We start from the raw sequence: 53932 nt of genomic DNA, 5'->3' as shown, positions 1-53932 counted from the left end.
CGAGAAAATAGGCGTGGTGGAGAATACCGCAATGAGGACAGCAGACATCGCGAATGTTATTGGGATTACCCCAACGTTTTGCTTTGAGTAGGTGAAAGGCTTCTGTTTCGGTTAAACGGAAAATGTCTTTGAGTGCGATATTTTTTGATTTACTTGCCAATAAGTGATGTTGAGCCATTATGAATTTCCTTGTGTAGTACAAGGTATTCGAGATTTACTAAACGCCAGACATGAAAAATCGCCCACCTGAAAATCTCAAGTCGGCTCAAAGCGTTTGCGCCTCGAATACCGTATTACCCACAAGGAACTTGTGGAAAGCTCATTTAACAAAGAAATAGATTGCGAGTGTTAAAAACAGAAAAATCCTACCGCCTACACATTCGCACACACCCATTCAGGGGGGAAGCTACATTTAAAGTTGCATTCTTTGGCTAGTTGTATAATTTACTGAGGAAATGCCTCTTTACAAATCATATCTAAATTTAGTCTTTTGGGCATTTTTAGTCAAACAAAAAAGCAATTCTTTATGAGATGGCTTTTAAGCACTTTTTATATCTACATTTTCGCAAGCTCATCTTCGCATAAAATTAAAAGATTCTGTTGAGCATTTGCATTATCTTTCGTGAAATCAGTATAAATATCATAGTCTGACATTATTCTATATTGTTTCATTCTTTCTGCAAAATAAACAAAATCAGAAGCTACTTCAGAATAAGCCGCAAAATTATCTAAAGCTCTTTTATGCCTTCCGCCTTCTCCATTCTCTAAGTCAATATTGTATTGTTGAGCTACTATACACATTTCATGATAAATAGCATAGTAAGCTAATCTAGCACTTTCTCTCCAATGAAATTCACTATTTTCTTTTACTAAATCAGCTGATTTTTCTTTTAATTCCGTTGGAGTGATCATTTCAACTCCTCTCGCCGTAAGAAAAACATCAGGTTTTTAATAGGAAACTCCCTATGTTTTTTAGTAAATTCTAAAGAGCATTTAGCTAACTCCAGTTCATATTTTAAATATCTTTCTTCAGAAAGAGAGTTATCATATATAAAAAACCATAAAGAGTTTGATTCTTCTAAGTTACTTTGTATCTTATAATGACGTAAATCAATATTGTGCTCCGCTACAAATTTAAATATAGTCTCTACATAATTCAATAATATGTTTTCAGGGATACCTATTTTTTTTATTGAAATAATTGTATTTAAATACATTTCAAACTCTTTATTAAAGTTTTTATACTTTAATTTATTTAATTGCCGCATAATCCTTTCTGCCTTGCTAGTTTGTCCACAAAAAATATATAAATTCATTGCAACTTTTAAGGCTAAAAGATCTCCTGTTGTATGTTCTAGATAATAATCTAATTTTCTAACTGCTTCGGATATTTCACCAACTAACACTAAAGCTTTCGCATACATTGAAAAAAGTACAGTCTCACTAGGTGCTTTCTTTAATGCCAATTGAAAATATTTATTAACTTTATTTTTATCTTTACGAAATGCAGCAATCATCCCTAAAGCTTCATAACCATAGAAACTGGTATCTGAATGAAAAATTAGCTTATGTGCTGAAAGCTCAATCTCATCTAACTCTTTATCGCAAATAGGTTCCATGCTGGAAAGAATAGATTTTATTTTATTACCAACTTCTTCTGCTATTACCTTATGTTTAGTTTTAGGTGTAATCATTTTTAAATCCAAAATTCTAATTAATAGTTGAATCAACGAAAAACTTAATATATAGAACTCTTAATTAAGAAATTTTTATTAAATAATTATTAACTCTAGTATTATTATCTTACTTTATATGTATTTTAAACCGTAAGTTAAGCTGATTTTTAAAAAATCAGCTTAACTTACGAACGTCCATTTGTCAATAATTGGTTGAATACTACTCAAATGTCACTGTTTACAGAAACACAAAAGCAACCCCTTGCGGGGTTGCTCCTAATGTTGGAAATTAACGTTGAATAAAACCTTCAAAACCTTGCGGTTAAGAAGTTGGTTTGCAGATTACTGAAAATTCTGTGCAGGCAATGCAGAATTGGGATTGCCTATGATGTTTAGGCTGTACGGATAGTTCGCATCGTAAAGTGGCGCTGGACCGATTGGACCTGCAACTTTTTCGCTTGTACCAGCGTTAAGTTCAGTGTCTTGAGCTTTCACAACTACGCGACGGTTCGAGCTTAAACACTACTCTTTGGCGGCTTGGTCGTTGCCATCACAGGCTTTGACTTGGTTCGCTTTGCTATAACTCACCGCACTTAATTCACTCTTTATGCCTAAGCGTTGAAGTTCTGCTCTTACGGTGTCAGCGCGGTGTTGTGAAAGATCTAAATTGTACGGAACTGAACCCATATGGTCGGTGTAATCTTCAATGGTTGCAGTTTTTACGTTGAAACCATTTAATTTGTTCACCAGTTCCGCTAATACTTATTTCCCTTCCGCTTTTAAGTCCGCCTTGTCAAAATCAAACAGGAAGTCTGAACTTAAATTAAAGGCATGGTCGGTGTTACAACCATTCGGGAACCAAAAGAAACTTTAGGCGTTCATATTGCTGTCGAAAAGCACTTTGTACTGGCAAACTTTATGTACGCCATTTTCACGATAATTAAAGACATAATCCCACTCACGCATGCCGTATAAGCTTTCCGAGAAATGAGGGCGACCAATCAAATTGTAGGGTTGGTCTTTATTCATTCCACGTTCGATTTGACGAACGTTATCCTGCTATTTCAATGTGGAAATAGCTTGAAATGACATCTCTACAGCCCTTTGAACATCACTCGACATTTGTCGATAATGATTGATAAGGGCTTGCTCTTTCTCTGTTAATTTATCGTTCGGTAAGCAACGAAACATTTTCCCTTCACCTGTTAACAACCAGTTTATGTCGATATTCATTGCTTCTTTTAGCTTAATTAGGGCTTCTACGTTCGGTTCTCTTTCATTACGCAAATAGTTTTGAACGGAACGGTAAGGAATACCAGAGATTTCCGAGAATGCTTTGATATTCAAATTTTTATCTTCAATAACTTGTTTTAGCCTTTCGCTGATGCTCATTTGAGTATTCTATGTTGACTTTATATGTTCTTTAGGGTAACATTTAAAGCATAAAGTTACCCTAATGGGTACATTCTAATGTTAAACTATCAATAAAGCAAAGTTATTATGGCTCAACACTACCTTTTATCAAGCTCGTCAAGGAAGCTGTACCCCATCAAGATGGCACAGCTATCTGATAGCGAAGCTCGGGCATTGCTATGCCAAATTCGTTGGGGGAGTGAGGAAAATGTGGTGTGTCCAAAGTGCGGTGTGCAGCATATTGCTTATCGCATTGCCAGTCGCAATCAATGGCGGTGTAAACATTGCAATCATACCTTTAGCGTCACATCAGGCACTATTTTTGCCGACCGTAAACTGTCTATTCAGACCTACCTTTACGCGATAGCCTTATTTGTTAATGCCGCTAAAGGCTTGTCTGCTTGCCAACTTTCGCGTGATTTGAACGTGTAATATAAGACGGCTTTTACGCTTGCTCACAAAATCCGTGAAAGCCTACAAATCCAAAAACAGTTATTTCCGCTTTCGGGTGAAATTCATATCGACGGCACTTATGTTCATTCTGCTTCACGTCCTAAAAATAAGAAAAGTGAACGCGTGGACAGACGACTGAAAGAAAATGCCAATCCTAATAAACGGTCAATTTTGGTAATACGAAATCGTTATACCAAAGAAGAAACCGCAGAAAATCCGTATTTAGTGGGCACAAAGAAAACCTTAACTTTCCCGATTTTATCGGAAAATAGCCAAGTCGTGAATAAACTAGCAACAAGCTATATTAAGGCAGGTAGTCGTATTCATGCGGACGAAAACTCCGCTTATGACGAATTGATGATTCACTACGATTTGCGTCGCGTAAACCATCAAAAAGAGTATCGCAGTGATGAAGGTATCACTAACAATCTTGCGGAAAGTTATTTCAGTCGCTTTAAGCGTATGATTATTGGCACACATCATAAAATCAGCAATAAGTATCTTGATAACTATGCCAACGAATGTGATTATCGTGAAGATAATCGCCGTGTTGATAATTTAAGCCTATTTAACAGCACTCTCAGGCAATGTCTTGCTACCGACAATACAACGGACTGGCAAGGGTATTGGCAAGGTAATCATAGACAAGCAGAAAGGCTGATAATGTAATGGGAAATAAAATCTACTTTAGCCAAATTCAGGCTAAAATCGACCGCTTCCAGCGTGAACGAATACAAGTGCTAGAACATCTCGAATTAGTTGAACGAAAAATCCAAAAGCTCAACGATGCCCTTGAAGTGATGGAAGATGAAGCCTTAACCGATGAATATGATACAGAGGTTTATTCATATCGAACCTACAAACATAGATTCCGTGGGAAATTAAGACCAATGGTCTTAGCGGTACTCAAAGCTCAACCCGACCATTATTTCACGGTCAATGAAATCACTGAGATTGTCTTAATAAAAGACAGACAAGACCCTATCGTTCGTCCGAAGCATACGGTTTCGGTGCGTGGCGCGTTAAAACATTGACTGACAAAAGGCGTAGTAGAACGGTTGGAAATAAATGCTGTTGATGTGAAGTGGCGACTAAGAATAACATCGCATTTAAAATGTAAAGAATAGCATATTCTACTATATGCTATTCTTATAACTAGGCTTTACTTTTTAACTCATGCAGATTTTGCGAAGTTAAATTTAAGCGTGACAGTACTGAATTTGCAGTTTCAACTTTTTTCTTGAAAAGAGTAGTTGATGGCAATTTATCTAATTTTTTGTCTATTTTGACTTTAACTAAAGTTTCCATATGTTGCTCCTTCCTATTTTTGTTTAACTAAAAAAGCTTCATAATTTACACTATTGCTTGGAACAAAAGGCTTAATTTCATTATTGCATATACCCCAAATAATAAATTTCTCAGAAATTTCAGTGTAATATTTATTCAACATTTTTCTGTAAAGCCTAGTTCTTACTTTGGTGCTTCCTTCAAAAAATATAAGAGCAGAAGGGTGACTTTCTAAAACACTTCAGCTGCATTTGCTACAGTTCTCAAAACAGTTTCCATATCACTATTATCACTAATGGCAGTATCGTCTATTTTTACACCATCTTGAGTATCCCCAAACCCTAAATTAAAGACAGGTATATCGGGAGATACGAAATTTCTGTCTAATTCAAAAAATTCAATAATTTTTTGCTTCTTCCCTTTTGTACCCAGACTAACAAAGGTGTAACGTAATTGAGAAGAGCTAGATGATAAAAGATACGGTTCAATGTGCATTTTCAAAAACTCAATTTTATCGTTAAATAATAACATAAAATTATTAAGCCGTTAATATTTATGAATCAATTATCCGATCACTGTATGCTGTTTCCGTGCGTGGCGCGTTAAAACATTGGCTGACAAAAGGCGTAGTAGAACGGTTAGAAAGAGACGTAACTGATGTCAAATGGCGACAGAAACAAAAATAGCGGTATTTCTACCGCTATTTTAATGGCTTTAACCGCTAAAACTTCAACCCATTTTCAACGATTCCTCTTTTACGCAATTTAACCAGTATTCGATTGACTGTCTTATAGTGCTTATCGCCCATATCAACAAATTGTGGTTTTCCCAACAATGCTAAGGTCTTTTCAGCAATCTCCCCACAAAACATCCAATCTGGATTTTCACGTAAGACTTGAGCGACTAATCGCATCGTAATCAAGGGCTGCGGTTTTGGTTCTTTCGGTATATAAGGTTGAGCTAATGCGTTAATCTCTTGTGACAAACACTGCATTTGCACCGTCAGCTCATCTTGCTTTTCTTTTAGCTTTAATAGTCGTTCCACTAACTCGTGTTTCAGCAGCTTTTGTGCCATAATAAAAATCCCTATTGAGTTAAAATTTCAATAGGGATTTTAAGGTTTTTAATCGGTTAAATCTTTGTGCAACTGCTACATAATACCGAACTTTTTTGAAATTTACTGCACTTTTTTAATTTAACCTCTTAAGCAAATTTTCTCGAATTCACTAAAGAATGTTGGAAAGGTTTTGGCAGTACATTTTGGATCTAAAATTGTCACTGGTGTATTGGACAGAGCGATTAGAGAAAAACACATTGCCATGCGGTGATCGTTATAAGTTTCAATATTGGCGTGTTTAAATTGATTGAGTGCAAGTGGTTGAATACGAATAAAATCTTCGCCTTCTTCGACTTCTGCACCGACTTTACGTAATTCGGTTGCCATTGCCGTTAAACGATCTGTTTCTTTCACGCGCCAGTTATAAATATTTCGAATGGCAGTTTCGCCGTTGGCAAAAAGAGCCATGGTTGCAATTGTCATTGCTGCATCTGGAATGTGGTTCATATCCATATCAATGCCATGCAATTCAGCACGTTCGGCTTGAATAAAATCCTCTCCCCAAGTGATTTTTGCCCCCATTCTTTCTAATACATCAGCAAATAAACGATCGCCCTGAATAGAATTTTTGCCAATGCCCGTTACTTTCACTTTCCCTTTGATGGCACCAGCTGCGAGAAAGTAAGATGCCGATGAGGCATCGCCTTCTACCAAATATTTTCCAGGTGAAATGTAGGATTGATTTCCTTTAACTTGAAATTTTTGGTAGTGATGGTTTTCAACGTGAACACCAAAATCTCGCATCATTGCAAGGGTGATGTCAATATAGGGTTTAGAGACTAGTTCACCGATAATTTCGATTTCTGTGTTATTTTCTGCAAGTGGCGCAGACATTAAAAGTGCAGTCAAAAATTGGGATGAAATAGAACCATCAATTTTGACATTTCCACCTTTTATCCCTTTGTTGCGAATTGCGACTGGAGGATAACCTTCATTCTCTAAGTAGCGAATATCTGCACCTGCTTGGCGTAAAGCATCGACTAAATGGAGTATTGGACGTTCTTTCATACGAGGCTCGCCAGTTAAGATGATTTCGCTTTCGGTTTTTCCTTTTAAGCAAAGCGCAGCGGTTAATGGACGCATTGCAGTCCCCGCATTGCCAAGAAAGAGCGACAGATTGTCCTGTATATTGAATGGTCCGCCCAATCCCTCTATTTCACAAATAGTTTTGTCATCAGAAAGTTGGTAGCGTACACCTAACGCTTTGAGGGCGTTAAGCATATATCGAATATCATCGCTATCTAATAAATTGGTTACTTTTGTTGTGCCTTTAGCTAAGGCGGCTAAAAGTAATGCTCGGTTCGATAAACTTTTAGAACCTGGTAAATTAATTGTTCCTTCAATCGTACTTATTGGCGCAAGGGTGATTTTTTCCACTACAATACCACCGTTTTATTTTTATAAACGAAAATTCTATCGTGTAAAGCAAGATCAAGGGCTCGACTTAACACGGTTTTTTCCACATCACGGCCAGCACGCATCATCGCCTCTGCGCTATAAGTATGATCTACATTAATGACATTTTGCATAATGATTGGGCCTTGATCCAATTCATTATTAATGAAATGTGCTGTTGCGCCGATAATTTTTACACCTCGTTCATAGGCTTGTTGATAAGGTTTTGCGCCAATGAAAGCGGGTAAAAATGAATGGTGAATATTAATCACTCTATTTGGATAACGAGCAACAAATTCAGGATTTAGTACGCGCATATATTTAGCGAGAACAATATAATCTGGCGTGTATTCATCAATTTTTTCAGCTAATAATTTATCGTGCTCAATACGAGTTAAGCCTTCATGGCTAACTAAATGAAATGGAATATTGAAGCGCTCAACGAGCTCGCGTAAATTATCATGATTGCCGATTACAGCTGCAATTTCTACATCAAGCGCGCCATAATAATTTTTCATTAAAATATCGCCGAGGCAGTGAGCTTCTTTGGTGACTAAAATAACAATTCGTTTACGTTGTGTACCAATTAATCGACAATGTGTTCCTTCGGGTAAGCTATATTTTAGATCTTCTAATAAAGTAGCTTCGTTAAAAATACCTTCTAATTCTGTACGCATAAAGAAATGTTTGGTTTCAAAATCTACAAATTCATTATTATGCAGAATGTTTAGTTGATGTTTGTAACAAATGTTGGTTATTTTAGCTATTAGACCTTTATCATCGGGACAATCGGTGAGTAATATTTTTTTTTCGATCATAATGTTGTGTGCTACGTTTAGATAAAAAAATAGAACCCATAAAAATGGGTTCTAGTTTCAAATAGAAAAATTAAATTTCGAAATCAGATAATGATTTACCAGAATTCAATGCATTTTGAATTGGGCGTGGTGTGCGACCTTGGCCAGTCCATGTTTTACGCTCGCCATTTTCATCAATAAATGCATATTTTGCTGGACGAGGTGGACGTTTTGCTTTAGCAGATGTTGCTGCTGTACCAAAGATCTCTTGTAATTCTTCAGGTGTAATACCTTCTTTTTCCATTAATTCTTTATATTTAGCTAAACGTTCTTTTCGCTCTGTTTCTGCTTTAATTAATTCTGCTTCATTAGCACGTTTCTCTTCAACAGCTGTTTGTAATTTCTCAAGAGCACTTTCCGCTTGTTCTAAAGTTAATTCGCGTACCGCCGCACGTAAACTACGAAGATTTGTTAAACCTTTTGCTAATTCGCTCATAATAAACCTCGATAAAATAATCTTGTGTGTGGAAAACTTATCTAATAATAGGGAAAATAATATTTATTGTAAATATCTATTTTAAATAAATGGTCGGAGCAGGTATATATCTTTAAATTTCTTTTTGTTTATTTTTTATATTTTTAATTCAATCTAATAAAAAATTTTATAAAACCTGTTGGCATTTGGATTTTTTTACGGTAATCTCTTGAATCACTACAAAAGTAGAGGTGCAATCATTATAAGTATTTTTTCAGAGTGGATAACGATGAAGAAAAAAGAAAGGAATGATTGCCGAAATCAAACAAAAGTCGTTTTGTTTGGTTGGTGGCGTACTTGAAAGGGGCGACACTGTCATAGTTTTTTTGATTAACTATGGAGCGCTACGGTTGTTCTGGTCTTATTCTGTCCTTTGCTTTCCGTTCTCTCCATTAATTGTAGGTATCTCTTAATGGAACTTATCGATTTTTCATCTTCAGTTTGGTCAATCATTCCAGCTTTATTGGCGATTGTCTTGGCCATTGCAACTCGTCGTGTATTGGTGTCTCTTAGTGCAGGGATTATTGTTGGTGCGTTAATGTTAGGTGGCTGGAATATTGGCTCATCTTTCAGTTATTTATCAAGCAACGTGATTTCACTTGTTTATGCTGATGGCGCAATTAACTCTAATATGAACATTGTCTTGTTCTTATTATTGCTTGGCGTTTTAACCGCACTTTTAACTGTATCAGGTAGTAATCGTGCGTTTGCTGAATGGGCTCAAAACCGTATTAAAGGTCGTCGTGGGGCTAAATTATTAGCTGCATCATTAGTTTTTGTCACTTTTATTGACGATTATTTCCACAGTCTTGCTGTAGGCGCAATTGCTCGTCCCGTGACAGACCGTTTTAAAGTTTCTCGCGCGAAACTTGCTTATATATTGGATTCAACGGCAGCACCGATGTGTGTAATGATGCCAGTTTCAAGTTGGGGAGCATACATTATTACCTTAGTAGGTGGTTTATTAGCGACTTATTCGATTACTGAGTACACACCAATTGGTGCATTCGTGGCAATGAGCTCAATGAACTTCTATGCAATTTTCTCAATTATCATGGTGTTCTTTGTAGCATATTTTTCTTTCGATATTGCTTCAATGGCACGCCATGAAAAATTAGCTTTGGAAAATTCTGAAGATGAATTAGAAGAAGAAACGGGAGCAAAAGGTCACGTACGTAATCTTGTATTGCCTATCTTAGTTTTAATTTTTTCAACAGTTACAATGATGATTTACACCGGTGCATCAGCATTAGCAGCGGATGGTAAAGAATTTAGCATTTTAGGTGCGTTTGAAAATACTGTTGTTGGAACTTCTTTAGTTGTGGGTGGTACTTGCTCAATTCTAGTTTCTACTTTATTAATTATTCTTGATCGTCAAGTAAGTGTTCCAGAATATGCACGTTCTTGGATCGTAGGTATTAAATCAATGGCTGGCGCCATTGCGATTTTATTCTTTGCGTGGACAATTAATAAAGTCGTTGGGGATATGCAAACTGGTAAATATTTATCTTCTCTTGTTTCTGGTAATATCCCAATGCAATTCTTACCAGTAATTTTATTTATTCTTGGTTCTGCAATGGCATTCTCAACCGGTACTAGCTGGGGGACATTTGGTATTATGTTACCAATTGCAGCTGCTATGGCCGCAAATGCTGCGCCAGAATTATTACTCCCTTGTTTATCAGCCGTAATGGCGGGGGCAGTATGCGGTGACCACTGTTCGCCAGTATCGGATACAACGATTTTATCTTCAACTGGTGCAAAATGTAACCATATGGATCATGTGACAACTCAACTTCCTTATGCCGCGACAGTTGCAACCGCAACGGCTATTGGTTACATCGTGGTAGGTTTCACTTATTCAGGTTTAGCTGGTTTTGCTGCGACAGCGGTTTCATTATTTTTAATCGTATTTGCAGTGAAAAAACGTTAAAAATGTGATCTTGCTCAAAAATCTAAATAAAGTATAAAATTTTGATAAATTTATAAAATGCGACATAAGGTCGCATTTTTTTATTTAAAAGTATTATTTTTTTTATAAAAATCTAAATTTATATAATTATTTGATTTTTTATCCTGTTTTGTTGGTGTTTTTAGCCGTTATGTAGACTAGACAAAAACTTTTTGCTTAGTATGATGTAAATCATTGATACAAAGCATGAGCACTTTTGAAAAGTGCTGTTCGTTTTAGGAGTAAAAAATGAAGAAGTTATCTGGCGCAGAGATGGTGGTTCAATCTTTACGCGATGAAGGCGTAGAGTATTTATTTGGTTATCCTGGTGGGGCAGTATTAGATATTTATGATGCGATCCATACATTAGGTGGTATTGAACATATTTTAGTTCGTCATGAGCAAGCGGCTGTGCACATGGCGGATGGGTATGCTCGTTCTACAGGTAAAGTTGGATGTGTGTTAGTGACTTCAGGGCCTGGAGCAACAAATGCAATCACTGGGATTTTAACGGCTTATACAGATTCTGTGCCTATGGTCATTATTTCTGGTCAGGTCATGAGTAATTTAATTGGCCGAGATGCATTCCAAGAATGTGATATGGTGGGGATTTCTCGTCCAGTTGTGAAGCATAGCTTTATTGTCAAAAAAGCGGAAGATATTCCATCTATTTTGAAAAAAGCTTTTTATATTGCATCAACTGGTCGTCCAGGACCTGTTGTGGTGGATATTCCAAAAGATACCGTAAATCCGAATTTTAAATATCCTTATGAATACCCAGAATCTGTAGAGTTACGCTCTTATAGTCCAACAGTAAATGGGCACAAAGGCCAAATTAAAAAAGCATTAAAAGCACTTTTAGTAGCGAAGAAACCGATACTTTTCGTCGGTGGTGGCGTGATTGCTGCTGAATGTAGTAAACAATTAATTCAGTTTGCACAACGTTTAAATTTGCCAGTTACTTCATCATTAATGGGATTAGGGGCTTATCCAAGTACGGATAAACAATTCCTAGGCATGTTAGGGATGCATGGTACTTTCGAAGCTAATACGGCAATGCACGAAAGTGATCTTATTTTGGGGGTTGGTGTACGTTTTGATGATCGTACAACAAATAACTTAGAAAAATATTGCCCAAATGCCAAAGTGATTCATATTGATATTGATCCAACCTCGATTTCTAAAAATGTTCCAGCAGCGATTCCAATTGTCGGAAATGCGAAAAATGTATTGGAAGAATTTTTGAGTTTATTGAATGAAGAGGGATTAAAATCTCAAACAGATCTTGAAAGTTGGTGGCAAGAAATCAACCAATGGAAAGCAAAAAAATGTTTGGAATTTGACCGCACTTCTGGCGTGATTAAACCGCAACAAGTCATGGAAGCGGTATATCGTCTTACTAAAGGACAGGCGTATGTGGCTTCTGATGTAGGGCAACATCAAATGTTTGCTGCGTTACATTATCCATTTGATGAGCCTCGTCATTGGATTAATTCTGGTGGCGCGGGCACAATGGGATTTGGTTTACCCGCGGCATTAGGCGTGAAATTGGCTCATCCGGAAGCAACGGTTGTTTGTGTTACTGGTGATGGAAGTATTCAAATGAATATTCAAGAGCTTTCTACCGCAACGCAGTATGGCATTCCTGTTGTTATTATTTGTTTGAACAATCATTTTTTGGGAATGGTAAAACAATGGCAAGATTTGATTTATTCAGGTCGCCATTCGCAAACCTATATGAATTCGTTGCCTGATTTTGTGAAATTGGCTGAATCTTACGGTCATGTCGGTATAAAAATTGCTACACCCAATGAACTTGAAAGTAAATTGAAAGAAGCATTCAGTATTAAAAATAAATTAGTATTTGTGGATATTAATGTAGATGAATCTGAGCATGTGTATCCAATGCAAATTCGTGGTGGCGCAATGAATGAAATGATTTTAAGTAAACCGCAAGAGGAGGCAAACTAATGCGTAGAATTTTATCTGTTTTACTCGAAAATGAGTCTGGTGCTTTATCTCGTGTTGTTGGTTTATTCTCCCAACGAGCCTTTAATATTGAAAGTTTGACAGTGGCGCCAACGGATGATCCAACACTTTCTCGAATGACTATTGAAGCAGTGGGCGATGCGCAAGTACTGGAACAAATTGAGAAACAACTCCATAAATTAGTGGATGTGTTTAAAGTGATTAATTTGAGTGAGCAAGAGCATATAGTCCGTGAAATTGTTTTAGCGAAGGTGAGAGCAGTGGGGTCATCTCGCGATGAGATTAAACGATTAGCCGATATTTTCCGTGGTCAAATTGTAGATGTCACACCTAAATCTTATACGATCCAATTAAGTGGTACGAAAGACAAAATTGACGCATTTATTTCTGCGTTGAAAGAAGAAACTACATTGTTGGAAATTGTTCGCTCTGGATTGATTAGTGTGTCTCGTGGAGAAAAGAATATTCTCTAAAATAGGGGAGTAAGGTGCGGAAATATTTTAGTAGAATTTTACCGCACTTTATTAGAAATATATTTGTTTTTAGTTTTTTTATAAAAAAATCGTGACCAAGTTCACAAATCTAAAAATATGTATTTGCATAACTGATCGGATTTCTTTATTCTGAAACCACTAAAAACAAGTGCTATCTTAAATAGCCGACATCTATTTTGCTTTCCGAGTAGTGCCCCATTGGGGCACTTTTTTTATGCTTATTTACAGAATAAAAAATCCCTTTCGTAAGAAAGGGATTTTAAGTATCTAAATTACATTTTTTCTACGGTTTTAATACCGAGTAACTCTAAACCTTGTTTTAAGGTTTTTTCCGTTAATAATGCCAATTTCAAACGACTTAATTTTACGGATTCATCTTCAGCATTTAAAATTGGACAATGTTCATAGAAAGACGAGAATATGCCTGCTAGTTCGTATAAATAAGCACAAAGCACGTGTGGTGTGCCTTCTTTTCCGACAGTTTGCACCGCTTCTTCAAATTGTAGAAGTTTAATTGCAAGTGCTCTTTCTTTATCATCTTCAAGCGTTAAAGGTGCAGCCAAAAGTGCGGTCGAATTTATATCTGTTTTATTAAAGATCGAACGAATTCGGGTATAAGCATATTGCATATAAGGCGCAGTGTTACCTTCAAAGCTTAACATGTTATCCCAATCAAAAACGTAATCAGTAGTACGGTTTTTGGATAGATCTGCATATTTCACCGCACCAATACCGACAGCCTCAATCACAGCTTCTTTTTCATCATTAGATAAATTTGTATTTTTTTCATTAATTAATACAGTGGCTCGCTCAATCGCTTCATCTAATAGATCGGCTAATTTCACCGTGCCACCGGTACGGGTTTTAAATGGTTTGCCATCTTTACCAAGCATCATCCCAAAGTTTTTATGCTCTAAAGAGAAACTGTCTGGGACATAACCTGCTTTACGAGTAATTAACCAAGCTTGTTGCATATGTTGGCTTTGGCGAGTATCTGAAAAAACAAGTGCGCGATCAGCTTTTAATGTTTCATAACGATATTTTGCTGCAGCAATATCGGTTGTAGTATAAAGGAAACCGCCGTCTTTTTTCTGAACAATTACGCCCATTGGGTCGCCTTCTTTATTTTTGAATTCATCCAAATAAACAACCAATGCACCATCATCTTCTACAGCTAAGCCTTGTTTTTTAAGATCTTCTACGATGCTTGGTAACATTGGATTATAAAGACTTTCACCCATCACATCTTTTTCGGTTAAAGTCACATTCAAGCGATCATAGTTGTGCTGATTTTGTTGCATGGTGATGTCAACTAAACGTTTCCACATTGCTCGACAATATTCATCACCACCTTGTAATTTCACAACATAATTACGCGCTTTTTCTGCGAATACTTCATCTTCATCGTAGTGTTTTTTGGCTTCGCGATAAAAGGCTTCAAGATCTTGCAATTCCATTTCACTCGCATGTTCGTTTTGCATTTTTTCAAGATAAGCAATAAGCATTCCGAATTGCGTTCCCCAGTCACCAACATGGTTTGCACGAATGACATTGTGACCTAAAAATTCTAGGGTTCTCACAACTGCATCACCAATAATAGTAGAGCGTAAGTGACCTACATGCATTTCTTTTGCTACGTTTGGCGATGAATAATCAATCACAACGGTTTGTTTATCTGTAGCTTGAATGCCTAAATTTTTTTGGGAAAGCGCAGTTGAAACTTCAGTTGTTAGCCAAGTTGGATTTAAGAAAATATTAATAAAGCCCGGCCCAGCGATTTCTAATTTTTCTGCAATATCAGATAGTTGAGCATTATCTAAAACTTTTTGAGCAAATTCTCGTGGATTTAAACCTAATTTTTTTGCCGCAGCCATAATGCCATTGGCTTGATAATCGCCAAATTGTGGTTTTCCTGATTGACGAACAAGCGCATCGCAAGATTGATCTGCTCCAGCAAGAATCATAGCTTGTTTGATTTTGTCGGATAAAATAGATTGAATATTCACGTTTTTTCCTATGTTCAAATTGAATAATGAAAATAATCGGCTATGATACCGTTCTTTATGAGTTTATCAAAGGGACAAAATGATAAATTTACAGGAAAAATCACCCGCACTTTTTTCTGATTTGGCGGAATTTGAAAAAAAAATTCAACAATTAGCTCAAATGATGTCAATTGATTTTTCAATTTATGAAATCGATCACCTTGCCGTGCGTGTAAATAATGAACAAAATGCAAAAAACTGGCTGACACTTTTATTGAAATACGGTAGAATTTTATCCGATAACATTGTCAACGGACGTAAGATTTATCTAATTCAGTTAGAAAAAGCAGTGAAATTCGCTAATCAGTTCGTTGATGTTATTGAACTACCGTTCCCTAAAAATAAGCCGTATCTCGTAGAAGGTTGGGAGCATATTGAGGTTGTAATGCCATTTTTACCGAATGAATCGATAAATGAATGGGTACAGCGTATTAATATGCGTTTTTTATGGAGCGAATTAACTCAATTAACCATTAAAGTGAGCGAGCCTAAAGTGGATGGCGAGAGATTGCCTAATCCATCTATTGCAGTAAGTTTTGTTGATAAAACATCAAATCATACTTGTATTAAGGTTCATCCTTATTCTATAAAGAAAATACTCGAGGTTTAGCAAAATGAAAAAATTATCTCTTACATTAGCGGTTTTAGCAGCTGTAGGTTTAAGTGCTTGTTCTTCTTTCCAAAAAGATGAAAATGCTTATAAAGGTCAAATCGTTTTTAGCCAAATGGAAGGTGAAAATCTTAAATTAACCATCCGTAAAAATGATTGTTCAGGCCGTCAACAAGATGGTGAGCAAGTTGTGCTTACTCACAAGTATGATTCAACTTTAGTTGTTGGTGCTTGTGTTTTAGTATCTGACAATGGCAATACTAAAAACATTTCAACTTTTTCTCCGAGAAATCCACTTTAATTCCTTTTCAGAGGGAACATAGCATATGAAAAAAACAAGTATGGCATTAGCACTTTTAGTTGCTTTTAGTGTGACTGGTTGTGCGAATACTGATATTTTCAGCGGTGATGTTTATAGTGCATCTCAAGCTAAAGAAGCTCGTTCAATTACTTACGGTACGATTGTTTCTGTGCGTCCTGTTAAAATTCAAGCTGATAATCAAGGTGTAGTTGGTACGCTTGGTGGCGGTGCTTTAGGTGGTATTGCAGGTAGTGCAATTGGCGGTGGTCGTGGTCAAGCTATTGCAGCAGTAGTTGGCGCGATTGGCGGTGCAGTAGCAGGAAGCAAAATCGAAGAAAAAATGAGTCAAGTAAACGGTACTGAACTTGTAATTAAGAAAGATGATGGTCAAGAGATCGTTGTTGTTCAAAAGGCTGACAGCAGTTTTGTAGCTGGTCGCCGAGTTCGTATTGTTGGTGGTGGCTCAAACTTAAATGTTTCTGTGCTATAACTAATAGCGTTAACGCCTAATATATTATTAATCAGCGTCTTAATCAGTTAAGGCGCTGATTTTTTTATTATTAAAAATACAAAAACAATCAATTAAAAATTTCTACGTCTATTCATAACATCTTAAAGATAAATTTAAAGGACTAAATCCTCTAATAAATATAGAATTTAGCCCTTGATATAAAATTATAATTGTTTAAATCTTTTATATTAAATAAACAATTAACGCCATGTTTTAAATTGATTAATTAATCCATTGGTTGAACTGTCATGACTTGCTACTTTTTCAGAATCTGTTAATTCAGGAAGAATTCTGTTTGCAAGTTGTTTGCCTAGTTCTACACCCCATTGATCGAAGCTAAAGATATTGAAAATCACACCTTGTACGAAGATTTTGTGTTCATACATAGCAATTAATGCCCCCAAGGTAAATGGCGTGATTTTTTGAACGAGAATCGAATTAGTTGGCTTATTACCAGTGAATACTTTAAATGGAACAATATTTTTTACATCATCTAAAGATTTACCCGCTTTTATAAATTCAGCCTCGACTTCCTCTTTTGTTTTTCCGAATGCTAATGCTTCTGTTTGTGCGAAGAAGTTAGAAAGTAATTTATTGTGATGATCTGCCAATGGGTTATGGCTTTGAGCCGGTGCAATAAAATCACAAGGAATTAAAGTGGTGCCTTGGTGAATTAATTGATAGAACGCATGTTGTCCGTTTGTACCTGGTTCTCCCCAAATGATAGGGCCAGTTTGGTAATGATTAATGACATTGCCGTCACGATCCACATATTTACCATTTGATTCCATATTACCTTGTTGGAAGTAGGCAGAAAAGCGATGTAAATATTGATCATAAGGTAAGATCGCTTCTGTTTGTGCACCAAGGAAGTTGGTATTCCATAAACCAACTAATGCTAAAGTGGTTGGAATATTTTTTTCAATTGGAGCAGAGCGGAAATGTTTATCCATTTCATGCGCGCCATTCAATAACTCTTCAAAGTTTTCAAAGCCAATTGATAGTGCAATTGAAAGACCAATAGCTGACCATAAAGAGTAACGACCGCCAACCCAATCCCAAAATTCAAACATATTATTGGTATCAATACCAAATTTTTCTACATCTTTAGCATTGGTTGATAGAGCTGCAAAATGTTTTGCAACCGCACTTTCATCTTTTGCTGCTTTCAGTAACCAATCACGCGCGCTTTGCGCATTTGTCATGGTTTCTTGAGTGGTAAAAGTCTTAGATGCCACTAAGAAAAGCGTGGTTTCTGGATTGACTTTTTTTAAGGTTTCCGCAATATGTGTACCATCGACATTTGAAACAAAATGCATATTTAGGTGATTTTTATATGGGCGAAGCGCTTCAGTTACCATATAAGGGCCTAAATCAGAACCACCAATACCAATATTCACGACATCAGTAATTGCTTTGCCTGTATAGCCTTTCCATTCACCAGAAATAATACGCTGACAGAAATCTTTCATTTTAGCTAGCACAGCATTGACTTCAGGCATGACATCTTTACCATCAACAAGCACTGGGGTATTAGAGCGATTGCGTAGTGCGGTATGTAGTACAGCCCGATTTTCAGTACGATTGATTTTTTCACCGGTAAACATTGCTTCTTTTGCGCTATCAAGAGAGCATTCTTGAGCAAGTTGGCGAAGATGTGAAAGAGTTGTTTGATTGATGTTGTTTTTGGAAAAATCTACAAGAATTTGGTTATTGAATGTTAAAGAATAATCGTCAAAACGATTTTTTTCTTGTTTAAATAAATCTTGGATGGTGGTATTTGACAATTCAGCTTTATGTGCTTCAAGAGATTTCCACGCATGGGTGTGGGTCGGGTTAATGTTTTTCATGGTATTTCCTTTCATTAAAAATAATCAAAATTTTAACCGCACTTTCTGGGGTTTTTATTAGAGAGGGAGTGAATCCCTCTTTTCAGAAAATGCAGTGATTAACAGATTAATCAACATATTCAGTTATAACACGCGGCGTTAATTTTGTAATTAGCTCGTAGCTTAAAATTCCTGTGAATTTAGCTACGGTTTCAATAGGTAATTCCTTACCCCATAGAATCACTTCGTCACCTACTTGATCTTGGCTATCAGGTCCTAAATCAACGGTTAACATATCCATTGAAACCCTTCCAACGATCGGCACAATACGACCATTCAAATAAACAGGCGTGCCTTCAGGAACATCTCGAGGATATCCATCGCCATAGCCAATAGCCACAACGCCGATTTTTGTATCATGTGAACTAGTCCAAATGCCACCGTACCCAACTGGTTCACCTTGTTTATGGTTGCGAACAGCAATCAATGATGAAGTTAAATTCATCACAGGCGTTAAACCAAATTCAGCACCTACAGTATCAGTTGGTGAAATGCCATACATAATAATACCAGGGCGGATACATTCCAGATGAGATTCAGGCCAGAAGAGAATACCGCCTGACGCCGCAATAGTACGTTCACCTTGTTTATCTTTTGTGGCGGATAAAAAACGGTTGATTTGAAGTTGGGTATAATTGGATTCTAATTCATCAGCGCGGCTAAAATGGCTAACAAAGCCTAAGTGCGGTTGAATATATGGAAGTTTTTTAAGTTCATTATAGAAAAAATCCACTTCATCTAATGCAACACCTAAACGATGCATGCCTGTGTCTATTTTTAACCAAACTTTAATTGGGCTTGGTAAATTCGCACGTTTTAGTGCTTCTAATTGTTCACGATTATGTACGATCGTTTCGATATTATTGACCGCTAAGATGGGTAAATCCTGTTCATTAAAAAAGCCTTCAAGCAATAAAATTGGTTTAGTAATACCATTGGAACGTAATGCCAAAGCTTCTTCTAAACGAGCCACGCCAAAGCAATCAACATTTTGTTCTAAAGTTGAAGCAACGAATACAACGCCGTGACCATAGGCGTTTGCTTTAACCACAGCGATGATTTTACTATTTGGGGCTTTTTGTTTAATTATTTCTAAATTTTGTTTTAAGGCGTGCGAGCTAATTTTTGCTGTCGCCGGTTTTACATTCATTGTTATTCCTTAATAATCATCATGATATTCACGTTGTTCGGCGAGATTGTCGAAGCGTGAGAATTGTCCATTAAATTTTAATCGCACTCGACCAATCGGGCCGTTACGCTGTTTACCGATAATAATTTCTGCAATCCCTTTATCTTCGGAATTATCGTTATAGACTTCATCTCGGTAAATAAACATAATCAAGTCAGCATCTTGTTCTATGGAGCCTGATTCACGTAAATCTGAGTTTACAGGGCGTTTATCCGCACGTTGTTCTAAAGTACGATTTAACTGAGAAAGGGCGATGACTGGCACTTGTAATTCTTTGGCTAGTGCCTTGAGGGAGCGAGAAATTTCTGCGATTTCTAGTGTTCGGTTATCTGAAAATGCGGGTGCGCGCATTAATTGCAAATAATCCACCATAATCATACTTAATCCACCATTTTCACGATAAACTCGGCGTGCGCGCGAACGAACGTCGGTAGGCGTTAGGCCTGAAGAGTCATCGATATAAAGATTATTTTTTTGCTTGAACATCCCAACTACGCTGGCAATTTTGTTCCACTCGATTTCATCTAAATTTTGACCTGTTCGAATTTTAGTTTGATCAACACGAGCAAGCGATGCGATCATACGCATCATAATTTGTTCTGCTGGCATTTCTAAACTAAATACTAAAACGGGTTTTTCACTTGCCATTGCGGCATTTTCGCAAAGGTTCATGGCGAAAGTGGTTTTACCCATTGACGGACGTGCCGCAACGATAATTAAGTCAGAAGGCTGTAAACCTGCCGTTTTTTTATCAAGATCAGTGAAACCGGTCGTAATGCCCGTTACGCCAGAATGATTTTCAAGTTTGCTCAAAATATCGATTTTTTCAATAGTACTTTCCAGCACATTGATCACATTTTGTGGGCCTTCGCTAGAAGTCGTCCGCTTTTCTGCAATCGCAAACACTTCACGCTCAGCCTCATCAAGAATTAACTTGATGTCTTGCCCTTTGGGTGAATAACTATTTTCAGCAATACGATTTCCTACCGAAATAAGTTCTCGTAATATGGCTTTTTCTCTCACAATATCCGCATAAGCCAAGATATTAATCGCATTCGGTGTATTATTGGAAAGCTCTGCTAGATAGGCAAATCCACCCACTTCATCGCTTACACCACGGCTTCTTAAGGCTTGATCTAGCGTAATTAAATCAATAGGTGATTGATTACGCATGAGATGTTCCATTTCTGTAAAAATTAGACGATGCTGAAAAGTATAAAAATCGTCAGCAATCACACGTTCAGCAATGCCGTCCCAATGTTGATTGCTCAGCATGATGCCACCCAATACGGCTTGCTCAGCCTCAAGTGAGTGTGGTGGAATACTTATTTGTGCCGTTTTTTTGTCAGAAGATTTGATTTGAGGTTGTGATGCCATAGGACTTATTTCGATACTAGAATGTCATCTATGATACCGCAAATATCTATTAGGTTTAAGTGAAAAGTGCGGTAGAAAAAGGAAATAAAAAACGGTGGAAAAATCCACCGCTCTTTCATTTTAACGTATCTAGATTATTGATTATTCAACAATTAATGTACGGCATATGTTGGTTTGTGTCGCACCTTGACCACCGTGAGTAACAAGCACTAAATCACCAGTAGATAAGTAACCTTTTTCTTTTAATGATTGAAGTGCTACTTTTGCACTGGTTTCTGTGCGGCTATCTTCACCATGATAAACTGGAGTTACGCCACGGTATAGTGCACAAAGGTTTAAAGTTTCTTGATTACGAGATAAAGCAAAGATCGGTAAACCAGAGCTAATGCGTGACATTAATAATGGGGTACGGCCTGTGCTAGTTAAAGTGATGATTGCTGCAACACCTTTCATGTGGTTTGCTGCATACATTGCAGACATCGCAACAGATTCTTCAATAGTTTCAAATTCTTTATCCATACGGTGACGAGAAACGTTAATGCTTGGCATTTTTTCTGCACCTAAACATACGCCAGCCATTGCCGCTACTGTTTCAGAAGGATATTGACCAGCCGCTGTTTCTGCAGAAAGCATAACTGCATCAGTACCATCTAATACTGCGTTTGCAACGTCCATCACTTCAGCACGAGTTGGCATTGGATTGCTAATCATTGATTCCATCATTTGAGTCGCTGTGATTACAGCACGATTTAATTGACGTGAACGACGGATTAATTTTTTCTGTACGCCGACTAATTCAGGATCGCCGATTTCTACACCTAAGTCACCACGAGCAACCATGATAACATCAGATGCTAAAATGATATCGTCCATTGCTTCATCAGTAGCCACTGTTTCTGCACGTTCAACTTTAGCAACGATTTTTGCATTTAAACCAGCTTGTTGGGCAAGTTCACGCGCATAATTTAGGTCAGCGCTTGAACGAGGGAAAGAAACAGCTAAGAAATCAACGCCAATGCGTGCAGCTGTAATAATGTCTGCTTTATCTTTTTCTGTTAATGCATCTGCAGATAAACCACCGCCTAATTTGTTGATACCTTTATTATTTGATAATGGACCACCAACAGTAACTTCAGTGAAAACTTTTGCCCCATCAGTTGATAATACTTTTAATTGAACACGGCCGTCATCTAATAAAAGAATGTCGCCAGGAACAACATCTTGTGGAAGGGTTTTATAGTCTAGACCAACAGATTCTTGTGTACCTTCACCTTTTGGTAACTCTGCATCAAGAATGAATTTATCACCAATGTTTAAGAAAATTTTACCGTCTTTAAAGGTAGAAACACGAATTTTAGGACCTTGTAAATCACCTAAGATTGCCACAGTTTTACCTAATTTTTTCGCAATAGAACGTACACGCTCAGCACGTTCAATATGGTCATCAGGTGTACCGTGAGAGAAGTTCATACGAACTACGTTTGCACCCGCTGCGATAATTTTTTCAAGATTGTTATCACGGTCAGTTGATGGGCCCATAGTACATACAATCTTCGTTCTTCTTAGTCTTCTAGACATTATTTACTCCGTCAATAATTACAAAATTTTAAAGATACTATTTTTACTTGGCTATATATTAGCCAGATGAAAAAATTGGTGCGCATTATACGCTTAAAAATTAGGGAAATCAAAAACGGCCCGGTTATTTAAGGCAATACTGTTTACTTTTTTGTCAGTTATATCGGGTTTTAAGAAAAATACTTGTTTTCAGATTAAAAATATCTATAATTCCAAACAACTTATGCAGTGCAACTATAGCTCAGTTGGTTAGAGCACCACCTTGACATGGTGGGGGTCACTGGTTCGAGTCCAGCTAGTTGCACCATCTAACCCTTTCATAACCCCGCGAAACTAATCGCGGGGTTTTGTTTTATGTAGGTTTTATGAGTGGTATAAGAGAACAATAAATTGTTTCTATATCAAAACGGCTAAAAACATTTCTATTTTTAGCCGAATTTTTTAATTCCCTTCTTTATTTTCTTTAAACAAGCCTGATGCGCCCTCAGAATAATCTCTTGGCTGTTCATTTTGAGATTTATCTGTTGCAGTAATTAACTGTTGAGTGAATAAACCTTTGTGATCTTTTTCGCCCAGTAAATTATTGGAGGAGGTTGCGTAGTGGCGATAAAGTTTTTGATAATCGTTAATTAAGGTTTTGAATAATTCAGCACTTTCTGCAAAATGTTTTTCGATTTGCGCTTTTTGTGTATCAAGTTGGGTTTTAACTATTTTTAATTCGGCTTCTGTTTTAGCTTGATGTTTTACGGAGCCTTTGGTTAAACACACAATAATGTAACCAATAAATAATCCAACAATAAAAGCGATACCAATCGCTAACCAAATTTCATTTGCCCAATTTTCCATAATATTCTCCTGTTTATTTGGCTTAAAAACTAACAAGTTGCAATAATAACAATTTCAACTTTCCAACGAGGATCCGCTAATTTAGCTTCGACTGTCGCTCGACTTGGTGGGCTAACATGATCGACCCATTCATCCCAAGCTTGATTTAATTGAGCATAATCTTGCATGTCTGCCAAGAAAATTTGCGCGGTTAAAATGTTGCTTTTATTGGAGCCAATTTCTGCTAATAATTTATCAATTAAACCTAATACTTCTTTGGTTTGTTCGTAGGCATTTTGCTCGATGGTTAATTCTGGAACTTGCCCTGAAAAATAGGCGAGGTTGTTATGAATTGAAACTTCACTTAAACGTGTGCTGGGTAAAATGCGTTGAATTGTCATAGGGTTCTCCTTTGGGGTGTTTTCTTCTATTCTAAATAGCGTTTACCACTTTGTAAAATCCTCTTTACTAGGCTAGAATACCCGATAATTATTCTCAATTATTTAATCATTATGAAACTACTTATCTCTAATCAGCATGGCGCTATTGTTATGGCATTGGTGCCTTTTATTTACGGCATGTTACTTGCCAATCCTGTATGGGCGCACGTATTTTTATTATTAGGATGGTTTTCGCTTTATTTGATGACTTACCCTTTTTTGAATTTATTTAAAGGTAAAAATCTTGAGTTATACAAAAAATGGTCTGTGATTTATTTTGCTGCCGCAGTGATTTTTGCGATTCCCGCATTAATTTATAATTGGCAAGTACTGTATTTTATGTTTGCCATGCTGCCGTTTGTCGCGGTAAACATTTATTTCACCAAGAAAAAAGATGAGCGTAACTTATGGAATGACTTGGCGGGGATCTTAATTTTTGCTCTAGCTGGAATGGGATCTTATTATTTTTCTGACCGCACTTTTGATGAAAAAATACTTTGGATAGCGATTTATCCAACATTATTTTTTATTGGAACAACACTTTATGTGAAATCAATGATGCGTGAGCGAAAAAATCCACGTTATTTTTGGGCATCAGTGATTTTTCACTTATTATGTGTGCTGATTTTTGTGGTTTCGCAACAATTTATTTTAGCATTAGCTTTTGTTCCCGGATTAGTGCGAGCGGTTTATCTGCCCACTAAAAAGCTTTCTGTTATGCAGGTTGGACTAACAGAATTTGCGATTACTGCCGTGTTTTTTGTTTTACTTTTAATAGCAACCTTGTAAATGAAACTGAAGTTATTTTTTCATACAGTATTACTTTCTTGTAGTTTGCCTATTTGGGCAATGAAAACCGTTGATGTTACAGCAAGTTCGAAAATGGATGATCAAGCAAGAATGAATTTGGCACAAGAGTTTGCTAATAAACAGCAATGGATCTCAGTTTTTGATATTATGTATCCGATGGCGTTAGAAGGAAATATCACCGCTCAAAGCAATCTAGGTATGTTATATAACCTTGGGCGTGGCACGGTGAGAGACTACGAAAAGGCTTATTGGTGGTTTAGCGAAGCGGCAGAGAAGGGCAGCGTGAAAGGGCTAAATAACCTTGGTGTTATGTATCTACGTGGCGATTACGTCAAACAAAATACAGAGCAAGCCATTAAGCTTTTTGAACGTACCGCTCGGGCTAAAGATACGGATGGAATGATGATGCTAAGTAATATTTATCGCTCGCAAAACCAACCTGAAAAATCATTGGAATGGCTGAAGAAAGCGGCTGACTTAGGTAATAAGGAAGCCAAACAACGTTTATCTAGTCAGCCATAATTTAAAAGTGCGGTTATTTTAATCGCACAAATTTCACGCCACTATGTTGCAATAGCAATTTCATTGGATCTTCATCATTCGAGACTGTTTTCTCACGTAATTCAATTAATTTCATCCGCAAATGGGCGAGTTCATGAATTCGTGTTGCCACCTCTTTAATATGTTTGTCTAACACCCGATTTATTTCTTCTGCTTGTTGTTTGGAGGCATTTTCTAAATTCAGTAGGCTTTTTATTTCACTTAATGAAATATCTAGATTTCGGCAGTTACAAATAAATGATAAACGTTGCAAGTGTTCTTCATTATATTGTCGAAAATTGCCTGAAGTGCGTTTTGGGGGCGGGATTAAACCTTGTTGTTCATAATAACGAATGGTTTCTACGGTACAGCCTAGGGCTTTAGCTAGTGCTCCAATTTTCATCAATTTCCTTAAAAAATGACTTGACTCTAAAGTTACTTCATATTTTATCATACACTCAGATTTTCTTAAACAAAAACAAACAAGGAGTATCCAAAATGGAATTAAAAAAAATCGCAGTGGGATTAACCGCACTTTTAGGTATGTCTGTTGCTAACGCACACAATGTTTGGCTTGAACCAGCTTCAGCCCAAGGTGAATACGTGGTGAAATTTGGACATGAGCAAACTGAAACCTATCCAGAATCTAAACTTAAATCTATCCAAGCCTTAAATGCGCAAGGAAAATTAACTGCCGTTGATTACCAATTCAGAAATGGCGAAGCCTATCTTATGCCTAAATCAGATTTAGTATTCGTCCATTTCGATAATGGTGTATGGTCAAAATTACCAAGCGGTAAATACGTTGAAAAAACAAAACGTGAAGAACCAACAGCAGAATTTAGTACCAATCCTGTTAAATTTGGTAAAGCGATTTTGAAATGGGATGCTGAATCTTTCAAATCTCATCAACAAGCTTACGAATTGATTCCTCAAGAAAAAGCACAAGCGAACAAACCACTTTCTATCCTCGTTTTACATAATGGTAAACCCGTTCAAGGTATTAAAGTGGGTGTGAGTGAAGATGCACCGTTCAATTTAACCAATGAAAAAGGCATTGCTCAATTTACGCCAACTAAAGGCTTCAACAAAGTATGGGCAGAGTTTGAGGAAAACATAACAAATAATGCGGATTACGATCGTCGCTCTGTAGAATATATGTTAACTTTTGATGCGCAATAATATGGATTAGGGATGAAGAAAATTGTTTTTTTAACCGCACTTTTTGCGGCTTGCTATCTCCCGAATGCGTATGCCCATGCGCTTTACGTGTTTGCCCAATATGATGGGCAAACACTCTCTGGCAAATCCTATTATTCTGATATGACCCCAGCAGCTGAAACTTATTTAGAAGTTTTCCGCTCAGGCGTTTCTGATCCCGTTTTAACTGGAAAAACAGACCGCCAAGGCGCATTTAAGCTTTCTATTGCTGATGTGCCGCATACCACCTTAAAAGTTGTGGTGGAAGGCGATGAAGGACACCGTGCATCAGTTGTTGCCGCTCATACATCTGCCGAAAATCAAAGCGGTGCAGATTTAATGTTGCTTCGTGAAGATATTGCGCATTTAAAAGATAAAATTTATTTGCATGATATTTTAGGCGGAATTGGTTATATCGTTGGTATTGCTGGACTTATTGCTTTACGTAATGCGCGTAAAATTAAACAAGGACGTATTTAATGCATTTATCTGAAGGCGTGTTACATACGCCTATTTTATTAGCTGGCGCAGTGCTTGCTGTTGCGGGCATTGCTGTGGGGTTACGTCGTTTAGAGTCAGAACGTTTACCGCTTACCGCGCTTTTTGCGGCTGCATTTTTTGTGGCTGGAACCATTCATGTGCCCGTCGGAATTGGTAGCGTGCATTTAATTTTAAATGGCATGGCTGGTTTATTTCTAGGGTGGGCTGTTTTTCCAGCATTTCTCATCGCACTTTTATTGCAAGTCATCTTCTTTTCTTTTGGCGGATTTGCAGTGTTAGGCGTCAATCTTTGCGTGATGGCAACGCCAGCGGTGATCGCTCATTATCTTTTCCGTTCTCGTTTACAACCAAACATGGCTTTAAAAGATCGCTTATTAGTCGGTATTGGATCTGGCGTAATTGGCGTTGGCGGGGCAGGTGCGCTTGCTTCTTTTGTGCTGATGTTAGATGGTGGAAAAAGTTATCTGAATCTTGTTTGGCTCTTGCTAGTCTCTCATATTCCGGTATTTATTTTGGATAGTATTATCAGCGTAGGGGTGATTACCTTGCTTGGTAAAATGTATCCTGAAGTCATGAATCGTACCGAGAATGTCTCTTAATGAAAATTCACCGTTTATTTCAACCGCACTTTAGGTTGATTTATCTGTTTATCTGGGGGCTAATCATTAGTGGATTGAGTGATCTCACTTGGCTTATCCCCCTTAATTTGCTTGCAGTTTCTCTCTTTTTTATTTCACTGCAGTTCAGTCAAAAATCTTTTTTGCCTTACCTTAAACGTTGGTTTGCTTTAATCATTTTTATTGCTTTAATGTGGGTGACATTAAGTTGGAAAATTGGGGAAAATGGTATTGAACTCAATTTTCAAGGTATAGAATTAGCAGAAAAATTGAGTTTACGGACTCATTTATTGTTGATTTCTCTTTGGCTTTTTTTGTGGAATATTAATGATGCGGTACTTGTTCAAGCCATTGGTAAATTGCCTTTGCCAGAAAAATTAATTCAACTTTTTGTACTGACCGTACGTTACATTGCACTGCTTGGCGAATTGCATCAAAAAATGGATATTGCTATGCGTGCTCGTGGATTTCGTCCTGGTCTTAATCGCCGAACCCTTTATGTGACCGCTCAAAGTGTCGCTTTATTATTGATTCATGCCCTGTTGAAAGCTGAAACGGCGCAAATGGCGTTAAAATGTCGTGGTTTTCAGTTTGGCAAAAAGAGAGAAAAATAACATGTTGGCTGTAAATAATCTTTGTATAGAACGCAATGGCAGATCGATTATTCAAGACTTGAGTTTCACTTTAGAAGGACAAAAACGTCTTTTCGTACAAGGGGAAATTGGATCAGGAAAAACCACTTTACTTCTTGCTTTGTTAGGATTTGTTCCTGTAACCAAAGGGGAAATTAAACTATTTGGCCAAGTTTGTTGTGAAGAAAAAGATTTCGCACCCTTTCGTGGCACGATTGGTATTTGTTTTCAAAATGCCGATGATCAACTTTTTGGCCCAACAGTGTTGGATGATATTGCCTTTGGACCATTAAATCAAAATGTGCCCAGAGAGCAGGCGTATCATATTGCAGAGGAGCAATTAGAACGTCTTGGTATCACACGTTTAAAAGATCGTATGGTACATACTTTATCTGGTGGTGAGAAAAATTTCACTGCACTTGCAGGTGTTTTAGCGATGCAGCCAAAAATTTTATTATTAGATGAACCCACCAATGGATTAGATCGAAAAAATACTGAAAAATTGACCGCACTTTTGCGTGAACTTTCCTTACCCATTTTGATTTCATCCCATCATCATGGATTTATTAACGAATTAGCCACAGAAATTATCAGTTTATGATCTTCATCAAAAAGCCGAATTTTGATTGTGCTATGCTTGTTGCAAATTTGTTGACAAAGCTAAGTGGTTTGAGGGTTTTAAACATTATTTCTGTTGAAAGTCAGTTTGAAACCTCAGCCCAAATAAGCACATTAAAACGGAGGATTTATGTGTACAACCTGTGGCTGCGGACATCCAGAGCAAGTCCGTATTGGTGAATTGCCTCATACCCATGATGATCAAGGAAGTCATCAATCAGGTACGCCAAACTTTTCACATTCAACATTTCATTTCAATAAACCAGTCGATGCAGACGATACTCAAAAACGTTTGTTAAAAATCGAACAAGATGTTCTCGGAAAAAATAATCAACTAGCTGATCACAACCGAGCATTCTTTGCGAAACAACATATTTTAGCCTTAAATCTTGTATCGAGTCCGGGTTCAGGCAAAACCACCCTTTTAACGACGACGCTAAATGCCCTCAAAAATGACCGCACTTGTTATGTAATCGAAGGCGATCAACAAACTGAAAATGATGCAGATCGTATTCGTGCGACTGGCGTGCCGGCTATTCAAGTGAATACAGGCAAAGGCTGCCACTTAGATGCACAAATGATTAGCGAAGCTATGGTGAAATTAAGACCACAAGCTGACAGTATTATGTTTATCGAAAATGTGGGAAATCTCGTTTGTCCATCTGAATTTGATCTTGGCGAAAAAGCGAAAGTGGTGATTTTATCCGTGACAGAAGGCGAAGATAAACCGCTTAAATACCCACATATGTTTGCTGCATCAAGTTTGATGATTTTAAATAAAGTGGATTTATTACCTTATTTGAAATTTGATGTAGAACAATGCATTGCCAATGCAAAACGTGTGAATCCGAATATTGAAGTGATTCAACTTTCCGCTACCACTGAACAAGGTCTTAGCGAGTGGTTAAATTGGCTAGAGCAGCAACGTAAACAAGGATAAACGATGCGATTTGTTGATGAATTTCGCGATCCTGAACTTGCCCGTAGTTTAGTGGCGCAACTTGAAAAATTGATGGAAAAAATGCCGCACTTTACGGCGCAGAATCCATTGTATTTAATGGAAGTGTGTGGCGGGCATACTCATACAATTTTTAAATTTGGGTTGGATCGGCTATTGCCAAAAAGTATCGAATTTATTCATGGCCCAGGTTGTCCTGTCTGTGTGCTTCCTATGGGGCGTATTGATGTTTGTATTGAAATTGCATTAAAGCCAGATGTCATTTTCTGTACTTTTGGGGATGCGATGCGAGTGAAAGGTCGCAAAGGTTCGCTGTTAGAAGCAAAAGCGAAAGGCGCAGATGTTCGTATTGTGTATTCACCTTTGGATGCATTGAATATTGCACAAAATAATCCGAATAAAAAAGTCGTCTTTTTTTCCTTAGGATTTGAAACGACGATGCCGAGCACGGCAGTGACGCTTCAGCAAGCCAAAAAACTAGGAACAAAAAATTTCTGGATTGTTTGCCAAAACATCACCATTATTCCAACGTTACATAGCTTGCTGGCACAAGATCAAGTCAAAATTGATGGTTTTCTTGCGCCAGGGCATGTGAGTATGGTGATTGGTTCATCGCCTTATCAAGGGATTGTCGATAAATATCACAAACCTTTCGTGATTACCGGTTTTGAACCTTTAGATATTTTGCAGGCGATTGTGATGTTAGTGCAGCAATTTGCTGATGGCCGTTGTGAAATCGAAAATCAATATAAACGCATTGTGGACGATCACGGAAATGCTTTAGCCCAACGTTCAATGCAAGAAGTATTCCAGCTTAAAGCAAGCAGTGAATGGCGTGGCTTGGGGGAAATTGAACAATCTGGTGTGGAATTAACGGATACTTATCGTGAATTTGATGCCGAAATTTATTTCCAAAGCCAAGCGCAACAGGTGGCGGATGATCCTAATTCTCGTTGTGGCGATGTCTTGACTGGGCGTTGTAAACCATCTGATTGCCCATTATTTGGCACAGGTTGTAATCCTGATAATGCTTATGGCGCATTAATGGTTTCTTCCGAAGGCGCATGTGCAGCCTATTATCAATATCGGAGAGAATAAAATGAGCGAATTTATCACTATGGCGCACGGCAATGGCGGTGCTGCCATGCAGAAATTGATCCAAGATTATTTTGTTGAAGCCTTTGCCAATCCAATTTTGGCACAAGGGGAAGATCAGGCAAGAATTCCATTAACAGAATTAGCAAACCAAGGCGAAACACTGTCATTTAGCACGGATAGTTTTGTGATTGATCCCATTTTTTTCCCTGGTGGCAACATCGGGAAATTAGCAGTGTGCGGCACGGCCAATGATGTGGCGGTGTGCGGGGCGATACCAAAATATTTATCCTGTGGCTTTATTTTGGAAGAAGGATTGCCACTTGCGGATCTTAAAGCAATTATTCAATCAATGGCAGAAACCGCAAAAGCAGCGGGCATTCAGGTTGTTACTGGCGATACAAAAGTGGTACAAAAAGGCGCAGTGGATAAAATTTTTATCAATACCAGTGGAATTGGTGTTATTCCTCAAAATTTGGATTGGGGAGTTCATAAAATTCAAGCTGGCGATAAAATCATTGTTAGCGGCACTATTGGGGATCATGGCGCAACAATCTTAAATTTACGTGAAAAACTGGGTATCCAAACGGATCTTCACAGTGATTGTGCGGTGCTTTATCCACTAATTGAAAATTTACGCGAAGTAGATGGCGTAAAAGCGGTTCGAGATGCGACCCGTGGGGGAGTCAATGCTGTTTTGCATGAATTTGCACAGGCGCAACAGCTAGGTATTAATATTGATGAACAAGCCTTGCCAATTCGCCAAGAAGTGCGGGGAATTTGTGAATTACTTGGTCTTGAAGCATTAAATTTCGCTAATGAAGGAAAGCTTGTTATTGTTGCCTCTGATGAAAAAACACCAGAAATTTTGACCGCACTTCGTCGTCATCCATTAGGTGAAAATGCGGCTGTGATTGGTGAAGTGACAACCGATAAAAAAGTGCGTTTAGTGGGCATTTTTGGACAAAGTCGATTGTTAGATTTACCAACAAATGAACCATTGCCAAGAATTTGTTAATGATTAGGTAAAATCAATACTTTAGAAAAATTAAATAGGTGAAGTGATTTCTCAACTTAGCAAAAATACCTTAGAACAGCTAGAGTAGTTTATCCATCACTGGCAATTTCTCCCAAATGGCACAGAAGGTTACCGCACTATAGAGATTACAATGGTCGGTGTGGGTGGTGATTATATTTTATCCTAAGCAATGGGAGCTACAGGCCTTTCTGGGCTTTATTTTCTTGCGGTAAATCGTGCTTTTACAGGCATACGCAATGCAATTCGCTCACGGTTTAATGCTAAAGCATTTTCTGTGGGCAAATAATTTTGCCAAAGATTAGGATCATCAGGTAGCTCCTCTGCCCAAAAATACTGTACATTGAAACCGCGAGCAAGACACTCTTCATGCAATAAGTCGTAACGTTGCTTTAAAAACGCAAGTTTATTAAAGAAAAATCGTACGTGTCCTTCGCCTAATTTATAATATTCAGGCTGCCCTTTTAAACTAAATTTTCCTTTCGCAACCGCATTTGGAATCCGTGTTAGCTCGCGATGTTCCGCTAATAGATGCTGATCGCAAAGTTCAGCAGGAGGAACAAGGTTAATTCTGGTCATAAAATCTCTCTTTATTATTTCATATCCCATCGAGTAATGAATATGACTAATTCCACCAATAATGTGCTAGGTAATAATAAGGTAACGGTTACTAAAACTAAGGTGAGTAGAAAAACTAAATTATTGCTTTTATTGAAAGCTTAGAAGAGGAAAAATAAAGGGGTGGTGGAGCTGGGGGGAGTTGAACCCCCGTCCGAAATTACTCTACCTTCAGCACTACACGTTTAGTCTCGTCTTTAATTTCACTTAAGCATGCGGACAGACACGCTAAACTTAAGCTAGTTTGATTCAATTTAGTGCTTCGATCCTCAAACGGTGGCTTCCACACGATCTCGTTTTGGTTTGACTCCGCGTTATCCCCGTCTTACGAGCGGAAGCTGGGGCGCGAAGGCTAAATGCAGGTTATTAAGCTGCTAAAGCGTATTGTTCGTCGTTTGCGACTATTTTTTTGCGGTTTATTTACGAGGCCTACCGCACCTCGACGTGCACCTTGGGCTTCGCTAATCCCGTCGAATCCAGAATCAGCCCCAAAATTGTAGACTAGTCTAACAAAAAACAAGCAGAAGAAAAAGAGCGGTATTTATTAAATGCGAGAGTTAGGGTAAAATTTCGGCGTTTTATAGGAGAAAATAATGTCATTTTTTAAATATTTAGTACTCGCTTTGTTTGCAGCTAGTTGTTCAATTTCTTCTGCAATTGCAAAAGAAAATGTTTCAAAGGAAAAACCTAAAAGTGTAGAAAAAACGGCAACTGCAGAAAAAAGCTACCCTAAGTATGTTAACTATGCTATTTCTATTGATGTTGGCGATAGAGATATTGTGGTAGGTGAGGATGGTCAAGCGCTTTCTCGCTTTAAATATACCATTACGAATAAAAGTGAATTCCCGATTCAAAATATTCAATGGATGAGTGTGTATGTGCATAATCGTCAAGTTGTGCATAGCCAAGATATGCAAATAGAATTAGAAAATACCTTATTACCAGGCAAGTCTCTGACAATCAATTTACAAATTCCATTTGCTCAAATTGATGAAAAATACCGTTCAATTTTTATGAATACACAAGAACCTATTCATGTGTATAAAATTGAACGTTCAGTCATGTTTAAAGATAAGAGAGTCGTTTCTGATAATTAATCATGTATACTTGAACAGTAATTAAAGTGCGGTTATACTAAATAAAATTTAACCGCACTTTTTTTATGCTACAAGATAAAAAAATTATTCACATTGATATGGATTGTTTTTACGCATCGATTGAGATTCGTGAAAATCCTAATTTGCAGGGAAAGCCTGTTGCTGTAGGTGGTTCTTCTCGTCAACGTGGTGTATTAACAACTTGTAATTATGAGGCGAGAAAATTTGGTTTGCATAGTGCAATGCCAACGGCTCAGGCCATAAAAAAGTGTCCTAATCTTATTCTTGTGCCTGTGAATATGACGTTGTATAAACAAGTTTCGGCGCAAATTCATCAAATCTTCCAGCGTTATACCGATATTATTGAACCACTTTCTTTAGATGAAGCTTATTTAGATGTTACGCATTGCCAAAAATGTTCAGGTTCAGCGACTTGGATCGCACAAGAAATCCGCCAAGCTATTTTTGATGAATTGAAATTAACGGCTTCAGCGGGTATTGCGCCTTTAAAATTCCTTGCCAAAATTGCCTCGGATATGAATAAACCTAATGGGCAATTTGTGATTAAGCCGAACGAAGTCAGTGAATTCATTAAAACCTTACCTTTAAATAAAATTCCTGGTGTGGGTAAAGTAACATCACAACGATTACTTGATATGGGATTAGAAACTTGTGCTGACATTCAAAACTTTGATCAAATCGTCTTATTAAACCAATTTGGTAAGGCGGGTAAACGTATTTGGGATTTTAGTCATGGCATTGATGATCGTGAAGTACAAGCCCATCGTGAACGTAAATCAGTCGGCGTAGAACAGACGTTGATTGAGAACATTCACACAATTGAGCAAGCTTCAGCCTTATTAAATAATCTTTATGACGAGTTAATTCGTCGCCTTGAACGTATTAATTCTAATATACCGTTATCTGCATTTCGTAAAATTGGCGTGAAACTTAAATTTGAAGATTTTCAAGTAACCACTTTAGAGAAAACAGGTTTGCCACTTTCTTTAGAGAGTTTTCAGCAATTACTTCCCCAAATTTTTATGCGAGCAAAAGGGCGATCGATTCGTTTGATTGGGCTACATGTCAATTTACCCGAAGAAAATAAACAAGAACAAATGAGCCTCTGGTGATATAATCTCGCAGTTTTTTAGGAGTCGATACTATGGAACATAAATTAGAAGATATTATTGCAATTTTTAATCAATGTTTTGAAGAGGAATACAACACTCGCTTAGTCAAAGGCGGTGATGAACCCATTTATTTACCCGCAAATGATGAAGTGCCTTATAACGCGATTTATTTTGCGAGAGGCTTTTACAGCAGTGCATTGCACGAAATTGCCCATTGGTTAGTGGCAGGCAAAGAACGTCGTAAACTAGAAGATTTTGGTTATTGGTATGAGCCAGATGGACGTTCAGAAGAACGTCAGCGTGACTTTGAAAAAGTTGAAGTTAAACCGCAAGCATTAGAGTGGATTTTGGCAACGGCAGCAGGTTTTCGTTATTTTGCCAGTGCGGATAATTTGAATGGCAATCCGGGCGATACACAGCCTTTTAAACAAGCCGTGTATGAACAAGTGAAAATCTACGCGGAAAACGGTTTACCAAAACGAGCTGAAACGTTACGCCATGCTCTTGCTATGTTTTATGGCACAGAAGATCGTATTGATTTAACTAAATTTGATGTGACGCGTATTTAAAGAGCGGCGATTTTTAACCGCACTTTTGACACTGTCAATTTTCCCTAAAATCGGCTAGAATACGCCGATTTTATTTTCGGTGACTTACAAATGATGAAAGATTCCATTATTGCAAAATTAGAAAGTTTAAAAGAACGTTATGAAGAGCTAGAAGCCTTATTGGGCGATGTTTCTGTAATTAGTGATCAGGATAAATTCCGTGCGTATTCTAAAGAATATTCGCAACTTGAAGAAGTGGTGAAATGTTTTAATCGTTGGACGCAATTAAATCAAAATATCGAAGAAGCTGAAATATTGCTCGACGATCCTGAAATGAAAGAAATGGCGCAAATGGAAATCGAAGAATCCAAAGCGGAAATTGAAGAAGTGGAACAACAACTTCAAATTCTTTTACTGCCGAAAGATCCTAATGATGAATATAACTGCTATTTAGAAATCCGTGCGGGAACTGGCGGTGATGAAGCGGGTATTTTTGCGGGTGATTTATTCCGTATGTACAGTCGTTATGCTGAAAGTAAACGTTGGCGTGTAGAAATGCTCAGTGCTAACGAAAGTGAGCAAGGCGGTTATAAAGAGGTGATTGTTAAAGTCACTGGCGAAGGTGTGTATGGTCAGTTAAAATTTGAATCAGGCGGCCACCGTGTACAACGTGTACCAAAAACAGAAAGCCAAGGTCGTATTCATACCTCTGCTTGTACTGTTGCGGTTATGCCAGAATTACCTGAATCTGAAATGCCGGAAATCAATCCTGCAGATTTACGTATTGATACCTACCGTTCATCTGGTGCAGGTGGTCAGCACGTTAATACAACAGACTCAGCGGTACGTATTACCCATATTCCAACAGGTATTGTGGTGGAATGCCAGGATGAGCGTTCACAGCACAAAAATAAAGCGAAAGCAATGTCGGTATTAGCGTCACGTATTGTTCAAGCAGAGCAAGAACGCCAAGCTGCAGAACAAACAGATATGCGCCGTAACTTATTAGGCTCGGGTGATCGTTCTGATAAAATTCGTACATATAATTATCCGCAAGGTCGAGTCACAGATCACCGTATCAATCTCACTATTTACCGTTTGGATGAAGTGATGAATGGTAAAATTGATGAATTGATTCAGCCGATTATTACCGAATATCAAGCGGATCAGTTGGCGGCATTGTCTGAACAGAATTAATGATAGGGGCATCTGATTTCAGATGTCCTTTTTAACTTTACAGGGAAATAAAATGATCATTGAAAATCAAAAAGATGCTGAATTTTCTTCTGCTTTCAAGCCTTCTCAACCCGCTCAAGCGAGCCGTTTTAAACGCTGGCTTGCTAGTATGATTAATGGGCTTGTGCTTTGGGTGATGGTTGGTCTCGGTTTTGCATTGGGGGATTTTGTCGGTGTAGTGGGGACGATTGTATATGCTGGTTTTCAGTTATATTTCATGAAAACCTATGGTCAAACAATGGCAAAACGCTGGTTAGGCTTGCGTGTATTTAATTATCATACCCATCAATCCGTTGAATTTGGTAAATACATTGGCCGTGAGATTATTGATATTTTATTGGCGTGGACGAGTTTCTTATTGATTATTAGCGGTATTGTTGCACTTGTGCGCGATGATCGTCGTTCTTTAACTGATTTAGTGGCTGGTACAATTGTGTTAAAAGACGAAAAATAATGAATTATAAAGAATGGCTGGCACAAGCGATTGCGGATTTGGCACAAAAAAATCCCACTGAAAATAGTAAAATTGATGCGCTTGTGCTTCTTCAACATGCTACTGGCAAATCGCGTACACAAATCCTTGCTTTTGATGATACTGAGATTGATGAAAAAGTGCGGTTAAAATTGACCGCATTTTTAGATCGTCGTCTAAAAGGCGAACCTATCGCTTATATTCTTGGTGAAAAAGAATTTTGGTCGTTGCCATTAAATGTCTCAAAAGGCACGTTAATTCCTCGTCCAGATACTGAAATTCTCGTAGAGAAAGCATTACAAGTCGCGTTAGAAGAACTGGAAAAAAATCCACCGCACTTTCGTATTCTTGATCTTGGCACAGGCACAGGCGCTATCGCGTTAGCATTAGCATCGGAGCTTTCCTCTATTTGTCAAAAACAACAGATTTCATTAGAAATAATTGGTGTTGATCTTATGCCTGATGTTGTGGCGTTAGCCCAATCTAATGCAGAAAGAAATAAGTTAAATGTGCAATTTCTGCAGAGCCGTTGGTTTGAAAATATAACAGGGCAGTTTGATCTTATTGTCAGCAATCCGCCTTATATTGATGCTCAAGATGAACATTTGCATCAAGGCGATGTGCGTTTTGAACCCCTTTCTGCATTAGTTGCTAATGATGCGGGGTATACTGATTTACGTCATATTATTGAATTAGCACCGAGTTATTTGAATTCTAATGGCGTATTGTTGCTTGAACACGGATGGCAACAAGGCGAAAAAGTGCGGTCAATTTTCCAAGAAAATCATTGGGAAATGGTTGAAACCGTGCGTGATTATGGCGACAATGAGCGCGTCACTTTAGGTTTTTGGAAGAAGTAATGAAATATTATCGACGTGCGTTATACGATCAATTTGTGCATTTTTATAATACCATCTCAGATGATGGCACATCAGAAGCGCAACTTCGGGGAAAAATTGGTGGGTTTGTGCGTCGAGCGCGTAAAGAAATTTCGCCAGATTGGCCGAAAGAAGAGCAGATTCATCAGCTATTACAGCTATTTTATGGTGATTGGGGCTTTCATTGTGATCCAGAAGAGTATTTCTATGCACGCAATTTGTATTTGCCTTATGTGTTGGAGCATCGTCAAGGAATGCCAGTGACGCTTGGGGCAATTGTGCTTTATTTAGCCGAGGTATTGGATTTGCCGATTTACCCCGTAAATTTCCCAACACAGCTCATTTTACGTGCTGAAGTAAGAGATGAAGTGGCTTTTATTGATCCTTGGGATGGTACTTATATTTCACAAGAAAAGTTACAGCAACTTTATGAAGGTGCATTTGGCTTTGGTATGCAAATTCAACCCGCAGAACTTGATAGAGCCGATCTTTCCTTGCTTTATTCTCGTTTTGAGCAACTGGCGAAGAATGCACTTATCCGCGAAGAACATAACGACATGGCATACCGTTATATTGAAAATTTATTGATTGGTAATGATGAAGATCCTTATCACATCCGTGATCGCGGTTTGGTTTTAGCTCAGATGGGCGCTTATCCTTCAGCATTAAAAGATTTAGAATTTTTTGTGGAACGTTGTCCGGAAGACCCAACTGCGGCTTTAATCCGAACTCAACTTTTAGAACTTAAGGGCGAGATTGATAAAGATCCTTTTGCCCTCCATTGATTTAAGGAAAATTTATGCAAAATAAAATTGTAAAAATCGGCAATATTGATGTTGCAAACGACAAACCTTTCGTGCTTTTTGGCGGAATGAACGTACTTGAAAGTCGTGATATGGCAATGCAAGTCTGTGAAGCTTATGTGAAAGTGACGGAGAAACTTGGCGTGCCTTATGTGTTTAAAGCTTCTTTTGACAAAGCGAATCGTTCATCTATTCATTCTTACCGTGGCCCAGGCATGGAAGAAGGCTTAAAAATTTTCCAAGAATTAAAAGATACCTTTGGGGTAAAAATTATTACTGATGTACACGAAATTTATCAATGTCAGCCTGTTGCAGATGTTGTCGATATTATTCAACTTCCAGCCTTTTTGGCGCGTCAAACAGATCTCGTTGAAGCGATGGCAAAAACAGGTGCAGTGATTAATGTGAAAAAACCACAATTCTTAAGCCCGGGTCAAATGGGCAATATCGTGGAAAAAATCGAAGAATGTGGTAACGATAAAATCATTCTTTGTGATCGTGGAACAAACTTTGGATACGATAATTTAATTGTGGATATGCTTGGCTTTAGTGTTATGAAAAAAGCATCTAAGGGTAGCCCAGTTATTTTTGATGTAACCCACTCACTTCAATGCCGTGATCCATTTGGGGCAGCATCAGGTGGCCGTCGCGCACAAGTAACCGAATTAGCGCGTTCAGGTTTAGCTGTAGGGATTGCAGGTTTATTCTTAGAAGCGCATCCAAATCCAAATCAAGCGAAGTGTGATGGCCCATCTGCATTGCCTCTTTCTGCGCTTGAAGGCTTTGTCTCTCAAATGAAAGCGATTGATGATTTAGTAAAATCTTTCCCAGAATTGGATACTTCAATCTAAGAAAATATTTAAGCAAAAGTGCGGTTAATTTTGACCGCACTTTGATCTGCACCCCAAAACCTGGACACCTATTTTGAGGTGCAGATTATGTCCTACTCTTATCAATTTCGTTTGAAAATTATCAAACTCGTTACCGAACAGGATTATGGTATCCGTGAGGTGGCTAAACTTCATAAAATTTCCCACGCTCTCATCATTTATTGGCTAAAAGCATTTCGGGAAAGAGGGCTTGATGGCGTAAAATTGCCTTATACAAACCTTAAAACACCGAAAATAGTGAAGCCAAAGATGAAAAAGAAAGACATTGAAATTCCAGAAACTACAGACTTTTCACCTAAAGCGTTTAAAAAGTTACAACGAGAGCTCGCCTTGGTTCGTGCGGAGATTGCTTACCTAAAGGAGTTGGAAGCGCTCGACCGTCAAAAACAACGACAGAAAAAAGAAAAATCATTGAAAGATTGAAGCCAAACTACGCATTAAATGATTTACTTCGTGTGGCTAAAATTCCTCGCTTAAGCTTTTACTATAAAGAGATTAAGCGAAATTATCACGAAGCTAAAGAAGCTATTTTATCGCCGTATAAAAAGAACAAAAACCGAGATGGTTATCGCCCCATGACGCTCAAATTACGCTAAAAGGTAAAGCGGTTCAAAGTATGAGTCGCCGAGAAAATTGCTACGATAATGGGGGGATTGAAAGTTTTTTTGCGATACTAAAATCAGAGTGTTTTCACTCACGGACTTATCATTCAATTGCTGAATTACAGGCTGAAATTGAAGAATATTTAAGTTAACTAACCTGTCCAACTTTTTGGGGGGCAGATCGCTTTTTCCGTTAATTTTTACTTTATCCAACAGCGCTGTATAATGTCACGCTTTTGAATATAAACGATATGAGGGGGAAGCTCATGATTAAAATCGATACCTTACCGCAATTTTTGCGTAACAAAGTGGCGGAAAACGATGCCTTTGGTCTCGTGGAGGGCTTGTGCCAATTATTACGTAGCAGCCCCACAGAAAAAATTTCTCCGACCTTGCATTTGTTTAAGTTTATCTTAAAGAAAGATAAAGAATTAGGATGTTCTGTTTCGAAATTATTATGTGGTTGGTTATGTGGTTTACGCCTTTACCACTTGTTTATTAGTAGCGGTATTCTTACACGTGGCGGTTTTGGACAGGAGATGAAAACGCGTATTTATGAGCGTTTTAACCCCTCTTTTAAAGATATTAATGATTTACGTGATATTTTTTATTTATTATTTAGCGATAAAAATGATGCACGCTGGATTGATGCTGTTCCTTTAAAAACGTGGCGAGGCGTATTTGGCGTCTTAACCCATTGTACAGAACAAAAAGATCGTGAGCGTTTAAAAAATCATATTGAAAGTGAAGGGCTATTTGCCATTGAGATGCTTTCAATTTGGATTGCTGCTGAAGATATGGATCCTGAGCTGATGCGAATGGAGCCCTCTCTGTTGAACGCAGATTCCCCTTTTGTGGCATTACACCATGAAGTGGTGAATTGGTTACAGGCGCGCCGCCAATCAACCGTTTTTGATGATAGCCATTTACAGGTAATGTTTAGCCAATGTAAAAAATTGGTTGAGCGTTTGCAAAAACGTGGAGCAGTGGTGGGTTCTTCTTTAAATACGGCTTATTTATTGGAGCGTCTTTCTCAGACCTTAGAACGATTAGAAACCTTGATGGCGATTTTTGTTTCAAATCGCTATTTACCACGCCGAATATTGTTATTAACTGGCTGTTTTGCCCGCGCAGCAGCAGAAAAACATAGCATCATCCGATTATGGAAACAAAGCTCTAGATTAATTTCACGTAGTATTACCCAAAATGCGGGCGATCACGGCGAGCATTACATTACTCGAGATAAAAAAGAGTATTGGGCAATGTTTTATTCTGCGGCAGGTGGTGGTGTATTAATTGCACTGATGGCGCTATTTAAAATCTATCTAGGCAGCATTATTGATGACAAAGTCTGGAAAGGGATTGCCGAAGGCTTAAATTACGGCTTAGGTTTTATGGTGATCTTTATGTTGCATTTTACGGTTGCAACGAAACAGCCAGCCATGACTGCAGCCCATTTTGCTGAGGCTGTTGAGAAAACACCTCAAGGTAAAAGTGTCAATATGAAATTAGCCCAATTATTAGTAGATGTATTTCGCTCTCAAAGTATTGCGGTGCTAGGTAATGTGCTCATTGCGATGGGATTGGCTGCATTGATTGCTTTTGGTTACCAATATAAAACAGGTGAGCCGTTGATGAATGCTGATCAAATCGCTTATCAGTTACATAGCATTGATCCTTTTGCGGGAACTTTATGGTTTGCAGCCATTGCGGGTGTATGGTTATTCTGTTCAGGGATTATTTCGGGTTATTTTGATAACCGTAGCAATTATTTGAATATGCGTATGCGTTTAACCCAACATCCGTTATTGAAAAAATTAATGTCTGAGAAATCTCGCGTTAAATTTGCTAATTATATGCATGAGAATTATGGCTCGCTTATCGGTAACCTTTGCTTTGGTATGTTGCTTGGGATTACCGGTGTGGTAGGTTACTTAACGCACCTTCCGTTAGATATTCGTCATGTGGCATTTTCATCTGCGAATGTAGGCTATATTGCAGTGAGCGGACAATTCACCTATTTATTGCTTTTACAATGCATTGGTTTTGTATTGTTGATTGGTTTAGTGAATTTAGTTGTCAGTTTTTCATTAACGCTTTGGGTTGCACTGCGTTCTTTGAATGCGGAAATTGATAGCTGGTGGCCAATTTGGTATGAAGTTTGTCAAATTGTGAAAAAACGTCCATTAAGCTTATTTCTTCCTGTTCAATTAGATAAATAATCGGCTTAAGTGATCTGCACCCCACTCTCGGACTTATCACTCAATCGCTGAATTACAGGCTGAAATTGAGAATATTTAGTGTATTACAACCAAAAACGAATTAAACTTGCTTTCAAAGGATTGAGCCCAGTGCAATACCGAGCTCAATATTTAAGTTAACTAACCTGTCCAACTTTTGGGGGGCAGATCACTTTGTATATAAAAGTAGAAATGATGAATATCGTCTTTTTAGATAGTACGGCTATCCCTAAACATATCCCTATTCCTCGTCCAAGTTTTGCGCATACTTGGACTGAATATGAGCATACTTCTTCTGCAGAAACAATTGAACGAGCAAAAGATGCTGATATTGTTATTACGAGTAAAGTCATTTTTGATCGAGAAACGTTAAAACAATTACCTAAGTTAAAGTTGATTGCGATTACTGCAACTGGTACCAATAATGTTGATCTTGTGGCTGCAGAAGAAATGGGCATCGCCGTGCGTAATGTGACAGGCTATTCCAGTATAACCGTGCCAGAACACGTCATCGGTCTGATTTTTTCTTTAAAACACAGTTTGTCAGGTTGGTTACGCGATCAAACGGAAGCAAAATGGGAGGAAAGTAAACAATTTTGTTATTTTGATTATCCCATTACAGATGTGCGTGGTTCGACATTAGGCGTATTTGGTAAAGGTTGCTTAGGGACAGAAGTGGGGCGTTTGGCGAATGCTGTGGGAATGAAAGTGCTTTATGCAGAACATAAAGATGCCACTGTTTGCCGTGAAGGTTATACGCCCTTTGATGAAGTATTAAAACAAGCGGATATTGTGACGTTGCATTGCCCATTAACTGAAACAACAAAGAATTTAATGAATGCAGAAACCTTACCCAAAATGAAAAAAGGTGCATTTTTGATTAATACAGGGCGTGGGCCTTTGATTGATGAACTTGCCTTAGTTGATGCTTTAAAAACAGGGCATTTAGGCGGAGCGGCTTTGGATGTAATGGTAAAAGAGCCACCAGAAAAAGATAATCCGTTAATTTTAGCTGCAAAAACTATTCCTAATTTAATTATCACCCCGCATATTGCTTGGGCGAGTGATAGTGCAGTGACAACATTAGTTGGCAAAGTAATGCAAAATATCGAAGAATTTGTACAACAATTAAATCAAAAATAATGAATTTTCCTATTTCTCTTTATATTGCGCTACGTTATTGGCGGGCGAAAAGTGCGGATCGTTTTGGGCGATTAGTAACTAATCTTGCAAGCCTGGGGATTGTGCTAGGTGTGATGGCATTGATCATCGTGCTTTCTGTGATGAATGGATTAGAAGGTTACCAAAAACAACAGGTGCTATCTTCCATTCCTCATGCGATTGTGAGTGAAGAACAGCCTGTTTCTACAGAAAAAACATTAGAAAATTTACCGCACTTTGTCCAAAAAGCCGTGCCGATCAATACAACAAATGTGATTTATCAAACGACAAAAGGAGTGAGTGCAGGACAAATTATTGGTATTCAATCATTTTCTGATGATCCTTTGGTTGAATCTTTTGATCAGGCTAAATTTAATGAAATTTTGCCTAGTGGAGAGTTTAAACTGGTCATTGGTGATCAACTTGCGCAAAAACTGGGCGTGAATATTGGGGATAAAATCCGTTTGATGATTACGGAAAATAGCCAATATACACCATTCGGTCGCGTGCCAATGCAGCGTTTATTTACGGTTAGCGATATTTATTATGATTATGGCGAAGCATCGGGTTATGAAGCCTTTGCTAATATTACAGATATTGGTCGCTTAATGCGTATTCAGCCTCAGCAAGCGCAGGGTTATCGTTTATTTTTGAATGATCCGTTCCAAATTACAGAACTCCCACAACATTTCCCAACACAAAAAATTACGGATTGGCGTATCCAAAAAGGTGAGTTTTTCCAAGCAGTGAGAATGGAAAAAAATATGATGGGATTGCTAATTAGTTTGATCATTGTCGTGGCGATTTCCAATATCGTGACTTCATTAAGTTTAATGGTGGTGGATAAACAAGGGGAAATTGCGATCTTGCAAACTCAGGGCTTAACAAAATCCCAAGTGCGTTCAGTGTTTATTTATCAAGGATTACTGGTGGGATTTGTTGGCACATTGCTCGGTGCTATTTTAGGTGTTTTAGTCACCTTGAACTTAACAGACATTGTAAGTGCGGTAAATCCACAAGGTGTTTTTTTACCGACAGAATTGTCATTTATTCAAATAATTTTGGTTATTGGATTTTCCTTGTTACTTTCTTTACTTTCTACCCTTTATCCCGCTTATCGTGCTGCAAAAGTAGAACCTGCCGCTGCCTTGCGATACGAATAAGTTTTTAATGGTAAATGAATGATGGATGAACAATCACTTTTAGCTTTTGATACACAACATATTTGGCATCCTTATTCTTCAGTTTCTTCTGATATGCCACTTTATGCGGTAGAACGAGCAGATGGCGTGATGATAACCTTAAAAGATGGTCGTCGTTTGATTGATGGTATGTCTTCTTGGTGGGCGGCGCTGCATGGTTATAATCACCCTCGTTTAAATGCGGCGGCACAGAATCAGTTGGCAAAAATGAGCCATATTATGTTTGGCGGTTTTACCCATGAACCCGCGGTAGAATTAGCTCAATTATTGGTAAAAATTTTGCCAAATAGCTTAGATAAGCTCTTTTTTGCAGATAGTGGTTCTGTTGCTGTGGAAGTGGCGATGAAAATGGCTATTCAATATCAGCACGCTAAAGGGGAAGTACAACGACAAAAATTTGCCACTATTCGTTCGGGTTATCATGGTGATACTTGGAATGCGATGTCAGTGTGTGATCCAACCACAGGTATGCACCATTTATTTCATCATAGCCTGCCCGTACAATATTTTCTTCCTCAGCCCAATATTCCATTTAATGAATCTTGGAATGATTGTGCGATTGAACCTTTAGCTGATTTACTTAAGAAAAAAGGGAGCGAAATCGCCGCACTGATTTTAGAGCCTGTCGTGCAAGGTGCGGGCGGAATGTATTTTTATTCGCCAAGTTATTTAGTGAAAGCGCAAGCACTTTGTAAACAATATGGTGTATTGCTAATTTTTGATGAAATTGCCACGGGTTTTGGCCGTACAGGGAAATTATTTGCTGCCGAGCATGCTGGGATTTCGCCAGATATTATGTGTATCGGTAAAGCCTTAACAGGTGGTTATTTAACTTTATCAGCAACCATTACGACCACTGAAATTGCGCAAACTATTTGTGGCGGTGAGGCTAAATGCTTTATGCACGGCCCCACTTTTATGGCAAACCCGTTGGCCTGTGCAATTGCGGCAGAATCTATCCGTTTATTATTGGAAAGTCCTTGGCAGCAAAATATTCAGCGAATTGAATCTTCCTTAAAACAACAGCTTTCGCCTTTAGCTGAAAAAGATTACGTCAAAGAAGTTCGTGTATTAGGGGCGATTGGGGTGGTTGAAATGAAAAGTGCGGTAAATATGAAAACTTTAGTCCCACGTTTTGTGGAACAAGGTGTTTGGATTCGACCTTTCGGAAAATTGGTTTATGTGATGCCACCATTTGTGATTAAAGATGATGAACTTCTGAAATTAACGGAAGGCATGATTCTGGCTTTAAAGCAGGAATATGAACATTAGGATGAAAAATGGATGTTTTTAAACAGCAACTGGAACAACTTAGGGCACAAAATCAATATCGTTCAATTCCTGATTTAGTTCATCAAGGACGATATATTACGCGAGAAAATCGCACAATGTTGAATATGTCATCTAATGATTATTTAGGTTTGTCATCAAATGAAAACTTGCGCCAGTCTTTTTTACAGCAATATGGCGATAATTTCCCCTCTTTTACTAGTTCTTCATCTCGTTTATTAACGGGAAATTTTCCTGTTTATACCGATCTCGAGCAGCTTATTGCTCAACGTTTCCAACGAGAAAGCGCTTTATTATTTAACAGTGGCTATCACGCCAATCTTGGTATTTTACCAGCGTTGACGACAACAAAAAGTTTAATTTTGGCAGATAAATTAGTGCATGCCAGTATGATTGATGGCATCCGTTTAAGCCAATGTGAGTTCTTTCGTTATCGTCATAATGATTATGAACATCTAAAGAGTCTGCTCGAAAAAAATGCTGGAAAATTTGACCGCACTTTTATTGTGACGGAATCGGTTTTTAGTATGGATGGCGATGTAGCTGATTTGAACTATCTTGTTCAATTAAAAAAACAGTTTCCAAATACTTATCTTTATGTGGATGAAGCCCATGCAATAGGCGTTTATGGTAAAAACGGATTAGGTATTGCTGAGCGAGCTAATGTGATAGCTGATATAGATTTATTGGTTGGCACTTTTGGCAAAGCCTTAGCTTCAATGGGGGCTTATGTCGTCTGTGATCAAATATTAAAAGAGTGTTTGATTAATCAAATGCGTCCATTGATTTTTTCAACCGCACTTCCGCCGTTTAATGTGGCGTGGACTCATTTTATTTTTGAACGATTGCCACAATTTTCAAAAGAAAGAACGCATCTTGAGCAGTTAAGTGCATTTTTACGCCAAGAAGTGGAGCATAGAACGCAAATAATGCCAAGCCAAACTTGCATCGTTCCTTATATTTTAGGCGAGAATGAAGCAACCCTTGCTAAGGCGAAAGCTCTGCAAGAGCAAGGTTATTATTGTTTGCCGATTAGACCACCGACAGTACCAAAAGGTACATCCAGAATACGATTATCTTTGACGGTAGATATGACAATGGATGAAGTAAAACAGTTTGTGGCATGCTTATAAGGAAATAATGTGAAAACGAAATTTTATGATCATCAAGGTGAGCATTTGATAGTTTATTTTGCTGGTTGGGGGACACCTCTTGATGCTGTAGCTCATTTGATTTTGCCAACAGATCACAATTTATTAATTTGCTACGATTATCAAGATTTGAAGTTAGATTTTGATTTTTCTGCCTATCAGCAAATTCGTGTAGTGGCATGGTCAATGGGTGTTTGGGTGGCAGAAAGAGTATTACAAGAAGGAATCACCTTACAATCTTCCACAGCAGTGAATGGTACAGGTTTACCTTGTGATGATAGCTTCGGTATTCCCTACGCTATTTTTAAAGGTACTCTAGATAATCTCGCAGAAAATACCCGTACAAAGTTTGAGCGTAGAATCTGTGGTGACAAAGTATCTTTTGAACGTTATCAGCAATTTCCTGCACGACCATTTAACGAAATTCATCAAGAACTCACCGCACTTTTTGCGATGATTCAGCAGGATAAACGCACAGATCTTATTCACTGGACAAATGCATGGGTTAGTTCTTGCGATAAAATTTTTATGCCAGCTAATCAGCACCAATATTGGGCATCCCGTTGTGCCGTTCAGGAAATAGAGGGTGAGCATTATGTATTTTCAAGATTTATCCACTGGTCGGCATTATGGAATCATTAACTTCCGTAGATAAATCACGCATTCAACACGCCTTCCAGAAAGCCTTAAATAGCTATGATGAACATGCGTTAATTCAACAAAAAATGAATATTAAGTTAATGATGCATTTGCAAGACTATTTACCAAATGGGTCACTAAATAGCGTTTTGGAACTCGGTTGTGGGTCTGGTATGTTGAGTTCATTGTTGCAAAAACAGATTTCAGCGAATTATTGGTTATTTAATGATTTGTGCGATGTGCACTCTCTACTCGCTGAAAAACTGATTCAACCCTTTGATTTTTATTGTGGTGATGCAGAGATCTTTCCTTTTCAACGACAATTTGACTTGATTGCAAGTGCATCAGCGGTACAGTGGTTCCATCATCCTGTTAATTTTATTTCCCATTGTAAAACAGGATTGAAACCTAATGGTTTATTGGCGATTACGAGCTTTGGTGAAGATAATTTAAAAGAGATTCGCCAAATGACGAATGTGGGGTTAAGTTATCCTAATTTATCTCAATGGAAAAATTGGTTAGCCAATGATTTTGAGCTTTTATGGTGTGACGATTTTAATGTAATACTAGAGTTTGATACGCCATTGGATGTACTCAAACATCTGAAATATACTGGTGTAACAGCGACTAACCAGAAAAATTGGACAAGACAAAATCTCAACAAATTTATTGATGATTACTTACAGGCTTTTAGTTTGCCATCGGGTAAAGTGCGGTTAACTTATCATCCATTGTTTTTGATCGCACGTTATTCTCATGCTAGAAATCAGTAAGGCATATTTATGGGCAAGGTTATTTTTGTATCGGGCATTGATACCGATGTCGGTAAAACAGTTGCAACAGGCATTTATGCTAAAAAATTGATGGAACAAGGCTTTTCCGTTATTACACAAAAAATGATTCAAACAGGCTGTAAAAATATCGCTGATGATTTGCTTGTACATCGAAAGATTCAAGGAATTGATTTGACGGAAGAAGACTTACAAGGCGAAACCTGCCCTTATCTTTTTGAATATCCTTGTTCTCCTCATTTAGCGGCAAAGCTCGAAAGGCGAGAAATTAATGAAAAAATTATTGAAAAATCCACCGCACTTTTGGCAGAAAAATATGATTATGTGTTGCTGGAGGGGGCAGGTGGATTAATGGTGCCCTATTGCGAAAAGGCGACGACGTTAGATTATATCCAGTCAAACAATTACCCTTTGATTTTAGTGACATCGGGAAAATTAGGTAGTATTAACCACACATTATTAAGTTTAGAAGCCTGTCGTTCTTATGGTGTGTCAGTGCTAAGCGTAATGTATAACGGTTATCCAGAATACGATCCTATCATTAGTCAAGAGACACAAGGCTATTTAAAGCGTTATCTTAAAAGATATTTTCCTGAGACGGGATTTGAATACTTTGGGCGCATTGAAATTTAAGCTCAGGGAAAAGTGTGATAGACTCGAGCAAGTTTTTAATGAGATGATTTGCTGCTAAAGTGCGGTTAAAACGAGTAAAAAATGAATAACTATTTATTAAAATGCGAAAACATCAATAAATTTTATCAAGAAGGTGAAAATCAAACGCAAGTGTTAAAAGGCGTTTCTTTTTCTATGGAACCCGCAGAGTTGGTTGCGATTGTGGGAAGCTCTGGTTCAGGGAAAAGTACTTTATTGCATACTTTGGGTGGCTTAGATCAGCCAAGTAGTGGTGAAGTGTTTATTAATGGACAATCCTTGCAAAAAACATCGGCTAATGAATTAGCTGCTTTGCGTAATCGCTATTTAGGATTTGTGTATCAATTCCATCATTTAATGGCAGATTTTACCGCACTTGAAAATGTGATGATGCCGATGTTGATTGGTCATCAAAATAAAACAGAAGCGAAAGATCGTGCCGAAAAAATGCTAAGTGCGGTGGGATTAAGTCATCGAATGACGCATCGTCCATCAGCGCTTTCTGGAGGGGAACGTCAGCGTGTGGCGATTGCGCGGGCTTTAGTGAATAATCCATCATTAGTTTTAGCGGATGAGCCCACAGGAAATCTCGATCACAAGACCACAGAAAGCATTTTTGAACTCATTCAACAACTTAACCAAGAGCAAAATATCGCTTTTTTATTAGTCACTCACGATATGGGGCTTGCTGAAAAATTATCACGCCGTTTAGTCATGCAAGATGGTATTTTGAAGGAAGGTGCATAATGAATACGCCTTTTTTTATTAGTTGGCGTTATCAACGAGGTAAGCAAAAGAATCCGTTGGTGGCGTTAATTTCAAAATTCTCTGCTATCGGCATTGCGATGGGCGTTGCAGTTTTAATTGTTGGCTTAAGTGCGATGAATGGTTTTGAGCGTGAGCTTAATCAACGAATTCTTGCTGTGGTTCCCCATGCAGAGATTTTGTCTGCGCCGAATGCGACGGATCCAACCATTCACCATTGGCAAAATTTGGAAAAACGCTTACAACAAAATGACCAAATTAAAGGTATTTCCCCTTTTGTTAGTTTTACTGCATTGGTAGAAAATGGCTCAAAACTGAAAGTGGTTCAGGTGAAGGGCATTGAAAAACAAGCAGAAGATCGCGTTAGCTCTCTTGGTAATTTCGTACAAGAGCAAGGGTGGGATAAATTTGGTAAAGAAGGTGGATTAGTCTTGGGATCGGGGATTGCTAGAGAACTCGATGTAAAATCGGGTGATTGGGTTACCTTACTTATTTCTCAGCAAAACGGCGATGAACAACTTGCTCAACCAACTCGTGAACGCGTGCAAGTCACTGCAATTTTACGTTTAGATGGGCAACTTGATTACAGTTATGCCTTATTGCCGCTTACTCAAGCACAAGAATTTTTAACTTATAAACCTGATCAAATAACAGGTGTTGAATTGAAATTAGATGATCCTTTTTCTGTGAAAAATCTGGATTTGTCCATGCTTAATGACTATCCACAGATGCTTTATATTCAAAACTGGATTAGTAAATTTGGTTATATGTATCGCGATATTCAACTTATTCGAACTGTGATGTACATCGCGATGGTACTCGTGATTGGGGTGGCTTGTTTTAATATTGTTTCTACGCTGATTATGGCGGTAAAAGATAAGCAAGGCGATATAGCCATTATGCGCACGCTTGGGGCAAATAATGCTTTCATTAAACGTATTTTTATTTGGTATGGCTTACAGGCAGGAATGAAAGGTTGCTTAATTGGTATTGTGTTAGGCATTATACTTGCATTAAATCTGACAACCTTTATTCAAGGCATTGAGTGGATTTTTGGTAAGAAATTATTATCAGGCGATGTTTATTTTGTCGATTTCTTGCCCAGTGAGTTACATTGGTTGGATGTTTTGATGGTTTTAGTTGCAGCGCTTGTATTGAGTTTAATTGCTAGCCTTTATCCAGCAAGTAGGGCCGCTAAATTACAACCAGCCCAAGTATTAAGTAGCCATTAATTTTGTGAATACCGCATGAAAGTGCGGTATTTTTTTGTCTTTTATTCACTTAATATTTCACTTTATTTGGCTTGCAAGCATACGTTAAAGATAGTTTAATAACGAACTTGTAGGTTTTATTCTTAAAAAATACAATGAACTAGTTTACTAGTGCAAAAAATAGGTGTAGATTACCTACATAATTAAAACACAACATTTGAAAGTTTGAGAGTGATATATGGCTAAAGAGAAAATTGAAATTGTCGTGGCAAACGACGATACGCGAATTGAAAAAGTCGATCAGGTGTTACCACCCATTGCCTTATTAGAAAAATACCCGGCAAGTGAACATGCTGCGGCATTAGTGAAGCAAACTCGTCATGAGGCACATAATATTATTCATGGTAAAGATGATCGTTTATTAGTGATTATTGGTCCTTGCTCTATTCATGATCCTAAAGCAGCGATTGAGTATGCAAACCGTTTAAAACCATTACGTGAAAAATATAAAGATAGCCTTGAAATTATTATGCGTGTGTATTTTGAGAAACCACGTACAACTGTGGGCTGGAAAGGTTTAATTAACGATCCGTACTTAAATGATACTTATCGCTTAAATGATGGTTTACGCATTGCACGAAAATTACTTTCTGATATTAATGATTTAGGTGTGCCATCTGCTGGTGAATTTTTAGATATGATCACGCCACAATATGTTGCAGATTTTATGAGCTGGGGCGCAATTGGAGCGCGTACGACTGAATCACAGGTTCACCGTGAGTTAGCTTCTGGTTTATCTTGTGCGGTTGGATTTAAAAATGCAACCAATGGTGGCGTGAAAGTTGCTTTAGATGCAATTGGCGCAGCAGAAGCCCCTCATTATTTCTTATCTGTCACTAAATTTGGTCACTCTGCGATTGTTTCTACAAAAGGCAATGAAGATTGCCATATTATTTTACGTGGCGGAGATAAAGGGCCAAACTTCAATGCTGAAGATGTGGCAAAAGTTTGTGCTGATATTGAGAAATCTGGTCGAATCCCTCATGTAATGATTGATTTCAGCCATGCAAATAGCTGTAAACAATACAAGAAACAAATGGATGTTTGCCAAGACGTATGTCATCAAATCGCATCTGGTTCTAAACAAATCTTTGGTGTAATGGTTGAAAGCCATTTAGTGGAAGGCCGTCAAGATTTAGTTGATGGCAAAGCACAGACTTATGGACAAAGTATTACGGATGCGTGCATTGGATGGGAAGATTCTGAAAGATTATTGCAAGAACTTTCTGATGCAGTGATTGCTAGACGTAAAGCGGCGAGTAATTAATTGAAATATAATCTAGATACTAGATAGAAGTGCGGTTGATTTTCACCGCACTTTTTTATTTACTTTTAACTATGCTGCCCATTTCATTTTATCGCGACGTTTCATTTGATGAATCGTATTGGTTACCGTGCCGACAATAGGTAAATTTGACCAATCTTTTGTATTTATATTTGGTGTAGTGGAATCCAATGCCATGAAAAGGTAATTGCCGCTATGCGCAATAAATTCATAGACATGAAATTCGTTATTTTCTTCTAGCACAACAAGATCACCTGAATAAAGATCGTCATTTTTTTCAACGACTAGCATATCTCCACTTTCAATTCCCCAAGCTAACATATTTGGATTGGTTACATGAATAAAACAAGTTTGCTTTGGACGTTTAATGCAATAAAGATTCAAGTCTAGTTTTTTATTGAATTTAAGGCTGTCATCCATATCACTGAAAAAAGGGAGTGGATTATAAGAAAAATCCATTTCATATTGTGCAGTCAAAGTTTGGTTGTTCATTCTCTTATCTCCTGTTAAATAATATGGATAAATAACCTTTTATCTTGTTTTTTTGTACAGTTAAATTTTACTGGTGTTTCATACAGGGTGTCAATAGGTTAAATAAAAAATTTTTTTATAAGTATGTTTTTAGAAAATATCTAACAAATTTAGAAAAAAGTTCACTTATTGGATAAAAAATAACAAAAAATATTTTCTTTCGATAAGAATTTACGCTATCTTTAATTCCCTTGTAGGTGGATTGGTAACAATCTGAAGTTAAATTTATTAAAAAGAAAGATAAAAGTATGAACACATCTCGTTTATTTCGTCTGTTATTCCAGGGTAATTTAGTAAAAAGAATTGCAACTGGTTTAGTTCTAGGGATCATTATTGCGCTTGTTGGACCTGCACTTGAGGGTGCTTTAGGTTTTAATATTGCGGAAAAAGTAGGCGTTTTAGGTACCATCTTTGTTAAAGCATTGCGTGCTGTTGCGCCAATTTTGATTTTCTTCCTTGTTATGGCTGCGCTTGCAAACCGTAAGATTGGTACGAAAAGCAATATGAAAGAAATCATTGTGCTTTACCTTCTTGGTACATTCTTGGCAGCGATTGTTGCAGTTATTGCGGGTTTCGTATTCCCAACGGAAGTGGTTCTTGCAACCAAAGAAGATGCAAGCTCAGCGCCGCAAGCTGTTGGCCAAGTTTTATTTACCCTTATCTTAAACGTGGTAGATAATCCATTAAATGCGATTTTCAAAGCAAACTTTATTGGTGTATTAGCATGGTCTATCGGTTTAGGTTTGGCGTTACGTCATGCATCTGATGCAACTAAGAACGTATTATCTGATTTCGCTGA

Annotated in this window: 59 protein-coding genes, 1 tRNA gene, 1 other RNA gene, 6 pseudogenes and 1 riboswitch (1 of these 68 cut by a window edge); of the genes and pseudogenes, 44 read left to right on the top strand and 23 right to left on the bottom strand. The window is 37.8% G+C overall.

Annotation, left to right across the window (positions count from 1 at the left end):
- The 6 genes and pseudogenes from HMPREF9096_RS09360 to HMPREF9096_RS03470 form a co-directional block, all read right to left on the bottom strand.
- A partial coding sequence (locus HMPREF9096_RS09360; protein WP_009500672.1) for a transposase occupies positions 1-178 on the bottom strand: 178 nt, incomplete at its 3' end.
- Positions 179-555: 377 nt separating this feature from the next.
- Positions 556-912 carry a hypothetical protein gene (locus HMPREF9096_RS03460; protein WP_009500671.1) on the bottom strand — a complete coding sequence of 119 codons (357 nt, stop codon included), beginning with the start codon at positions 910-912 and terminating at the stop codon, positions 556-558.
- Complete coding sequence (locus tag HMPREF9096_RS03465) at positions 909-1694, bottom strand: M48 family metallopeptidase (protein ID WP_009500670.1); 786 nt, start codon at positions 1692-1694, stop codon at positions 909-911. Before HMPREF9096_RS03465 ends, HMPREF9096_RS03460 begins: the two co-directional genes overlap by 4 nt.
- A 324-nt stretch (positions 1695-2018) precedes the next feature.
- A complete protein-coding gene (locus HMPREF9096_RS09260; RefSeq protein ID WP_009500669.1) occupies positions 2019-2171 on the bottom strand; it encodes a hypothetical protein in 153 nt (50 codons plus the stop codon).
- A gap of 30 nt (positions 2172-2201) precedes the next feature.
- A pseudogene (locus HMPREF9096_RS09180) lies at positions 2202-2732 on the bottom strand (OmpA family protein); the annotation flags it as partial.
- A 3-nt stretch (positions 2733-2735) separates the two neighbouring features.
- Entirely contained in the window at positions 2736-3068 is a 333-nt protein-coding gene (locus HMPREF9096_RS03470; protein ID WP_009500666.1) for a helix-turn-helix domain-containing protein, read from the bottom strand.
- A 108-nt stretch (positions 3069-3176) separates the two neighbouring features.
- Between HMPREF9096_RS03470 and HMPREF9096_RS08950 the strand changes: the two are divergent.
- Positions 3177-4211 (top strand): annotated as a pseudogene (locus HMPREF9096_RS08950) (IS1595 family transposase).
- A pseudogene (locus HMPREF9096_RS08945) lies at positions 4211-4669 on the top strand (DNA repair protein). The pseudogenes HMPREF9096_RS08950 and HMPREF9096_RS08945 overlap by 1 nt, the downstream one beginning before the upstream one ends.
- Positions 4670-4697: 28 nt before the next feature.
- Here the strand turns inward: HMPREF9096_RS08945 and HMPREF9096_RS09255 are convergent.
- Positions 4698-4850: a hypothetical protein gene (locus HMPREF9096_RS09255; protein WP_009500660.1), complete on the bottom strand. Its 153-nt coding sequence runs from the start codon at positions 4848-4850 to the stop codon at positions 4698-4700.
- Between the two features lie 210 nt (positions 4851-5060).
- A complete protein-coding gene (locus tag HMPREF9096_RS03475) occupies positions 5061-5360 on the bottom strand; it encodes a hypothetical protein (RefSeq protein ID WP_009500656.1) in 300 nt (99 codons plus the stop codon).
- A gap of 32 nt (positions 5361-5392) precedes the next feature.
- Here HMPREF9096_RS03475 and HMPREF9096_RS09515 point away from each other — a divergent pair.
- A pseudogene (locus HMPREF9096_RS09515) lies at positions 5393-5515 on the top strand (DNA repair protein); the annotation flags it as partial.
- Positions 5516-5550: 35 nt separating this feature from the next.
- Here HMPREF9096_RS09515 and HMPREF9096_RS03480 read toward each other — a convergent pair.
- The 4 genes from HMPREF9096_RS03480 to HMPREF9096_RS03495 form a co-directional block, all read right to left on the bottom strand.
- Positions 5551-5904, bottom strand: coding sequence for a hypothetical protein (locus HMPREF9096_RS03480; RefSeq protein ID WP_009500654.1), 354 nt, complete (start codon positions 5902-5904; stop codon positions 5551-5553).
- A gap of 120 nt (positions 5905-6024) precedes the next feature.
- Positions 6025-7323, bottom strand: coding sequence for a 3-phosphoshikimate 1-carboxyvinyltransferase (aroA, locus tag HMPREF9096_RS03485; RefSeq protein WP_009500652.1), 1299 nt, complete (start codon positions 7321-7323; stop codon positions 6025-6027).
- On the bottom strand, positions 7323-8159 hold the full coding sequence (gene purU / locus HMPREF9096_RS03490; RefSeq protein WP_009500650.1) for a formyltetrahydrofolate deformylase: 837 nt from the start codon (positions 8157-8159) through the stop codon (positions 7323-7325). Before purU ends, aroA begins: the two co-directional genes overlap by 1 nt.
- A gap of 70 nt (positions 8160-8229) precedes the next feature.
- Positions 8230-8634, bottom strand: a complete 405-nt coding sequence (locus HMPREF9096_RS03495; protein ID WP_005633727.1) for an H-NS family nucleoid-associated regulatory protein — start codon at positions 8632-8634, stop codon at positions 8230-8232.
- Positions 8635-8851: 217 nt separating this feature from the next.
- Positions 8852-9028, top strand: a riboswitch (Lysine riboswitch).
- Between the two features lie 57 nt (positions 9029-9085).
- On the opposite strand from HMPREF9096_RS03495, the gene HMPREF9096_RS03500 reads away from it, so the two are divergent.
- The 3 genes from HMPREF9096_RS03500 to ilvN all read left to right on the top strand — a co-directional run bounded on the left by HMPREF9096_RS03500 (position 9086) and on the right by ilvN (position 13086).
- Positions 9086-10606, top strand: coding sequence for a Na+/H+ antiporter NhaC family protein (locus tag HMPREF9096_RS03500; protein ID WP_009500648.1), 1521 nt, complete (start codon positions 9086-9088; stop codon positions 10604-10606).
- Positions 10607-10873: 267 nt separating this feature from the next.
- Positions 10874-12595, top strand: a complete 1722-nt coding sequence (locus HMPREF9096_RS03505) for an acetolactate synthase 3 large subunit (RefSeq protein WP_009500647.1) — start codon at positions 10874-10876, stop codon at positions 12593-12595.
- Positions 12595-13086: an acetolactate synthase small subunit gene (gene ilvN, locus HMPREF9096_RS03510; RefSeq protein ID WP_005626246.1), complete on the top strand. Its 492-nt coding sequence runs from the start codon at positions 12595-12597 to the stop codon at positions 13084-13086. The genes HMPREF9096_RS03505 and ilvN overlap by 1 nt, the downstream gene beginning before the upstream one ends.
- Positions 13087-13379: 293 nt before the next feature.
- Here ilvN and argS read toward each other — a convergent pair whose 3' ends face one another.
- Complete coding sequence (gene argS / locus HMPREF9096_RS03515) at positions 13380-15113, bottom strand: arginine--tRNA ligase (protein ID WP_009500646.1); 1734 nt, start codon at positions 15111-15113, stop codon at positions 13380-13382.
- 79 nt (positions 15114-15192) lie between these two features.
- Here argS and HMPREF9096_RS03520 point away from each other — a divergent pair, with 79 nt between their 5' ends.
- The 3 genes from HMPREF9096_RS03520 to HMPREF9096_RS03530 are packed head-to-tail and all read left to right on the top strand — an operon-like array spanning position 15193 to position 16553.
- Entirely contained in the window at positions 15193-15762 is a 570-nt protein-coding gene (locus HMPREF9096_RS03520) for a VOC family protein (RefSeq protein ID WP_009500644.1), read from the top strand.
- A gap of 4 nt (positions 15763-15766) precedes the next feature.
- On the top strand, positions 15767-16063 hold the full coding sequence (locus tag HMPREF9096_RS03525) for a hypothetical protein (protein ID WP_009500642.1): 297 nt from the start codon (positions 15767-15769) through the stop codon (positions 16061-16063).
- Positions 16064-16088: 25 nt separating this feature from the next.
- Positions 16089-16553: a glycine zipper 2TM domain-containing protein gene (locus tag HMPREF9096_RS03530; protein ID WP_009500641.1), complete on the top strand. Its 465-nt coding sequence runs from the start codon at positions 16089-16091 to the stop codon at positions 16551-16553.
- 221 nt (positions 16554-16774) lie between these two features.
- Here the strand turns inward: HMPREF9096_RS03530 and pgi are convergent, their stop codons facing one another.
- The 4 genes from pgi to pyk form a co-directional block, all read right to left on the bottom strand.
- Positions 16775-18424 (bottom strand): glucose-6-phosphate isomerase, encoded by a 1650-nt coding sequence (pgi, locus tag HMPREF9096_RS03535; protein ID WP_032803471.1) that lies wholly within the window; start codon positions 18422-18424, stop codon positions 16775-16777.
- A gap of 106 nt (positions 18425-18530) precedes the next feature.
- Positions 18531-19613, bottom strand: coding sequence for an alanine racemase (gene alr / locus HMPREF9096_RS03540; RefSeq protein WP_005632443.1), 1083 nt, complete (start codon positions 19611-19613; stop codon positions 18531-18533).
- Positions 19614-19622: 9 nt separating this feature from the next.
- Positions 19623-21038, bottom strand: a complete 1416-nt coding sequence (locus tag HMPREF9096_RS03545) for a replicative DNA helicase (protein ID WP_301279470.1) — start codon at positions 21036-21038, stop codon at positions 19623-19625.
- A 132-nt stretch (positions 21039-21170) separates the two neighbouring features.
- Positions 21171-22607, bottom strand: a complete 1437-nt coding sequence (pyk, locus tag HMPREF9096_RS03550; protein ID WP_032803469.1) for a pyruvate kinase — start codon at positions 22605-22607, stop codon at positions 21171-21173.
- Positions 22608-22837: 230 nt separating this feature from the next.
- Between pyk and HMPREF9096_RS03555 the strand changes: the two genes are divergently transcribed.
- Positions 22838-22914, top strand: a tRNA-Val gene (locus HMPREF9096_RS03555).
- A gap of 134 nt (positions 22915-23048) precedes the next feature.
- On the opposite strand, the gene HMPREF9096_RS03560 is transcribed toward HMPREF9096_RS03555, so the two are convergent.
- Both HMPREF9096_RS03560 and HMPREF9096_RS03565 read right to left on the bottom strand, forming a co-directional pair.
- Positions 23049-23453 (bottom strand): YhcB family protein, encoded by a 405-nt coding sequence (locus HMPREF9096_RS03560; RefSeq protein WP_032803467.1) that lies wholly within the window; start codon positions 23451-23453, stop codon positions 23049-23051.
- 29 nt (positions 23454-23482) lie between these two features.
- Positions 23483-23833, bottom strand: a complete 351-nt coding sequence (locus tag HMPREF9096_RS03565) for a RidA family protein (RefSeq protein ID WP_009500634.1) — start codon at positions 23831-23833, stop codon at positions 23483-23485.
- 111 nt (positions 23834-23944) lie between these two features.
- Between HMPREF9096_RS03565 and HMPREF9096_RS03570 the strand changes: the two genes are divergently transcribed.
- Positions 23945-24661 carry a YwiC-like family protein gene (locus HMPREF9096_RS03570; RefSeq protein ID WP_009500633.1) on the top strand — a complete coding sequence of 239 codons (717 nt, stop codon included), beginning with the start codon at positions 23945-23947 and terminating at the stop codon, positions 24659-24661.
- Positions 24662-25204, top strand: a complete 543-nt coding sequence (locus HMPREF9096_RS03575) for a tetratricopeptide repeat protein (RefSeq protein ID WP_009500632.1) — start codon at positions 24662-24664, stop codon at positions 25202-25204.
- 13 nt (positions 25205-25217) lie between these two features.
- Here the strand turns inward: HMPREF9096_RS03575 and HMPREF9096_RS03580 are convergent, their stop codons facing one another.
- The gene (locus tag HMPREF9096_RS03580; RefSeq protein WP_005633867.1) at positions 25218-25625 is read right to left on the bottom strand and encodes a Cd(II)/Pb(II)-responsive transcriptional regulator; all 408 of its coding nucleotides are present in this window, start codon (positions 25623-25625) and stop codon (positions 25218-25220) included.
- A 95-nt stretch (positions 25626-25720) separates the two neighbouring features.
- On the opposite strand from HMPREF9096_RS03580, the gene HMPREF9096_RS03585 reads away from it, so the two are divergent.
- The 9 genes and pseudogenes from HMPREF9096_RS03585 to HMPREF9096_RS09415 all read left to right on the top strand — a co-directional run.
- Positions 25721-26404, top strand: a complete 684-nt coding sequence (locus HMPREF9096_RS03585) for a DUF4198 domain-containing protein (RefSeq protein WP_032803466.1) — start codon at positions 25721-25723, stop codon at positions 26402-26404.
- Positions 26405-26416: 12 nt separating this feature from the next.
- Complete coding sequence (locus tag HMPREF9096_RS03590) at positions 26417-26902, top strand: hypothetical protein (RefSeq protein ID WP_005632431.1); 486 nt, start codon at positions 26417-26419, stop codon at positions 26900-26902.
- Entirely contained in the window at positions 26902-27522 is a 621-nt protein-coding gene (cbiM, locus tag HMPREF9096_RS03595) for a cobalt transporter CbiM (protein ID WP_009500629.1), read from the top strand. The genes HMPREF9096_RS03590 and cbiM overlap by 1 nt, the downstream gene beginning before the upstream one ends.
- The gene (locus HMPREF9096_RS03600; protein ID WP_009500627.1) at positions 27522-28154 is read left to right on the top strand and encodes an energy-coupling factor transporter transmembrane protein EcfT; all 633 of its coding nucleotides are present in this window, start codon (positions 27522-27524) and stop codon (positions 28152-28154) included. Before cbiM ends, HMPREF9096_RS03600 begins: the two co-directional genes overlap by 1 nt.
- Before the next feature lies 1 nt (position 28155).
- Positions 28156-28773 carry an energy-coupling factor ABC transporter ATP-binding protein gene (locus tag HMPREF9096_RS03605; protein WP_032803463.1) on the top strand — a complete coding sequence of 206 codons (618 nt, stop codon included), beginning with the start codon at positions 28156-28158 and terminating at the stop codon, positions 28771-28773.
- A 147-nt stretch (positions 28774-28920) separates the two neighbouring features.
- Positions 28921-29730 (top strand): hydrogenase nickel incorporation protein HypB, encoded by an 810-nt coding sequence (gene hypB, locus HMPREF9096_RS03610; protein ID WP_005645020.1) that lies wholly within the window; start codon positions 28921-28923, stop codon positions 29728-29730.
- A 3-nt stretch (positions 29731-29733) separates the two neighbouring features.
- Entirely contained in the window at positions 29734-30846 is a 1113-nt protein-coding gene (gene hypD, locus HMPREF9096_RS03615; RefSeq protein ID WP_009500624.1) for a hydrogenase formation protein HypD, read from the top strand.
- 1 nt (position 30847) lies between these two features.
- Positions 30848-31861 (top strand): hydrogenase expression/formation protein HypE, encoded by a 1014-nt coding sequence (hypE, locus tag HMPREF9096_RS03620; protein ID WP_032803461.1) that lies wholly within the window; start codon positions 30848-30850, stop codon positions 31859-31861.
- A 40-nt stretch (positions 31862-31901) separates the two neighbouring features.
- Positions 31902-32045 (top strand): annotated as a pseudogene (locus HMPREF9096_RS09415) (NAD(P)/FAD-dependent oxidoreductase); the annotation flags it as partial.
- 32 nt (positions 32046-32077) lie between these two features.
- Here the strand turns inward: HMPREF9096_RS09415 and HMPREF9096_RS03625 are convergent.
- Together HMPREF9096_RS03625 and ssrA are read right to left on the bottom strand one after the other, a co-directional pair.
- Positions 32078-32458, bottom strand: a complete 381-nt coding sequence (locus HMPREF9096_RS03625; RefSeq protein ID WP_032803459.1) for a pyrimidine dimer DNA glycosylase/endonuclease V — start codon at positions 32456-32458, stop codon at positions 32078-32080.
- A 163-nt stretch (positions 32459-32621) separates the two neighbouring features.
- Positions 32622-32987, bottom strand: a transfer-messenger RNA (tmRNA) gene (ssrA, locus tag HMPREF9096_RS09170).
- Positions 32988-33090: 103 nt separating this feature from the next.
- Here ssrA and HMPREF9096_RS03630 point away from each other — a divergent pair.
- The 22 genes and pseudogenes from HMPREF9096_RS03630 to aroG all read left to right on the top strand — a co-directional run bounded on the left by HMPREF9096_RS03630 (position 33091) and on the right by aroG (position 52584).
- Positions 33091-33594 carry a hypothetical protein gene (locus HMPREF9096_RS03630; RefSeq protein WP_009500621.1) on the top strand — a complete coding sequence of 168 codons (504 nt, stop codon included), beginning with the start codon at positions 33091-33093 and terminating at the stop codon, positions 33592-33594.
- 65 nt (positions 33595-33659) lie between these two features.
- Positions 33660-34727 carry a DNA polymerase IV gene (gene dinB / locus HMPREF9096_RS03635; RefSeq protein ID WP_009500619.1) on the top strand — a complete coding sequence of 356 codons (1068 nt, stop codon included), beginning with the start codon at positions 33660-33662 and terminating at the stop codon, positions 34725-34727.
- Between the two features lie 32 nt (positions 34728-34759).
- The gene (locus HMPREF9096_RS03640; protein WP_009500618.1) at positions 34760-35296 is read left to right on the top strand and encodes an elongation factor P hydroxylase; all 537 of its coding nucleotides are present in this window, start codon (positions 34760-34762) and stop codon (positions 35294-35296) included.
- 93 nt (positions 35297-35389) lie between these two features.
- Positions 35390-36472, top strand: coding sequence for a peptide chain release factor 1 (prfA, locus tag HMPREF9096_RS03645; RefSeq protein ID WP_032803489.1), 1083 nt, complete (start codon positions 35390-35392; stop codon positions 36470-36472).
- A 52-nt stretch (positions 36473-36524) separates the two neighbouring features.
- Positions 36525-36965 (top strand): RDD family protein, encoded by a 441-nt coding sequence (locus tag HMPREF9096_RS03650; protein ID WP_032803456.1) that lies wholly within the window; start codon positions 36525-36527, stop codon positions 36963-36965.
- Entirely contained in the window at positions 36965-37843 is an 879-nt protein-coding gene (prmC, locus tag HMPREF9096_RS03655) for a peptide chain release factor N(5)-glutamine methyltransferase (RefSeq protein ID WP_009500613.1), read from the top strand. Before HMPREF9096_RS03650 ends, prmC begins: the two co-directional genes overlap by 1 nt.
- Positions 37843-38646, top strand: a complete 804-nt coding sequence (locus HMPREF9096_RS03660; RefSeq protein WP_009500612.1) for a SirB1 family protein — start codon at positions 37843-37845, stop codon at positions 38644-38646. The genes prmC and HMPREF9096_RS03660 overlap by 1 nt, the downstream gene beginning before the upstream one ends.
- A gap of 14 nt (positions 38647-38660) precedes the next feature.
- Positions 38661-39515 carry a 3-deoxy-8-phosphooctulonate synthase gene (gene kdsA / locus HMPREF9096_RS03665; protein ID WP_005629022.1) on the top strand — a complete coding sequence of 285 codons (855 nt, stop codon included), beginning with the start codon at positions 38661-38663 and terminating at the stop codon, positions 39513-39515.
- 87 nt (positions 39516-39602) lie between these two features.
- Complete coding sequence (locus tag HMPREF9096_RS03670; protein ID WP_009500610.1) at positions 39603-39977, top strand: transposase; 375 nt, start codon at positions 39603-39605, stop codon at positions 39975-39977.
- A gap of 193 nt (positions 39978-40170) precedes the next feature.
- Positions 40171-40308: an IS3 family transposase gene (locus tag HMPREF9096_RS09510; RefSeq protein WP_009500608.1), complete on the top strand. Its 138-nt coding sequence runs from the start codon at positions 40171-40173 to the stop codon at positions 40306-40308.
- Positions 40309-40422: 114 nt separating this feature from the next.
- A complete protein-coding gene (locus tag HMPREF9096_RS03675) occupies positions 40423-42378 on the top strand; it encodes a site-specific recombinase (protein ID WP_032803451.1) in 1956 nt (651 codons plus the stop codon).
- 69 nt (positions 42379-42447) lie between these two features.
- Positions 42448-42537: pseudogene (locus HMPREF9096_RS09160) on the top strand (IS3 family transposase); the annotation flags it as partial.
- 54 nt (positions 42538-42591) lie between these two features.
- On the top strand, positions 42592-43539 hold the full coding sequence (locus HMPREF9096_RS03680) for a 2-hydroxyacid dehydrogenase (protein WP_032803445.1): 948 nt from the start codon (positions 42592-42594) through the stop codon (positions 43537-43539).
- Complete coding sequence (locus HMPREF9096_RS03685; protein ID WP_009500604.1) at positions 43539-44720, top strand: lipoprotein-releasing ABC transporter permease subunit; 1182 nt, start codon at positions 43539-43541, stop codon at positions 44718-44720. The genes HMPREF9096_RS03680 and HMPREF9096_RS03685 overlap by 1 nt, the downstream gene beginning before the upstream one ends.
- Positions 44721-44741: 21 nt before the next feature.
- Positions 44742-46031, top strand: a complete 1290-nt coding sequence (gene bioA / locus HMPREF9096_RS03690; RefSeq protein ID WP_032803486.1) for an adenosylmethionine--8-amino-7-oxononanoate transaminase — start codon at positions 44742-44744, stop codon at positions 46029-46031.
- 8 nt (positions 46032-46039) lie between these two features.
- Complete coding sequence (gene bioF / locus HMPREF9096_RS03695; protein WP_009500602.1) at positions 46040-47182, top strand: 8-amino-7-oxononanoate synthase; 1143 nt, start codon at positions 46040-46042, stop codon at positions 47180-47182.
- A 9-nt stretch (positions 47183-47191) separates the two neighbouring features.
- Positions 47192-47842: a DUF452 family protein gene (locus tag HMPREF9096_RS03700; protein WP_009500601.1), complete on the top strand. Its 651-nt coding sequence runs from the start codon at positions 47192-47194 to the stop codon at positions 47840-47842.
- Positions 47830-48612 carry a malonyl-ACP O-methyltransferase BioC gene (bioC, locus tag HMPREF9096_RS03705; protein WP_009500600.1) on the top strand — a complete coding sequence of 261 codons (783 nt, stop codon included), beginning with the start codon at positions 47830-47832 and terminating at the stop codon, positions 48610-48612. The genes HMPREF9096_RS03700 and bioC overlap by 13 nt, the downstream gene beginning before the upstream one ends.
- 9 nt (positions 48613-48621) lie before the next feature.
- Complete coding sequence (gene bioD / locus HMPREF9096_RS03710; RefSeq protein ID WP_009500599.1) at positions 48622-49263, top strand: dethiobiotin synthase; 642 nt, start codon at positions 48622-48624, stop codon at positions 49261-49263.
- 81 nt (positions 49264-49344) lie between these two features.
- Positions 49345-50028, top strand: a complete 684-nt coding sequence (gene lolD / locus HMPREF9096_RS03715) for a lipoprotein-releasing ABC transporter ATP-binding protein LolD (RefSeq protein ID WP_009500598.1) — start codon at positions 49345-49347, stop codon at positions 50026-50028.
- Positions 50028-51278 carry a lipoprotein-releasing ABC transporter permease subunit LolE gene (gene lolE, locus HMPREF9096_RS03720; protein ID WP_009500597.1) on the top strand — a complete coding sequence of 417 codons (1251 nt, stop codon included), beginning with the start codon at positions 50028-50030 and terminating at the stop codon, positions 51276-51278. The genes lolD and lolE overlap by 1 nt, the downstream gene beginning before the upstream one ends.
- A 217-nt stretch (positions 51279-51495) precedes the next feature.
- Positions 51496-52584 (top strand): 3-deoxy-7-phosphoheptulonate synthase AroG, encoded by a 1089-nt coding sequence (gene aroG / locus HMPREF9096_RS03725; protein WP_009500596.1) that lies wholly within the window; start codon positions 51496-51498, stop codon positions 52582-52584.
- Positions 52585-52653: 69 nt separating this feature from the next.
- On the opposite strand, the gene HMPREF9096_RS03730 is transcribed toward aroG, so the two are convergent.
- Positions 52654-53094 (bottom strand): LexA family transcriptional regulator, encoded by a 441-nt coding sequence (locus HMPREF9096_RS03730; protein ID WP_009500595.1) that lies wholly within the window; start codon positions 53092-53094, stop codon positions 52654-52656.
- 287 nt (positions 53095-53381) lie between these two features.
- Here HMPREF9096_RS03730 and sstT point away from each other — a divergent pair, with 287 nt between their 5' ends.
- On the top strand, positions 53382-53932 hold the beginning of the coding sequence (sstT, locus tag HMPREF9096_RS03735; RefSeq protein ID WP_009500594.1) for a serine/threonine transporter SstT. The gene runs 694 nt beyond the window's last position; the window shows 551 of its 1245 coding nt (coding positions 1-551); it begins with the start codon at positions 53382-53384; the stop codon falls past the right edge of the window.

It is taken from the genome of Haemophilus sp. oral taxon 851 str. F0397, from assembly GCF_000242295.1.
Classification (GTDB): domain Bacteria; phylum Pseudomonadota; class Gammaproteobacteria; order Enterobacterales; family Pasteurellaceae; genus Haemophilus.
Note: the sequence above shows the minus strand (reverse complement) of the source record. Positions and strands in the feature narration are given on the sequence as shown.

Bases quoted from the DNA above. Each gene is read 5' to 3' on its own strand.
- HMPREF9096_RS09510 (WP_009500608.1), top strand. From the start codon at position 40,171: ATGAGTCGCCGAGAAAATTGCTACGATAATGGGGGGATTGAAAGTTTT.
- HMPREF9096_RS03565 (WP_009500634.1), bottom strand. From the start codon at position 23,833: ATGACAATTCAACGCATTTTACCCAGCACACGTTTAAGTGAAGTTTCA.
- HMPREF9096_RS03575 (WP_009500632.1), top strand. From the start codon at position 24,662: ATGAAACTGAAGTTATTTTTTCATACAGTATTACTTTCTTGTAGTTTG.
- HMPREF9096_RS03525 (WP_009500642.1), top strand. From the start codon at position 15,767: ATGAAAAAATTATCTCTTACATTAGCGGTTTTAGCAGCTGTAGGTTTA.
- HMPREF9096_RS03675 (WP_032803451.1), top strand. From the start codon at position 40,423: ATGATTAAAATCGATACCTTACCGCAATTTTTGCGTAACAAAGTGGCG.
- bioC (WP_009500600.1), top strand. From the start codon at position 47,830: ATGGAATCATTAACTTCCGTAGATAAATCACGCATTCAACACGCCTTC.
- HMPREF9096_RS03650 (WP_032803456.1), top strand. From the start codon at position 36,525: ATGATCATTGAAAATCAAAAAGATGCTGAATTTTCTTCTGCTTTCAAG.
- HMPREF9096_RS03660 (WP_009500612.1), top strand. From the start codon at position 37,843: ATGAAATATTATCGACGTGCGTTATACGATCAATTTGTGCATTTTTAT.
- HMPREF9096_RS03630 (WP_009500621.1), top strand. From the start codon at position 33,091: ATGTCATTTTTTAAATATTTAGTACTCGCTTTGTTTGCAGCTAGTTGT.
- HMPREF9096_RS03590 (WP_005632431.1), top strand. From the start codon at position 26,417: ATGAAGAAAATTGTTTTTTTAACCGCACTTTTTGCGGCTTGCTATCTC.
- HMPREF9096_RS03495 (WP_005633727.1), bottom strand. From the start codon at position 8,634: ATGAGCGAATTAGCAAAAGGTTTAACAAATCTTCGTAGTTTACGTGCG.
- hypB (WP_005645020.1), top strand. From the start codon at position 28,921: ATGTGTACAACCTGTGGCTGCGGACATCCAGAGCAAGTCCGTATTGGT.
- HMPREF9096_RS03500 (WP_009500648.1), top strand. From the start codon at position 9,086: ATGGAACTTATCGATTTTTCATCTTCAGTTTGGTCAATCATTCCAGCT.
- lolE (WP_009500597.1), top strand. From the start codon at position 50,028: ATGAATACGCCTTTTTTTATTAGTTGGCGTTATCAACGAGGTAAGCAA.
- HMPREF9096_RS03680 (WP_032803445.1), top strand. From the start codon at position 42,592: ATGAATATCGTCTTTTTAGATAGTACGGCTATCCCTAAACATATCCCT.
- HMPREF9096_RS03580 (WP_005633867.1), bottom strand. From the start codon at position 25,625: ATGAAAATTGGAGCACTAGCTAAAGCCCTAGGCTGTACCGTAGAAACC.
- HMPREF9096_RS03505 (WP_009500647.1), top strand. From the start codon at position 10,874: ATGAAGAAGTTATCTGGCGCAGAGATGGTGGTTCAATCTTTACGCGAT.
- prfA (WP_032803489.1), top strand. From the start codon at position 35,390: ATGAAAGATTCCATTATTGCAAAATTAGAAAGTTTAAAAGAACGTTAT.
- HMPREF9096_RS03730 (WP_009500595.1), bottom strand. From the start codon at position 53,094: ATGAACAACCAAACTTTGACTGCACAATATGAAATGGATTTTTCTTAT.
- hypE (WP_032803461.1), top strand. From the start codon at position 30,848: ATGAGCGAATTTATCACTATGGCGCACGGCAATGGCGGTGCTGCCATG.
- HMPREF9096_RS03520 (WP_009500644.1), top strand. From the start codon at position 15,193: ATGATAAATTTACAGGAAAAATCACCCGCACTTTTTTCTGATTTGGCG.
- HMPREF9096_RS03685 (WP_009500604.1), top strand. From the start codon at position 43,539: ATGAATTTTCCTATTTCTCTTTATATTGCGCTACGTTATTGGCGGGCG.
- HMPREF9096_RS03480 (WP_009500654.1), bottom strand. From the start codon at position 5,904: ATGGCACAAAAGCTGCTGAAACACGAGTTAGTGGAACGACTATTAAAG.
- bioD (WP_009500599.1), top strand. From the start codon at position 48,622: ATGGGCAAGGTTATTTTTGTATCGGGCATTGATACCGATGTCGGTAAA.
- HMPREF9096_RS03465 (WP_009500670.1), bottom strand. From the start codon at position 1,694: ATGATTACACCTAAAACTAAACATAAGGTAATAGCAGAAGAAGTTGGT.
- pyk (WP_032803469.1), bottom strand. From the start codon at position 22,607: ATGTCTAGAAGACTAAGAAGAACGAAGATTGTATGTACTATGGGCCCA.
- HMPREF9096_RS09255 (WP_009500660.1), bottom strand. From the start codon at position 4,850: ATGGAAACTTTAGTTAAAGTCAAAATAGACAAAAAATTAGATAAATTG.
- kdsA (WP_005629022.1), top strand. From the start codon at position 38,661: ATGCAAAATAAAATTGTAAAAATCGGCAATATTGATGTTGCAAACGAC.
- HMPREF9096_RS03640 (WP_009500618.1), top strand. From the start codon at position 34,760: ATGGAACATAAATTAGAAGATATTATTGCAATTTTTAATCAATGTTTT.
- hypD (WP_009500624.1), top strand. From the start codon at position 29,734: ATGCGATTTGTTGATGAATTTCGCGATCCTGAACTTGCCCGTAGTTTA.
- pgi (WP_032803471.1), bottom strand. From the start codon at position 18,424: ATGAAAAACATTAACCCGACCCACACCCATGCGTGGAAATCTCTTGAA.
- dinB (WP_009500619.1), top strand. From the start codon at position 33,660: ATGCTACAAGATAAAAAAATTATTCACATTGATATGGATTGTTTTTAC.
- HMPREF9096_RS03560 (WP_032803467.1), bottom strand. From the start codon at position 23,453: ATGGAAAATTGGGCAAATGAAATTTGGTTAGCGATTGGTATCGCTTTT.
- HMPREF9096_RS03600 (WP_009500627.1), top strand. From the start codon at position 27,522: ATGAAAATTCACCGTTTATTTCAACCGCACTTTAGGTTGATTTATCTG.
- aroG (WP_009500596.1), top strand. From the start codon at position 51,496: ATGGCTAAAGAGAAAATTGAAATTGTCGTGGCAAACGACGATACGCGA.
- HMPREF9096_RS03570 (WP_009500633.1), top strand. From the start codon at position 23,945: ATGAAACTACTTATCTCTAATCAGCATGGCGCTATTGTTATGGCATTG.
- alr (WP_005632443.1), bottom strand. From the start codon at position 19,613: ATGAATGTAAAACCGGCGACAGCAAAAATTAGCTCGCACGCCTTAAAA.
- HMPREF9096_RS03475 (WP_009500656.1), bottom strand. From the start codon at position 5,360: ATGTTATTATTTAACGATAAAATTGAGTTTTTGAAAATGCACATTGAA.
- HMPREF9096_RS03460 (WP_009500671.1), bottom strand. From the start codon at position 912: ATGATCACTCCAACGGAATTAAAAGAAAAATCAGCTGATTTAGTAAAA.
- HMPREF9096_RS03530 (WP_009500641.1), top strand. From the start codon at position 16,089: ATGAAAAAAACAAGTATGGCATTAGCACTTTTAGTTGCTTTTAGTGTG.
- cbiM (WP_009500629.1), top strand. From the start codon at position 26,902: ATGCATTTATCTGAAGGCGTGTTACATACGCCTATTTTATTAGCTGGC.
- bioF (WP_009500602.1), top strand. From the start codon at position 46,040: ATGGATGTTTTTAAACAGCAACTGGAACAACTTAGGGCACAAAATCAA.
- purU (WP_009500650.1), bottom strand. From the start codon at position 8,159: ATGATCGAAAAAAAAATATTACTCACCGATTGTCCCGATGATAAAGGT.
- HMPREF9096_RS03605 (WP_032803463.1), top strand. From the start codon at position 28,156: ATGTTGGCTGTAAATAATCTTTGTATAGAACGCAATGGCAGATCGATT.
- lolD (WP_009500598.1), top strand. From the start codon at position 49,345: ATGAATAACTATTTATTAAAATGCGAAAACATCAATAAATTTTATCAA.
- ilvN (WP_005626246.1), top strand. From the start codon at position 12,595: ATGCGTAGAATTTTATCTGTTTTACTCGAAAATGAGTCTGGTGCTTTA.
- prmC (WP_009500613.1), top strand. From the start codon at position 36,965: ATGAATTATAAAGAATGGCTGGCACAAGCGATTGCGGATTTGGCACAA.
- bioA (WP_032803486.1), top strand. From the start codon at position 44,742: ATGGATGAACAATCACTTTTAGCTTTTGATACACAACATATTTGGCAT.
- HMPREF9096_RS03625 (WP_032803459.1), bottom strand. From the start codon at position 32,458: ATGACCAGAATTAACCTTGTTCCTCCTGCTGAACTTTGCGATCAGCAT.
- HMPREF9096_RS03670 (WP_009500610.1), top strand. From the start codon at position 39,603: ATGTCCTACTCTTATCAATTTCGTTTGAAAATTATCAAACTCGTTACC.
- HMPREF9096_RS03470 (WP_009500666.1), bottom strand. From the start codon at position 3,068: ATGAGCATCAGCGAAAGGCTAAAACAAGTTATTGAAGATAAAAATTTG.
- HMPREF9096_RS03585 (WP_032803466.1), top strand. From the start codon at position 25,721: ATGGAATTAAAAAAAATCGCAGTGGGATTAACCGCACTTTTAGGTATG.